The sequence below is a fragment of the Marinobacter halophilus genome (assembly GCF_003007685.1).
Lineage (GTDB): Bacteria > Pseudomonadota > Gammaproteobacteria > Pseudomonadales > Oleiphilaceae > Marinobacter > Marinobacter halophilus.
The window spans coordinates 518,425-575,766 of record NZ_PXNN01000017.1 but is presented as its reverse complement, the minus strand read 5'-3'; the positions used below and the strand labels follow the sequence as shown (position 1 = coordinate 575,766).

Annotated in this window: 52 protein-coding genes and 2 tRNA genes (2 of these 54 cut by a window edge); 30 read left to right on the top strand and 24 right to left on the bottom strand. The window is 57.4% G+C overall.

The annotated features are described in order from the left end of the window. Positions 1-38: the 5' portion of an NAD(P)H-dependent flavin oxidoreductase gene (locus C7H08_RS16550; protein WP_106673321.1), read on the bottom strand. The gene continues 1,003 nt to the left of window position 1, outside the view; only the first 38 of its 1,041 coding nucleotides appear in the window; the start codon lies at positions 36-38; its stop codon lies beyond the left edge, outside the window. 197 nt (positions 39-235) lie between these two features. On the opposite strand from C7H08_RS16550, the gene C7H08_RS16545 reads away from it, so the two are divergent. Beyond that, positions 236-1,159 (top strand): ROK family protein, encoded by a 924-nt coding sequence (locus C7H08_RS16545; protein WP_106673320.1) that lies wholly within the window; start codon positions 236-238, stop codon positions 1,157-1,159. Here the strand turns inward: C7H08_RS16545 and C7H08_RS16540 are convergent. Continuing rightward, a complete protein-coding gene (locus C7H08_RS16540; protein ID WP_106673319.1) occupies positions 1,151-2,002 on the bottom strand; it encodes a protein NO VEIN domain-containing protein in 852 nt (283 codons plus the stop codon). The genes C7H08_RS16545 and C7H08_RS16540 overlap by 9 nt on opposite strands. A gap of 153 nt (positions 2,003-2,155) precedes the next feature. Between C7H08_RS16540 and C7H08_RS16535 the strand changes: the two genes are divergently transcribed. Continuing rightward, positions 2,156-3,838 (top strand): class I SAM-dependent methyltransferase, encoded by a 1,683-nt coding sequence (locus tag C7H08_RS16535; RefSeq protein WP_106673318.1) that lies wholly within the window; start codon positions 2,156-2,158, stop codon positions 3,836-3,838. A gap of 88 nt (positions 3,839-3,926) precedes the next feature. Then, complete coding sequence (locus tag C7H08_RS16530) at positions 3,927-4,106, top strand: hypothetical protein (protein ID WP_106673317.1); 180 nt, start codon at positions 3,927-3,929, stop codon at positions 4,104-4,106. Positions 4,107-4,291: 185 nt separating this feature from the next. On the opposite strand, the gene C7H08_RS16525 is transcribed toward C7H08_RS16530, so the two are convergent. The 4 genes from C7H08_RS16525 to C7H08_RS16510 form a co-directional block, all read right to left on the bottom strand. Then, positions 4,292-4,474 (bottom strand): hypothetical protein, encoded by a 183-nt coding sequence (locus tag C7H08_RS16525; RefSeq protein ID WP_106673316.1) that lies wholly within the window; start codon positions 4,472-4,474, stop codon positions 4,292-4,294. 166 nt (positions 4,475-4,640) lie between these two features. Then, positions 4,641-6,947: a protein translocase subunit SecD gene (gene secD, locus C7H08_RS16520; protein WP_106673315.1), complete on the bottom strand. Its 2,307-nt coding sequence runs from the start codon at positions 6,945-6,947 to the stop codon at positions 4,641-4,643. Between the two features lie 75 nt (positions 6,948-7,022). Continuing rightward, positions 7,023-7,400 carry a hypothetical protein gene (locus C7H08_RS16515; protein ID WP_106673314.1) on the bottom strand — a complete coding sequence of 126 codons (378 nt, stop codon included), beginning with the start codon at positions 7,398-7,400 and terminating at the stop codon, positions 7,023-7,025. Positions 7,401-7,516: 116 nt separating this feature from the next. After that, entirely contained in the window at positions 7,517-8,395 is an 879-nt protein-coding gene (locus C7H08_RS16510; RefSeq protein WP_106673313.1) for a fatty acid desaturase family protein, read from the bottom strand. Positions 8,396-8,542: 147 nt separating this feature from the next. On the opposite strand from C7H08_RS16510, the gene C7H08_RS16505 reads away from it, so the two are divergent. Further along, positions 8,543-9,568: an AraC family transcriptional regulator gene (locus C7H08_RS16505; RefSeq protein ID WP_106673312.1), complete on the top strand. Its 1,026-nt coding sequence runs from the start codon at positions 8,543-8,545 to the stop codon at positions 9,566-9,568. Between the two features lie 82 nt (positions 9,569-9,650). On the opposite strand, the gene C7H08_RS16500 is transcribed toward C7H08_RS16505, so the two are convergent. The 3 genes from C7H08_RS16500 to C7H08_RS16490 form a co-directional block, all read right to left on the bottom strand. Continuing rightward, on the bottom strand, positions 9,651-10,823 hold the full coding sequence (locus tag C7H08_RS16500) for a trans-sulfuration enzyme family protein (protein WP_106673311.1): 1,173 nt from the start codon (positions 10,821-10,823) through the stop codon (positions 9,651-9,653). Between the two features lie 16 nt (positions 10,824-10,839). Beyond that, on the bottom strand, positions 10,840-11,226 hold the full coding sequence (gene rnk, locus C7H08_RS16495; RefSeq protein WP_106673310.1) for a nucleoside diphosphate kinase regulator: 387 nt from the start codon (positions 11,224-11,226) through the stop codon (positions 10,840-10,842). Positions 11,227-11,519: 293 nt separating this feature from the next. Next, positions 11,520-12,437, bottom strand: a complete 918-nt coding sequence (locus C7H08_RS16490; protein ID WP_106673309.1) for a zinc ABC transporter substrate-binding protein — start codon at positions 12,435-12,437, stop codon at positions 11,520-11,522. Between the two features lie 145 nt (positions 12,438-12,582). On the opposite strand from C7H08_RS16490, the gene gltX reads away from it, so the two are divergent. The 3 genes from gltX to C7H08_RS16475 all read left to right on the top strand — a co-directional run bounded on the left by gltX (position 12,583) and on the right by C7H08_RS16475 (position 14,338). After that, entirely contained in the window at positions 12,583-14,064 is a 1,482-nt protein-coding gene (gene gltX / locus C7H08_RS16485; RefSeq protein ID WP_106673308.1) for a glutamate--tRNA ligase, read from the top strand. 115 nt (positions 14,065-14,179) lie between these two features. Continuing rightward, a tRNA-Ala gene (locus C7H08_RS16480) sits at positions 14,180-14,255 on the top strand. A gap of 7 nt (positions 14,256-14,262) precedes the next feature. Beyond that, positions 14,263-14,338: transfer RNA gene (locus tag C7H08_RS16475), tRNA-Glu, on the top strand. 75 nt (positions 14,339-14,413) lie between these two features. Here C7H08_RS16475 and C7H08_RS16470 read toward each other — a convergent pair. Then, complete coding sequence (locus C7H08_RS16470; protein WP_106673307.1) at positions 14,414-15,268, bottom strand: 6-pyruvoyl trahydropterin synthase family protein; 855 nt, start codon at positions 15,266-15,268, stop codon at positions 14,414-14,416. A 126-nt stretch (positions 15,269-15,394) separates the two neighbouring features. Here C7H08_RS16470 and C7H08_RS16465 point away from each other — a divergent pair, with 126 nt between their 5' ends. After that, positions 15,395-15,982: a nucleotidyltransferase family protein gene (locus C7H08_RS16465; RefSeq protein WP_106673306.1), complete on the top strand. Its 588-nt coding sequence runs from the start codon at positions 15,395-15,397 to the stop codon at positions 15,980-15,982. Here the strand turns inward: C7H08_RS16465 and C7H08_RS16460 are convergent. From C7H08_RS16460 to C7H08_RS16450, 3 genes are all read right to left on the bottom strand, one after another. Then, entirely contained in the window at positions 15,965-17,065 is a 1,101-nt protein-coding gene (locus C7H08_RS16460) for a response regulator (protein ID WP_106673305.1), read from the bottom strand. The two genes, C7H08_RS16465 and C7H08_RS16460, sit on opposite strands and share 18 nt — an antisense overlap. 51 nt (positions 17,066-17,116) lie before the next feature. Beyond that, on the bottom strand, positions 17,117-18,451 hold the full coding sequence (locus tag C7H08_RS16455) for a PEGA domain-containing protein (protein ID WP_106673304.1): 1,335 nt from the start codon (positions 18,449-18,451) through the stop codon (positions 17,117-17,119). Positions 18,452-18,565: 114 nt separating this feature from the next. After that, positions 18,566-19,021, bottom strand: a complete 456-nt coding sequence (locus C7H08_RS16450) for a hypothetical protein (RefSeq protein WP_106673303.1) — start codon at positions 19,019-19,021, stop codon at positions 18,566-18,568. A gap of 100 nt (positions 19,022-19,121) precedes the next feature. On the opposite strand from C7H08_RS16450, the gene C7H08_RS16445 reads away from it, so the two are divergent. After that, positions 19,122-22,046 (top strand): insulinase family protein, encoded by a 2,925-nt coding sequence (locus tag C7H08_RS16445; protein WP_106673302.1) that lies wholly within the window; start codon positions 19,122-19,124, stop codon positions 22,044-22,046. Positions 22,047-22,092: 46 nt separating this feature from the next. On the opposite strand, the gene ppsR is transcribed toward C7H08_RS16445, so the two are convergent. After that, positions 22,093-22,908 carry a posphoenolpyruvate synthetase regulatory kinase/phosphorylase PpsR gene (ppsR, locus tag C7H08_RS16440; protein WP_106673301.1) on the bottom strand — a complete coding sequence of 272 codons (816 nt, stop codon included), beginning with the start codon at positions 22,906-22,908 and terminating at the stop codon, positions 22,093-22,095. Between the two features lie 147 nt (positions 22,909-23,055). Between ppsR and ppsA the strand changes: the two genes are divergently transcribed. Continuing rightward, positions 23,056-25,392: a phosphoenolpyruvate synthase gene (gene ppsA / locus C7H08_RS16435; protein WP_373284931.1), complete on the top strand. Its 2,337-nt coding sequence runs from the start codon at positions 23,056-23,058 to the stop codon at positions 25,390-25,392. Between the two features lie 33 nt (positions 25,393-25,425). Further along, positions 25,426-25,905: a ribonuclease E activity regulator RraA gene (gene rraA, locus C7H08_RS16430; RefSeq protein ID WP_106673299.1), complete on the top strand. Its 480-nt coding sequence runs from the start codon at positions 25,426-25,428 to the stop codon at positions 25,903-25,905. Positions 25,906-25,959: 54 nt separating this feature from the next. Here rraA and C7H08_RS16425 read toward each other — a convergent pair whose 3' ends face one another. The 3 genes from C7H08_RS16425 to C7H08_RS16415 form a co-directional block, all read right to left on the bottom strand. Further along, positions 25,960-26,250, bottom strand: coding sequence for a PilZ domain-containing protein (locus C7H08_RS16425; protein ID WP_106673298.1), 291 nt, complete (start codon positions 26,248-26,250; stop codon positions 25,960-25,962). Between the two features lie 4 nt (positions 26,251-26,254). Then, positions 26,255-26,923 (bottom strand): TIGR04211 family SH3 domain-containing protein, encoded by a 669-nt coding sequence (locus C7H08_RS16420; RefSeq protein WP_106673297.1) that lies wholly within the window; start codon positions 26,921-26,923, stop codon positions 26,255-26,257. A 134-nt stretch (positions 26,924-27,057) separates the two neighbouring features. Then, positions 27,058-27,357, bottom strand: coding sequence for a YciI family protein (locus tag C7H08_RS16415; RefSeq protein WP_106673296.1), 300 nt, complete (start codon positions 27,355-27,357; stop codon positions 27,058-27,060). An 87-nt stretch (positions 27,358-27,444) separates the two neighbouring features. Here C7H08_RS16415 and C7H08_RS16410 point away from each other — a divergent pair, with 87 nt between their 5' ends. Next, entirely contained in the window at positions 27,445-28,311 is an 867-nt protein-coding gene (locus tag C7H08_RS16410; protein ID WP_106673295.1) for a PHP domain-containing protein, read from the top strand. A gap of 3 nt (positions 28,312-28,314) precedes the next feature. On the opposite strand, the gene C7H08_RS16405 is transcribed toward C7H08_RS16410, so the two are convergent. Together C7H08_RS16405 and rne are read right to left on the bottom strand one after the other, a co-directional pair. Further along, complete coding sequence (locus C7H08_RS16405; RefSeq protein WP_106673294.1) at positions 28,315-28,857, bottom strand: YecA/YgfB family protein; 543 nt, start codon at positions 28,855-28,857, stop codon at positions 28,315-28,317. A gap of 2 nt (positions 28,858-28,859) precedes the next feature. Beyond that, on the bottom strand, positions 28,860-31,973 hold the full coding sequence (gene rne, locus C7H08_RS16400) for a ribonuclease E (RefSeq protein ID WP_106673293.1): 3,114 nt from the start codon (positions 31,971-31,973) through the stop codon (positions 28,860-28,862). A gap of 585 nt (positions 31,974-32,558) precedes the next feature. Here rne and rluC point away from each other — a divergent pair. From rluC to C7H08_RS16385, 3 genes are read left to right on the top strand one after another with little or no spacing between them, the layout of a single operon-like run. Continuing rightward, entirely contained in the window at positions 32,559-33,638 is a 1,080-nt protein-coding gene (gene rluC, locus C7H08_RS16395; RefSeq protein WP_188445265.1) for a 23S rRNA pseudouridine(955/2504/2580) synthase RluC, read from the top strand. Further along, a complete protein-coding gene (locus tag C7H08_RS16390; protein WP_106673292.1) occupies positions 33,638-34,285 on the top strand; it encodes an HAD family hydrolase in 648 nt (215 codons plus the stop codon). The genes rluC and C7H08_RS16390 overlap by 1 nt, the downstream gene beginning before the upstream one ends. Before the next feature lie 29 nt (positions 34,286-34,314). Continuing rightward, positions 34,315-35,370, top strand: a complete 1,056-nt coding sequence (locus C7H08_RS16385) for a S49 family peptidase (RefSeq protein ID WP_106673291.1) — start codon at positions 34,315-34,317, stop codon at positions 35,368-35,370. Positions 35,371-35,375: 5 nt separating this feature from the next. Here C7H08_RS16385 and C7H08_RS16380 read toward each other — a convergent pair whose 3' ends face one another. After that, on the bottom strand, positions 35,376-35,993 hold the full coding sequence (locus C7H08_RS16380) for a Maf family protein (RefSeq protein WP_106673290.1): 618 nt from the start codon (positions 35,991-35,993) through the stop codon (positions 35,376-35,378). A 134-nt stretch (positions 35,994-36,127) separates the two neighbouring features. On the opposite strand from C7H08_RS16380, the gene C7H08_RS16375 reads away from it, so the two are divergent. From C7H08_RS16375 to putP, 12 genes are all read left to right on the top strand, one after another. Next, positions 36,128-36,685, top strand: a complete 558-nt coding sequence (locus C7H08_RS16375) for a YceD family protein (RefSeq protein WP_106673289.1) — start codon at positions 36,128-36,130, stop codon at positions 36,683-36,685. A 31-nt stretch (positions 36,686-36,716) separates the two neighbouring features. Beyond that, complete coding sequence (gene rpmF / locus C7H08_RS16370; RefSeq protein WP_106673288.1) at positions 36,717-36,896, top strand: 50S ribosomal protein L32; 180 nt, start codon at positions 36,717-36,719, stop codon at positions 36,894-36,896. A gap of 43 nt (positions 36,897-36,939) precedes the next feature. Next, the gene (plsX, locus tag C7H08_RS16365) at positions 36,940-37,944 is read left to right on the top strand and encodes a phosphate acyltransferase PlsX (protein WP_207768329.1); all 1,005 of its coding nucleotides are present in this window, start codon (positions 36,940-36,942) and stop codon (positions 37,942-37,944) included. 127 nt (positions 37,945-38,071) lie between these two features. Continuing rightward, entirely contained in the window at positions 38,072-39,013 is a 942-nt protein-coding gene (fabD, locus tag C7H08_RS16360) for an ACP S-malonyltransferase (protein ID WP_106673631.1), read from the top strand. A 12-nt stretch (positions 39,014-39,025) separates the two neighbouring features. Further along, a complete protein-coding gene (gene fabG, locus C7H08_RS16355) occupies positions 39,026-39,769 on the top strand; it encodes a 3-oxoacyl-ACP reductase FabG (protein ID WP_106673286.1) in 744 nt (247 codons plus the stop codon). 133 nt (positions 39,770-39,902) lie between these two features. Further along, entirely contained in the window at positions 39,903-40,136 is a 234-nt protein-coding gene (gene acpP / locus C7H08_RS16350) for an acyl carrier protein (protein ID WP_106673285.1), read from the top strand. A 126-nt stretch (positions 40,137-40,262) separates the two neighbouring features. Continuing rightward, the gene (fabF, locus tag C7H08_RS16345; RefSeq protein ID WP_106673284.1) at positions 40,263-41,510 is read left to right on the top strand and encodes a beta-ketoacyl-ACP synthase II; all 1,248 of its coding nucleotides are present in this window, start codon (positions 40,263-40,265) and stop codon (positions 41,508-41,510) included. 7 nt (positions 41,511-41,517) lie between these two features. Continuing rightward, the gene (gene pabC, locus C7H08_RS16340) at positions 41,518-42,336 is read left to right on the top strand and encodes an aminodeoxychorismate lyase (protein WP_106673283.1); all 819 of its coding nucleotides are present in this window, start codon (positions 41,518-41,520) and stop codon (positions 42,334-42,336) included. Positions 42,337-42,341: 5 nt separating this feature from the next. Then, positions 42,342-43,406: an endolytic transglycosylase MltG gene (mltG, locus tag C7H08_RS16335; RefSeq protein WP_227663313.1), complete on the top strand. Its 1,065-nt coding sequence runs from the start codon at positions 42,342-42,344 to the stop codon at positions 43,404-43,406. After that, complete coding sequence (gene tmk, locus C7H08_RS16330) at positions 43,406-44,047, top strand: dTMP kinase (protein ID WP_106673282.1); 642 nt, start codon at positions 43,406-43,408, stop codon at positions 44,045-44,047. Before mltG ends, tmk begins: the two co-directional genes overlap by 1 nt. 87 nt (positions 44,048-44,134) lie before the next feature. Next, the gene (locus C7H08_RS16325) at positions 44,135-44,914 is read left to right on the top strand and encodes an AraC family transcriptional regulator (protein WP_106673281.1); all 780 of its coding nucleotides are present in this window, start codon (positions 44,135-44,137) and stop codon (positions 44,912-44,914) included. A 300-nt stretch (positions 44,915-45,214) separates the two neighbouring features. After that, positions 45,215-46,705, top strand: coding sequence for a sodium/proline symporter PutP (putP, locus tag C7H08_RS16320; protein WP_106673280.1), 1,491 nt, complete (start codon positions 45,215-45,217; stop codon positions 46,703-46,705). 119 nt (positions 46,706-46,824) lie between these two features. Here the strand turns inward: putP and C7H08_RS16315 are convergent, their stop codons facing one another. Both C7H08_RS16315 and C7H08_RS16310 read right to left on the bottom strand, forming a co-directional pair. Continuing rightward, on the bottom strand, positions 46,825-48,948 hold the full coding sequence (locus C7H08_RS16315) for an EAL domain-containing protein (RefSeq protein ID WP_106673279.1): 2,124 nt from the start codon (positions 48,946-48,948) through the stop codon (positions 46,825-46,827). Between the two features lie 227 nt (positions 48,949-49,175). Continuing rightward, positions 49,176-51,770: a bifunctional aconitate hydratase 2/2-methylisocitrate dehydratase gene (locus C7H08_RS16310; protein WP_106673629.1), complete on the bottom strand. Its 2,595-nt coding sequence runs from the start codon at positions 51,768-51,770 to the stop codon at positions 49,176-49,178. 258 nt (positions 51,771-52,028) lie between these two features. On the opposite strand from C7H08_RS16310, the gene C7H08_RS16305 reads away from it, so the two are divergent. Continuing rightward, positions 52,029-52,640: a MiaE family protein gene (locus tag C7H08_RS16305; RefSeq protein ID WP_106673278.1), complete on the top strand. Its 612-nt coding sequence runs from the start codon at positions 52,029-52,031 to the stop codon at positions 52,638-52,640. On the opposite strand, the gene C7H08_RS16300 is transcribed toward C7H08_RS16305, so the two are convergent. Further along, positions 52,637-53,518: a LysR family transcriptional regulator gene (locus C7H08_RS16300; RefSeq protein WP_106673277.1), complete on the bottom strand. Its 882-nt coding sequence runs from the start codon at positions 53,516-53,518 to the stop codon at positions 52,637-52,639. The two genes, C7H08_RS16305 and C7H08_RS16300, sit on opposite strands and share 4 nt — an antisense overlap. Before the next feature lie 90 nt (positions 53,519-53,608). Beyond that, the gene (locus C7H08_RS16295) at positions 53,609-54,397 is read right to left on the bottom strand and encodes a universal stress protein (protein ID WP_106673276.1); all 789 of its coding nucleotides are present in this window, start codon (positions 54,395-54,397) and stop codon (positions 53,609-53,611) included. Positions 54,398-54,621: 224 nt separating this feature from the next. Here C7H08_RS16295 and C7H08_RS16290 point away from each other — a divergent pair, with 224 nt between their 5' ends. Then, positions 54,622-55,392 (top strand): ferredoxin--NADP reductase, encoded by a 771-nt coding sequence (locus tag C7H08_RS16290; protein WP_106673275.1) that lies wholly within the window; start codon positions 54,622-54,624, stop codon positions 55,390-55,392. Between the two features lie 48 nt (positions 55,393-55,440). After that, on the top strand, positions 55,441-57,342 hold the 5' portion of the coding sequence (locus tag C7H08_RS16285) for a PQQ-dependent sugar dehydrogenase (protein WP_106673274.1). The gene runs 426 nt beyond the window's last position; 1,902 of the gene's 2,328 nt are visible here — the first part of the coding sequence; the start codon lies at positions 55,441-55,443; its stop codon lies off the right edge, out of view.

Genomic DNA, 57,342 nt, shown 5'->3' with positions numbered 1-57,342 from the left:
TGGATGATCGGGAAGTTGGTTCCGAGAAGGTTTGGCATGATGGTTTCCGGCTTTGTAATAAGATTGTCGCGGTGGCGACAGGCCGGAACGGAGAAGTGATGCCGGCCAAGTGATTCATAACAAACGCATGAATGAACAGCAAGCCCGGTAAACCGATCAGTGTCGTTGCGCCTCGCTACGCTCTGCTTTAGCGTTGTCGGTGTGCACCCTTAACGACAATGCGAGCAAGGCACCCATGCACCAAAACTCGCTAATTGGCATAGACCTGGGCGGCACCAAAACCGAAGTCATCCTGCTGGACCGGCAATCCAACGAGCACTTCCGGAAACGGGTGCCAACCCCCGCTGGCGATTATCGGGCTACTCTGGACACCATACGGGCACTGGTACTGGCGGCCGAAGCACAGGCAGGCGCAACCGGCTTGCCCGTAGGCATCGGCATACCCGGTAGCGTCTCCGGCATCACCGGCCGCATCAAGAACGGTAACTCCACCTGGATAAACGGCCAGCCCATGCAGCAAGACCTGCGCGAACTGCTGCAACGGCCGGTCACCCTCACCAACGACGCCAATTGCCTGGCGCTCTCCGAAGCCACAGACGGCGCAGGGAAGAGCCACCAGGTAATCTTCGCCGCCATCCTGGGCACAGGCTGCGGCGCTGGCATCAGCGTGAATGGCCGGGTTGTCACCGGCCCGAACGGCGTTGCCAGCGAATGGGGCCACAACCCGTTGGCCTGGACCCCCCAAACCGAACTGGAACAGCGCCCCTGTTTCTGTGGCCGCCATGGCTGCAACGAAACCTTCCTGTCCGGCACCGGGCTGTCACTGACGCATAAGCTGCAGGCAGGCCAGGAACTGCCCGCCCGGGACATCGCCGCAAACGCTCGCAAAGGCGACCCAGTGGCAAACGAAACCATGAACCTGTACCTGGAGCATCTGACCCGAGGCCTGGCGGTGGTTATCAACGTACTGGACCCGGACGTTATTGTGCTGGGTGGTGGTATGAGTAACGTTGATCTGATCTACCGGGAGCTGCCGCCCAGGTTGGCGAAATACGTGTTTGGCGGTGAGTGTGGGACGCCGGTTGTGCGGGCGGTTCATGGGGATTCGAGTGGGGTGCGGGGGGCGGCTTGGTTGGCGAGGTCAATGGCCTCAACGTAACCTACAAATAAAGTTCACCGGATCCATTTGACAGTGATCGCTGATCGCTCCCGCCAAGGAAAATAGTTTCGGTGATTTTCGAAACTCAAATAGGCGGTAGATGTGGAACTGGTCTTGGAAATCCGCCGAAAATGATACCTCGTTGCGGGAAGCATAGAACGGAGTTTCTTTTGCAAAGGCGGTTGTTTTGACCTCGATGAAGCGTTCTTGACCGGACGTTTCGAACGACAAAATGTCGTAACCAAGACCGTCCCCTTTTGATTGCGCTACGTGTTCGATGCGATTGGCTAGGGTCCTTTCACCTGCCGACCTGAGTCGATATTCCTCGTATTCCAGAATCAGTAATTCTCCGGCACTGCCGAGCGCAGAATTACGGGCTTCTTGAGCGACATAATCTCGCTTCGAAGCCGCACGATTGGGGGAATACGGAGGATGCTCTTCTTGAATCGTAGTTGACGGCTTAGGGGTCTCAACCAAAAGAGTCGAAAACTCGACTCCAGTTGGAACAAATGCAGGCTGTTTGACAGCGGCTTGGGAGACGCGGTCAAAATCCGAGTGTGAATTGATCCAATCTTCAACATAAGTCGCAAGGGCTTCTTGGTAGTTACTTCGGGGCTTGTAACCGGGGATCCAGAAGCAATTGAGATCGCGTAGAACCGCACTGATATTCTGGTGTTTAAGCTCAACAGCAGCGTCGCTGCGACCGTTCAGTAGTTTCAGAAGCGCACGTCGGTGGGCGCTTTTGTTGTAACGCTGGCCAGCAAGTTCTAGGGTAAACATCTTCATGTAGTCGGCTACTGTCAGCGCAATTTCCGTATCGCTCCAATGATCTGCCCTGGCCATGATAACTACTCCACTGCTACGGCTATTCGAAGACGCTTACATCTTGTCTCAGTGCTAACGATATGACAAATAAAGTATTTGGTATTTTTTTGCTATGCTCGGGTGCAGTGCGCGTGGTTTCCATTACCTGATAGGACATAGAGTGTTTCGATAATGAGCGTAGCGTCCTACAACAAAAACGCCCAGCAATTCTTCACCCAATACCAGTCCCTGACCTTCGAGCAGGTCCACAGCCCCTGGCTGACCATGCTGGACACCAAGGCAGGCCTCGCGCTGGACGTTGGTGCCGGCAGCGGCAGGGATGCACTGGCTCTGGCAGAGCGAGGCTGGGACGTGGTGGCGGTGGAGCCGGCTTGTGAACTGCGCCGCCTGGGCGAAGCAGCAACGGCCCATCGAAGTATTCAGTGGCTGGAGGACTCGCTGCCGGATCTCAATGACATTCGTAAGCTCAGTTATCGCTTTGACCTGATTCTGGTGTCAGCCGTCTGGATGCATGTGCCACCCACGTCTCGGGCGAGGGCGTTCCGGATTCTGACGGAATTACTCGGGCCTTCCGGCCTGCTGGTCATTACCCTGCGCCACGGTCCGGGTGATGGTGAGCGCCAGTTCTATGAGGTCAGCAAGGCGGAGCTGGATGGTTTGGCCCGCCAGCGTGCGGTGATGCCGGTGCCCTTGCCGGATACACCCCGTGCCGATGAGTTGAGGCGGCCGGATGTGTGGTGGGAAACGGCGGTGTACCGGTTGCCCGATGACGGCACCGGGGCACTGCCAACCCTTCGGCATATCATTGTGAATGACAACAAATCCTCCACCTACAAGCTTGGACTGCTGCGCACGCTGGTGCGCATGGCGGACAGTGCGCCCGGGCTGGTTTTGAACCGGACGGATGAGTGGGTCGAGGTGCCGCTGGGTGCCGTCGGTTTGTTCTGGATCATGCTGTACCACCCGCTGGTGCTGAAACACCACCTGCGGCAGGCTCCGGGCGCTCGCGGGCTGGGCTTTGCGGGTGCGGATTTCTACGAGTTGGGCAAGTTGTCACCGCTGGATTTTCGGGTCGGGTTGTCGCTTTCGGCGGAGTTTGCTCCGGTGGTTATGCGGGCCATCAAACTGGCCGCCTCGAATATTCTCAAGAACCCGGCCCACTTCACCACCTGGCCTGGCACCCATCGCCAGATTTTTGAGGGTGGCACCAGCCGCTTAATCATCCGCAACGAGCCGGTGCGCCTGGATAAGGAAACGCTGGCTCGGTTCGGGCGATTCCGCGTTCCCGCCATGCTTTGGGATACGTTCAGCCGGTATGCCTGCTGGGTTGAGCCCGCCATAGTGAATGAGTGGATCAATCTGATGGGCAGCTGGGAGGCCCGTTATTCCTCGGAGATTTACCATCAGGCGCTGCAGTGGTCAGAGGGGCGCCGGGACACTTCGGTCGTCCGGAAACTGGTGGAGCAGCAGCTCACTAACGGGCCCGTGGAGTGTGTTTGGACCGCCAAAAACCTCTCTGCTACACGATACGACATTGATCACTGCTTTCCCTGGTCTCGCTGGAACAATAATGATCTATGGAATCTACTGCCGGCTTCCCACATTGCCAATGCGTCGAAATCTGAAAAACTACCGGCAGACTCCCTGTTGAAACAGGCCCGGCCCCGTGTGATCGAATGGTGGCAGCACGCGATCATCGGCACCGAGCGAGAGCACCAGTTCTTCTCGGAGGCGGAAGCGGCGCTGCCGTTGTTGGGTGACAGGCGCACGGTGGACGGTGTATTTGAAGGCATGCTGCAACAGCGTTTGCGGTTAAAGACCAACCTGCAGCTGGCGGAGTGGCTGGGCGTGTGACTAGTGTCCACCTTGCTTTCCCCAAAAACGTATATACAATGTAGATATCTTTCGGTTTTGAGATTCACTTTTTTCAGGAGTATCAGCGGTGTCCGATAAGCCAAAAAAGGTGAAGCTCAACAAGAAAGATAGCCAGCTGCTGATCCGCATCAGCAGCACCGAGCGCGAGCAGTTTATAGAGCTGTGTGAGCAGTTGGATACCAGCGCCGCTCGCGAAATCAGGCAGTTCATTCGGGGGTTTATCAAAAAACGTAAGCTCACGGACTAGCCGAGATAACGCCCAGGAGGCAGATTATGTCCAAGAAAACCGCGAAGAATCTCAAGAAGAAAATCAACGCACGCAAGGCCAAGATCGAAAAGCATGAGGGCAAGATCAAGTCGCTGAAGAAAAAGCTCAAAAAAGCGGCTTGATGCTGTGCCGGGCCGCCTCAGGGCGGCCCATTGAGGTCAGGGTTAGATCCCGCCACTATTCATGACTTCCTCCCGAATTGTCCCCTTCACACCTTCTTTATCCAAGCGCTCCAACACCACTGCCAGTGACTGCGCCAGTTTTTCGTGCCGGCGGTTGAGGTAGTGATAGTGCTTGAATTCCACGACAGGCTGGCGCAGCCCGAGTGCTTTGCGGCGCTGTTTCAATTGCTGATGGATTTTGCTGATACGCAGCCCATGGGCATCTTATAGGTTTCATATTTTAGTCAATGAATCACATTAGATGCTTTCCATCTGATTGCAACCAGAATGGGGTCAGACCCCAAGACATTTCACGGTCCGAAATGTCCGGGGGTCTGACCCCAGCGTTGGGTTAGGGGATCAGTTCCAGCTCTTTGCGCATCTGCTCGGAGGTTGGCTGGAGCTGGGGCAGGCCTTTTCGGGTTCTGCGCTCGCTCAGGTAGTACAGGATGGGCGAGGCGATGAACACTGAGGAGCTGGTGCCGATCACCACGCCGAACAGCATGGGCAGGGCGAAACTGGAAACCGCCGCGCCGCCGGCGATGGCCATGGGCAGCAGTACCAGGAAGGTGGTCACGGAGGTGAACACGGTGCGGGTGAGGGTGGATGAAATGCTCTGGTTGAGCAGGTCCAGCATGTGCATGTCCGGGTGCAGGCGCAGGTTTTCCCGTATGCGGTCAAACACCACCACTTTGTCGTTCACCGAGTAGCCGATCAACGCCAGCAGTGCGGCCACGGCGGTCAGGTTGAACTCGACCCCCACCAACGCGAAGAAGCCGATGGTTTTGGTCAGGTCCAGTGCGATGGTGAGGGTGGCGGCCAAGGCAAAGTGAGATTCAAATCGCAGCCACAGGAACGCCAGCATGCCCACGCCGGCCAGCAGTATGGCCAGGATGGTGGCATCGCTGAAGCCGCCACTGACTTTGGGGCCCACCAGGTCCACTTTCGGAAAGCTGGCGTCCGGCTGCAGGCTGAGGACGGCGGCTTTAAGAGCCTCTACTGGGTGGGCGGAGCCCTCTGTGGTGGCGGTCTCCACCGGCAGCCGGATCAGAAAGTTGCCTTCGCTGCCGAACTCCTGAATGGATGCTTCGCCCAGTTGTTGGCTATGCAGGGTAGCGCGCAGTGCGTCCACGGACACCGACGGTGCGCTGACTTCCACCAAAGTGCCGCCGGTGAAATCCACGCCGTAATCGAGGCCCGGCTGGATGAACAGCGCGATGGAGGCAACGGACAGCATCGCAGACAGCGCCAGCCCAATTACCCGGCCCTTCATGAAGTTGATGCCACGCTCGCTGAGCTTGTCCAGCCAGGCAAAGCCGGCAATGGCCAGGGGCTGGCGTTCACCGCCCTTGATCCACCACTCCATGATCAGACGGTTGAAGGCGACGGCGGTAAACAGCGAAGTCAGCAGGCCGATGCCGATGGTGACGGCGAAGCCGCGCACCGGGCCGCTGCCAAACATGAACAGCAGGCTGACAGCAATCAGGGTGGTGACGTTGGAGTCCAGAATTGTGCTGTAAGCCCGGCCGAAGCCTTCCTTTAGCGCCATCCAGGCGGGTTTGCCTTTACGGGATTCCTCCCGGATGCGTTCGTTGATCAGTATGTTGGCATCCACCGCCATGCCGATGGTGAGAATGATGCCGGCGATGCCAGGTAGGGTGAGGGTGGCGCCGAGCAGGCTGAGGATGCCAAAGACCAGGCCGACGTTGATGGCCAGGCCAAAGCAGGCAATGGCGCCCCAGCGGCCGTAAATGCCGATCATAAAGGCAATGACCAGCGCCGCGCCGAACAGACCGGTGCTTATGCCCAGGGCAATGGCGTCGCTGCCCAGATCCGGGCCCACGGTGCGCTCTTCAACCACGTGCAAGGGTGCGGGCAGGGCGCCGGCCCTGAGCATCAAGGCCAGATTGCTGGCGTCTTTGGTGGTGAAGGCGCCGCTGATTTCGCCGCTGCCGCCGGCGATGATGCCCCGGATCACCGGTGCCGTCAGCACCTCGTTATCCAGCACGATGGCCAGAGGGCGGCCGATGTTTTTGCGGGTCATGTCCCCGAACAGACGGGCACCTTCGGTATCCAGTTTGAAGGTGACCACGGGCTCCTTGGTGTCGGGGTTGAAGGCCAGCCGGGCATCACGGATGTGTTCGCCGGCCATGGCCACCTGTTTTTCCAGGATGTAGTCACCGGTGCCGTCGGCATCGGCCAGGGTGATGGTGGCGCTGCGATTGTCGCTGCCCGACTTGGCGACCCAATGGAAGGTCATCAGGGCGGTGGTGCCCAGCAGTTCGCGAATTTCGGCGGGGTCGGCCACGCCGGGCATCTGCACCAGGATGTGGTTTTTGCCCTGGCGGGTGATGCCGGGCTCAACCAGGCCGGTTTCGTCCAGGCGCCGGCGCACCACTTCCAGGCTGCGGTCAACGGCGTCTTTGATCAGCGCTTCTTCAGGTTGGTGCGGGTTGTTGGCCAGCAGTTCGCGGGTATCCACTTCCAGCAGCAGGTGCGAGCCGCCTTGCAGATCGAGCCCCAGCGCCAGGGTGTTTTGCTGGTACCAGTCAGGCAGAGTGTTGGCCAGTCGGGCCGGTAACAGATTAGGCAGTGCACTCAGCAAGCCGAGCACAATCACCAGGCCATAGACCATGGCCCGTGAACGTAATGATTTCATCGGTAATCCCTTTCAAACAGGTACGCTTTCAGAGCGGCCAGACAGGCCGATCCGCGTGTTGATCACGGCAGAGGATTACGCGATGGGCGGTGCCCGTAAGGGCGGCGTGGTGAAATCAGCGAGGGACGCTGCTTGCTCGGTGCGGTGGTCGGCAGCCGGGACCGCAGAGCGGGACTGCGACCAGAGCACAGCGTCAAGAAGCCGGGCCAGGTACTCCGGCGTATCGAGGAGGGGCTTGTCTTCCTCTAAGCCGGTTTCTGCCACCGCCAACGCCGGGTTGTGGCTGGCAACCACCAGATGGTCCAGGTGATTGACAACAACCTTGCCCGCCGGGCTCGGCTGGGCGTGCGCTTGGGTGATTGAACACAGAACAACCAGCGCAAACACAGCCACGGCGAAACCGGATACCATCTGGCGCCAGGGCGGTAACTGCGTTGCAAGGTTTCTGTTCATGGAAATGTTCCCGGGAGGTTTTAGCATTATTGGGGCAATGCCCCCGGGATTCAAGTTGGGGTCAGACCCCAAGACATTTCGCCTCTTCAAATGTCCTGGGGTCTGACCCCAAATTATTACTGCGGGCGGCGGTTGAAGATGCCGATGATGGGGGTGCCGTGGGCCCGAAGAACCGGTTCGATTTCGCGATGCAGGGCGTGGTAGCGGTAGAAGGGGACTCTGGGAAACAGGTGGTGGATTGAATGCAGATTCTGCCCGAGCCAGAACCACTCCAGCGGTTTCATGAAGGTGGGCATGATCAGGCTGTTGGTATTGCGGTAGCGCTTGGGCTCGTTGTACGGCAGGTGCGGCCGGTAGGCAAACCAGTAGGCGGTGAAGGCGCCGCCAATCAAATACCCCAAAAGCACAACCACTGCTGCTCCACTCTGGCTGACCATCGCCAGGAACACCACGCGCCAGCCAATGGATACCATCAGTTCAATGCTGTAGATGGCCCGCTCTTTGCGGCATGCGGCGCCCCAGTGATGTCGCGCGAAAAAGGTATTCTGCACCCACAGGAACCTGAGTACGGTCAGTAGGGCGCTGAAGGGCCCCTTGCTCATGCCACTGATAAGGAAGTCCGGGTCTTTATCCGGCTGGTTGGTGTAGCGGTGATGGGTGAAGTGCTCCAGCCGGTGAGATTGGTAGGGCACTGCAATTAGCGGCGCAACCAGATACCCACACAGATGGTTGAGCCAGGTTAGCTGGTCGTGTTCACCGTGGATATTGTTGTGAACGGCCTCATGCAGCGGGGTGTAGGAGAAATACGTCAGCGCGCCGATCAGCAGCGTGGCGGCCCAAACGGGTAACAGCCCGGCGGCGAAAAGTGCCAGCGCAAGCGCAAAAGAGCCCACCGTGACAAACGTCAGTGCCACTGTGGGCCAGGCTACCTTGCCCATGTGGCTTTTTGCCGCGGCGATGGCCTGTTTGTTCAGGGTGGTCAGGTCTTCTGTCATCGGGCTCTCCGGTTGGTTTGTACAATGCCCACAGTAAACGCCCCGCGCCAGTGCAGACAGGGCAGCTTCGGCCAATCAACAGGCATAAATGGCCTTGGCACTCTTTGCGCTTGTCGGGTTTGCGGTGGCGGAGCATACTCCCGGGCTATGTCTAACTCCGATACGCTTCTGCACCCCGTCACCATCAGCCAGGTCATGATCAACTTTGCCGCCCGGCAAGGTGTGGATCGCCAGACCTGTTTGCTGGGTACAGGGATCGCTGAAGAGGATATGCAAGCCGCAGATGGCCTGATTACCCGCGCCCAGGAAATGCGGCTGATCGAGAACCTCATTCTGGCGCTGCCAGACTTGCCCGCCCTAGGGTTCCGGATTGGCCTGCAGTATAACGTGGCGACCTTCGGTATCTGGGGCTTTGCTTTGCGCACCAGCCGAACCTTGCGGGATGCCACCGCATTGGCCCTGCGGTACCTGCCGCTAAGCACCGCCTATTGCAAGATGCACACCTTCGTGGAGGGTGATGGCTTCGGCGTTGCGTTTGATGCTCACGATGTTCCCCGGCATTTACGCCAATTTCTGCTCGAGCGAGATCTGGCCACTGGGCTGAATCTGTTCAAAGAGCTTAGCCTGGCAGGGTTTGATGTGCAGGCGATCGAACTGAAAGGCGAGCCTCTGGTCTATGCCTCCTGCCTTGAGGAGCTGAGCGGTGTGGGTTTGACGTTTCACAAGCCGCGCAATGCATTGGTTATCCGGCGGGCAGATGCCGATCGTCCACTACCCACCTTCGACCCGTACCTGGTGCAGGTGCTGGACCATCAATGTCGTCAACAACTTGAGCGGCGGCAGTCTGGAGGCTTTGCCGGACAGGTACGGCAGCAGTTACTCGGGCCATTGGGGCTGGTGGCATCGCTGGATGAGGTGGCAAGGACATTAGCGGTGTCTCCCCGCAGTTTGCGGCGAAAGCTGGACCAGGAGGGCACCAGCTTTCGCAAGCTGTTGGAAGAAGAGCGCAGTCAACTGGCGTTGCAGCTGCTGAAGAACAGCTCCATGAAGTTGGACGAACTCGCCATTCACCTTGGCTACACAGACACCGCCAGCTTTACCCGAGCCTTCCGCCGCTGGATGAACTGCTCCCCCGGCGAATACCGCAAAGCCACCCCAAGAACGCCGGACTAAACCCATTTTTGGGGTCCATTTTTGGGGTCAGACCCCAAGACATTTCACTCCTCCAAATGTCCTGGGGTCTGACCCTAAAAGGTTATTTCAGGGCCTGGTGTAGGTCGGCGATTAAATCCTGGGCGTCTTCCAGGCCGACGGAGAGGCGCAGCATGCCGTCGCCGATGCCGCGTTGCAGGCGTTCTTCGCGGCTGAGGGCGTGGTGGCTGGTGGCGCTGGGTTGGCTGACCAGGCTTTCGACGCCGCCCAGGCTGGTGGCCAGCAGGAACACCTTCAGGTTGTCCGCCACACTGGCCGCGGCTTGCTGGCCGCCTTCTACTTCGATGCTGAGCATGCCGCCAAAGCCGGTCATCTGCTGGCTGGCCAGTTTGTGGTCGGCAAAAGAGGGCAGGCCCGGGTAGTGGACTTTGAGTACCTTCGGGTGCTGTTCCATGGCCCGGGCGACCGCCAGGGCATTGTCGTTATGCTGGCGAATCCTGACCTGCAGGGTGCGCAGGCTGCGCGAGAGCAGGGCGGCGGTTTCCGGGGCGATCAGTTGGCCCAGGTTCTTGCGCCAACTGGCCACCGTGGTGGCGAGTTCGGTCGAAGTCATCAACGCACCGGCAGTCAGATCGCTGTGGCCGCCCAGGTATTTGGTGGCGCTGTGCAGCACCAGATCGGCGCCGAGCTCGAGCGGCTTCTGATTGATCGGGCTGGCAAAGGTGTTGTCCACAGCCACCAGGGCGCCCTGCCGGTGGGCGGTGGCGGCGATGGCCTGAAGGTCCAGAATCGCCAGGTTCGGGTTGGCCGGGGTTTCAAAATAAACCAGTTTGCCGGGCCGATCGAGTTCGGCTTCCAGCTGCGCCAGTTCTTCTTTGAACAGAAAGCGCACCGGTATGCCCAAAGTCTGGCAGTGGTTGATCAGGAGCTCCTGAGTGCCACCGTAAAGGTCGCCCACGCAGACAATGCCGTTGCGGCCATGGGCCAGCAGGGTGGCAGAGATGGCCGCCATACCAGAAGCAAAGGCCAGCGCGGCCTCGGCATTCTCAAGCCGGGCCAGGCCCATTTCCAGTTCCTGTATGGTCGGGTTGGTGCCCCAACGGGTGTACAGGTTGCCCTGGGTGCGGCCCTCGATCACATCCAGCAACGCCTCGGTGTTTTCAAACCGGTAGGTGGTGGTGTTGTAAACCGGTGAGTAGGGGCTGCCAAACGGATCTTTGTGGCGGCGATTGTGAATGATGCCGGTGGCCGGGCCTTGCTTGGCGGAGTCGCTCATGGGGCTTCCTGTCGGGTTAGGCTTTACGGGTGACGCTGACCACCTTCAGGTGAATCGGTTTACGGCCCTTCATCGGCCATTCAATGCTGTCGCCGATGCTCAGGCCCAGCATCGCGGCACCGGCTGGGGCCAGGATGGAGACCTTGTGATCGGAGTCGCCCACTTCATGCGGGTACACCAACATCATCTCATGTTCTTTGTTGGCGTCTTCGTCCAGAAAACGGATAACCGAGTTCATGGTCACCACGCCCTCGGGCATTTCGCTCAGGGGCTTGAGGTCTGCGCGGCTGAGCTCTTCTTCCAGACCATCGGCGACCTCAGATTTGCCGGCCATGCGCTCAAGCAGTGTGCTCAGGCGGTTGTAGTCTTCTTCTGCAACGGTAATTGAAGGTAATTCAGCCATAGGAATCTCCGGGTAAGTCTTTAAGAAGGGGGTTGGTTTAAGCGCTGAATCCGGAAAGGTTTAAGGAGGATTCAGCGGAATAAAAGGCAGATAGCAGCCCTGCCGGTGCTTCTGGAAGAAGACCGCAGTGCCAGAGAAGAGGTGTGAGTGCCTGAATTCGTGTTATTCACGCTGAGTTCATCACGAGGAAATAGATCATTAACCGGAATCTACCCCCTGTGCCTGAAAAGAGCAACGTGCATTTCGGGCCCGGCCGGTTTATACGGATGGCCGGGCCCGGTAGCGGTAAGGGATTACTCTGGCAGGCAGTTGGCGACGGCGTCGGCAATACTGCGCTGGAAGCTGATGTAGCCCTGGGCATTGCTTTCAATGTCGGTGGCCAGCGGATCCCAGGTGCTGAATGTCACGTTCAGTCCTTCCGTAATCGAGCGCCACCACTGCCGGTCGAACTGCGGCTCGGTGAGCAGGCACGGCTGGTTGGCCTGCTGCAGTTTTTGTTGTACCTCGGCGATGTGGCGGGCACCGGGCGACAGCTCGGGGTTGAGTGTGAGTACCCCGTCCAGCTTCAGGCCATAGTGCTCGGCAAACTGCTCGAAGGCGTTGTGATAGGCAAACAGGCTGATGTCGCTGGCTGCAGCAAGACGGCCCCGGATGGTTTGCTCGGTGCTGGTCAGCTCTGCCTCAAAACGGGCCAGGTTGGCATCCAGTTCGGTCTTGTCCACCGCATCCAGCGTCAGCAGGCGGGCGTGGATGTCCCGTGCCATTTGCAGCGCAAGGCCGGGGTCTACCCAGATGTGGGGGTCATCGCCGTCACCATGATCGTGGTGGTCGTGGTGGTCGTGGTGGTCGTGATCTGAGTGATGACCGTGTTCATCGTCATCCTGAGTGTCCGGAACCTCGGTAAAGGCGAACGAGCGGTCGGCAAATTCTTTACTGGTGAGCAGGCGGTTCAGAAAGGTTTCCATTTTCGGCCCGACCCAGAAAATCACATCGGCCTGTTCCAGCGCCCGGCGTTGTGATGGCTTCATGGTGTAATTGTGTGGGCTTGAACCGGGTGGCACCAGAGTCGATACGTTGGTGTTATCGCCGGCAACGGCTTTAACCAACAGCTCTACAGGCTTGATGGAAGCGACGATATTAGCGGCGGAAACCGGAGTTGTTGCGACAAAAGCACTCAGCCCGAGGGCCAGGGCGGCGGTTCTGATTTGCATGATGACGGTGGGTCCTGGATAGCTTGATGAAACGTTATAATATTACATAATTGCCCGCATGTGCAAAACCGGGTCATGCGAAATCAAGTGATGACCGCTATAATGCGCCCCTTATAAATTGGCCACTTATTTTCAGGATGGTTTCATGACTGTACGTACCCGAATTGCCCCGTCGCCCACTGGCGACCCACACGTTGGTACCGCCTACGTGGCCCTGTTCAATCTGTGCTTTGCTCGTCAACACGGTGGCCAGTTCATATTGCGCATTGAAGACACCGATCAGGCTCGTAGCACCGCAGAGTCCGAGCAAGACATTCTCAAGGCGCTGCGCTGGCTGGGCCTGAACTGGGACGAAGGCCCTGATGTCGGTGGCCCTCATGGCCCGTATCGCCAGTCTGAGCGCAAGCACATGTACGCCCAGTACGCCGAAAATCTGGTCACCGCCGGCCACGCTTTCTACTGCTTCCGCACCCCGGAAGAGCTGGACGCCATTCGTAAAGAGCGCAAGGCTGCGGGCCTGAACCCGGGCATCAAGGGCAATCTGGAGCTGTCTCAGGACGACGTGAAGCGTCGCCTGGAGGCAGGTGAGTCCTATGTTATCCGGATGAAAGTGCCGGATGAAGGCGTGTGCGAAATTCAGGACATGCTGCGTGGCACCATTGAAATCGACTGGGCCCAGGTGGATTGTCAGATTCTTCTGAAATCCGACGGCATGCCAACCTATCACCTGGCCAATGTGGTGGATGATCATCTGATGGAGATCACCCACGTGCTGCGGGGCGAGGAGTGGATCAACTCGGCGCCCAAGCACAAGCTGTTGTACCAATACTTCGGCTGGGACATGCCCGAGCTGTGCCACCTGCCGCTGCTGCGCAACCCGGACAAGAGCAAACTGTCCAAGCGCAAGAACCCCACCAGCATCAACTTCTACGAGCGCATGGGCTTTTTGCCGGAAGCGGTGACCAACTATCTGGGCCGTATGGGCTGGTCCATGCCGGACGAACGGGAAAAGTTCACCCTGGATGAGATGATCGAGAACTTCGACATCCAGCGCGTTTCCCTGGGTGGGCCGGTATTTGATGTGGAAAAACTGCGCTGGCTGAACGGTCAGTGGATCCGTGATGAGCTGAGCGATGAGCAGTTCATGGCCCGCATGCACCAGTGGTGGTTCAATGAGGACGCGCTGAAGGCTCTGGTGCCGCACATCAAGGGCAGGGCCGAGGTGTTCTCTGACGTGGCACCGATGGCCCAGTTCATGTTCTCCGGCATGCTGAACCTGACGCCGGAAGCCTTCGCTCACAACAAGCTGGACGAAAATCAGATCCGGCGGGTGCTGCAGTTCACCCTGTGGAAACTGGAAGCCCAGCGCCACTGGAGCAAGGACACCATCTTCGCCGACATCAAGGCCCTGGCCAAAGCCATGGATCTGAAAATGGGCGATTTCATGTTTTCGATCTTTGTGGCGATTGCCGGTACCCCGAACTCCTGGTCGGTGATGGACTCCATGGCACTGCTGGGGCCGGATATGACTCGCGCCCGTTTGCGTCATGCCCTGGACGTGATGGGCGGGTTCTCCAAGAAAGAAACCAAGAAGGTTGAGAAAGAATTCTCTGCGTTGGATATTTAGTAAACGCTTTGTTTGTTTATTGAACGGCAGAAACAGGGATGTTCAAAAAACTTTAAAAAATGCGCGGGCAGGTGTTGACGCCCCGGGGGCGGATCCTTAATATACGCATCCGTTGGGGGCCATAGCTCAGCTGGGAGAGCGCAACACTGGCAGTGTTGAGGTCAGCGGTTCGATCCCGCTTGGCTCCACCAATTTCTAGTCCCCTTCGTCTAGTGGCCTAGGACTCCGCCCTTTCACGGCGGCAACAGGGGTTCGAACCCCCTAGGGGACGCCAATACGGCTTGACGGTTTAGTCCACCGGATAGCCATCAAAAAAACCGCCTTCGGGCGGTTTTTTTGTGTTTAAGGGTCAGACCCTTGCTGCAATAGCCCCTTTGCCCACGCCCTCATACGCCTTCACTCGAATCTCGTCTTCTGGAAACTCTGCTTTCAGCTCGTCGGCAATATGCGCGGCGATCAGCTCTACGGTGGTGTCGGTTGCCAGCATGTACACTCGGCTTTCGGGCAGGGTCAGGGCGAATTCGCCCTGGTTGGCTTCGTATTCGAAGGTGATGTAGGCAAAGCCGTCTTCGCCCACGTAGCGGCGGGTTACGTCTTCTTCCGTGCCCACATAGATATCCTGCCACAGTTTGGCCCAGCGGCGCTCCAGGTCGTAATCCCGGTGGCCGTTGCGGTCGATGCGGATGGGGGAGCGATGACCGTGGGCGATGCGCTGGCAGTTACCCAGGTGTTTTTTCAGGCCATGCACGTAGTGGTAGTAGGCGCCTTCAATGACGTCTTCGCGCAGGCTGATCTCCACGGTGGTAACGTTAGCCGGCAGAACCGCTTTCAGTTCTTTTTCCAGCAGGGCCGCCACAGCAGAGGGCAGTACCCGGTCTGACGACAGCCAGACCACGGCCTCATCCGGGGAGCGGTGCTCTATGCGACCACCGCCGGCCAGATCCCAAAGGAAGGTGTCTGGCGTTTCTTCGTTCCAGTGCAGGCCCTGGTAGCCGCGGGGAATGACGAGCCGGTGATCCACGCGCTCGTCGATCACCCGTTTGATGGTGCGTTTTACCAGGCTGAAATCGAACACCATGCCCTGATCATCCAGCTCGCCGCCCAGGACCACGTCGGCAATCCAGCTTTCACCGACAAGGCCCCGGGATGGGTCCAGATAGGCAAAGTCAATCACAGTCAGGTTGTCGACAAAAAGGTGGTTCATGAAAGGTCCGGCTGATTTGGTTGCATGATGGCGGAATTCTAGCAAAAATCGCGTGATTCAGCAGTCTACTGCGGTTATCCGCAAAAAGGAGTCGGCATCTTAACCAGCGACAGGTCTTCCCTCGATATGCAGTTTCCGGCACTGGTGCTGGCGGCAGGCGGTGCGTCCCGGATGGGACGGCGCAAGCAGCTACTGGTTCTACCGGGGCGGGGGACGCTGCTGGCTAACGCGATCACTCAGGCCCGGGTCTTGTCCCGGCAGGTTCATGTGGTGGTGGGCTGCGGTTATCCCCTGATTCGCTACCGCTGCCACCGGCAGCCCTCAGGCTGGATCTATCACCCGGACTGGCAGCTGGGGTTGTCCGGGTCGCTGACGGCGGGTATCAAAGCGCTGGGCCCTCGGGCGCTGGGGGTGTTTGTGGTGCTGGGGGATCAACCGCTGCTGGATAAAACAGCTCTGGCGGAGCTTGCCCGGCAAGCCAAAGCTCAGCCCGGCGTGGCCTGGGCGGCGAATTACGGGCAGCGGGTGGGGGTGCCCGCCTGGATCCCCAGAATACTCTGGCCTGCCGTCACGGCGCTGGCCGGAGATGCTGGCGCCGGCATTGTCTTGAACCGGATCGGTGCTCGCCCGGTTGATGTGCCGGGGGTACAACAGGACGTTGATACCCCGCAAGACTGGCAATCCGTCAGGCAACGGTTAACCGACCAGTCCTGACAACCAGGCAATGCCAACGCTGAAGATGCCCAGGCTGATGGCCAGTCCCAGCGTATACAGGCGGGAATTGGCTGAGCGTTGCTGGGATACGTACAGATCTATTGTCCGGTGGGCAATATCTTCGGCGGTTTCGCGGGAAATGTCGTGCGCTTGCTGGATCGCCTCTGATTGCAGGGTTTGCCAGAACTCGGTATCGATGGTTTGCACACTGGTGATGTGGTCTTTCAGTTCTGCCATATGTTCGGCGGTAAAGCCGGCATTTTTAGACAGGTCTTTTTTGAGAGACGCCAGTTCCCGCCCCAGATTCAGATTCACTTCGGCCGCCACGTCGTCCCGGAGATTGCGGGTGCGATCGTCCAGCAGCTTGCTGAACGCATTAAGGCGATCGTCGATGGCGCCATCCTGTTTGCTGCGATTTTCGTCCAATGCCCGCTTAAGGTGATCAAATTGTTCGTCGAACAGTGAGCTGAGCAGTTCGTGCAGCCGGTTGTTGATGTGGGTTTTCACCGCAGAGCGGGCGATCTGTTCGATCAGGTCGCTGGTCAGTGGCACCACATTTGGCGAGCTGTGACCATTCAGGCCATGTTCGATCTTGGGTGACATTTCAACCGAGGCGTCTTCAGGAATGTTCAGGAAGTCATCTTTAAAAAATTGCGCTTCGGTGTTTTCCGCTGCGGGCGCAAAAGCCTCCGGAAGGGTTCCCTGTGCCACATCATTGGCCAGTTGATCGAGTACCAAGCCAAGTCCGTCGGTATGCGGGGGCTTGGTCAGGATGTTGTACACCCCAAAATTTCTCGCCTCTTCCGTGAAAGACGAGGATTTTTTCGAGGTACACATGATAATGGGGATGCCCGACGTTTCCGGGTTGCCTTTGATGGCTTTCGTCGCCTCGACACCATTCATGCCGGGCATCAGATGATCCATAAAAATCACATCCGGGCGATCATGACTTTTCAGGAAGTCCAGCGCTTCCTCGGCTGAGCCCGCCATGTTCACTTCCATGTTCCGACCCTCAAGCAGTTTGCTCAGTGCAAATCGTGCTACTTTCGAGTCGTCCACCAGCAGAGCATTTTTGATTGCCATGTCACTACCTCAACCTGTTACTGCAAACGCGTGGTTACTGAGACCGGGTTGTTACCAGCCTTCCAGTTGCGGGCATTGGGTTGCCCTATAGCTCTTGTCCCGATAACACACACCGGGTTCGGTGGTGCGTGCGGTAAACACTTCGCCCGCGGCCGTGGTCAGGCGAACCTGTCCGTAGGGCTCGCCATACCGGAACGTCGCCTCGATGGAGCTGCCGTTGGGGTTGCGCAGCAGGCCATTGCCATGGAACCGGCCTTCCATGTATTGACCATCGTACTTTTTACCGTCGGCGAAAATTTCAGAGCCTTTGCCATGAAATTCGCCGTTAGAGAACTCGCCCTGATAAGAGCGGCCATCGGGATAGGTAAGCGCACCCTGGCCGTGGAAGTCGTCGTTGCGAAAGCCCCCGACATAGAGCATGCCATTGGCGGTTGTCAGTGAGCCATGGCCGTTCATGCGGCCACGCACCCAATTGCCGGTCAATATGTCGCCTTTGTCGAGGGTCAGTGTGCCTTTGCCGTGAAAATCGTCGTTCTCGAACTGGCCTGTGTAACCGTCGCCGTCGGCACTGCGCCACTGGCCTTCACCATCACGCTTGCCGTTAGCCCAGTCGCCATCATAGCGGCTACCATCCGGGTACCATGCGGTACCTGTGCCGTGAAACTCACCGTCTACGAAGTGACCCTCGTATCGCAGGCCTGAAGTGTCTTGCCAGCTGCCGTCGCCGGTGGTGACTCCGCCAAGCCACTCGCCGTTACGATAGTTGACGGTGGTGGAGGCTTCCAGGCGGCCCACCAGCGTGAGCTGCTGACCGGCGCTCAGGGCAACGGAATTGCTCCATGCCTGATAACCGGGCTTCTCGATAACCACGTCATAGCGGCCGGGGTCCAGTTGCAGATCCAGCCGGGTGGCGCCATAGGCCTTACCGTTGATACTCACCATGTCGCCGACCACGTTGGAGCGTAGCACCAGGGTGCCCGTAGTGGCCGGTGGCGGCTCAGATGCTGTGGCAAGCGCGTCAGCTCGTGGCAGCATGGCGGGTTCGGCGACGGCGAGCAGTTCTGGCTCTTCCGGCATCGGCGGCACCGTGAATCGTTCTGCGGTCAGGGCGGCTGGTATTTCTGCGGCAAACGGCTCCGGAGTATTGGTTGGCTTCTCGTTCACAATAGGGTCCGGCGCTGGTGTCGCCACGACCAATTCCTCGGGCTCCTCTGCCACTTCTTTGGATTTGCCAGCAGAACCGAGTGCCGTTGCTGAGGCAATCGTGTCGGTCAGTGCCGGGGCAGTCAGCTCGGTCATATCCTTCTGGACCGAAGCAAAGCCTGCGGTCACCAGAAGCATTAATGCGAGGGCGTTGACGAACAGTAGTGGTCTGAAATCGACCATGATGAAACCTCTTGATCCAAACCTTCCGGATGCTTTCTTATGATTTCATCTTACCCACTGTCTGCAACGTTATGTAACAGAAAGTGTCTGAACTTGACGAGAATGCTGGCCAAATCACACTTTATCCGGAAGCTGGTCATGGTTGAGCTGCTCCCAGGACTTCATGTAAACATCGGCTTCGTATTGATAGGGCGATCGGAATGGTGTCAGCACAAAATCGAATACCAGAAAGAACGAGCCGATCGACAGCCAGGCAATGACCAGGGTGCTGATGGTGGTGGCTTGTTGTTCAGGGTTCGAGTTGACAAAATTCTGGAGTACCGGAATCAAGTCTGACGCCATCACCACCGGGTTGAAGCTGGCCAGTACAAAGGGCAGCCAGAAGGCGATAAACACCGGGAAGAATCCGTAGGACCAGAGCAGCCGGCGGAGCAGGTAAACGGCAACTTCTCGCCAGAACCGCTGTCTTATTTCGGGCACTTTGCGAACGCGTTCCAGATACTGGCGGCGTTCGGCCCACCAGGCGGCGACTTCCGGTGCGTCGATATGCTTCGGGGTTCGGTCTGTCATAAGTCGGCAGGCTACCTTGTTGAATCCGTTCGGTGCATCATATCCGATACTACGTGTTACTCTGTAATTCTCCAATTGTTCAATACAAAGGAACGCATTCATGGCTGCAGTTACCGACAACGCAATTCATCCAGCTTTCGAGAAACTTCGCAGTCACCGGATCAGCACCCTTAACGTTGAGGTTGAGGAGTATCGCCATAAGAAGACCGGTGCCCGCCATCTGCACCTGGCCGCGGATAACGACGAGAACGTTTTTTTCGTCGCCCTGCGCACCTTCCCCATGGATTCCACAGGGGTGGCTCATATTCTGGAGCATACCGCGCTGTGCGGTAGTGAGCGCTATCCGGTTCGCGATCCGTTTTTCATGATGATCCAGCGTTCCCTGAACACTTTCATGAACGCCTTCACCAGCAGCGACTGGACCGCTTACCCGTTTGCCAGCATGAACCGCAAGGATTTCGACAATCTTCTGTCGGTTTACCTGGATTCGGTATTTTTCTCCAAGCTGGATCCGCTGGATTTTGCTCAGGAAGGTCATCGGCTGGAATTTGATAAGCCGGACGACCCCTCCAGTGACCTAGTGTACAAAGGCGTGGTTTATAACGAGATGAAAGGGGCCATGAGTGCGCCCACGTCTCAGCTATGGCAAAGCCTGACCAGCCACCTGTTCCCGACCACCACCTACCACTACAACAGCGGTGGCGAGCCGGACCATATTGTTGATCTGAGTTATGACGACCTGGTGAAGTTTTACCGGCACCATTACCACCCGAGCAACGCGATTTTTGCCACTTACGGCAACATTCCGGCCCATGAACACCACGAGAAGTTCGAAGAACTGGCCCTCAAGCGTTTTGAGCACTTGCACGTCGAGCTTCCGGTGCATGATGAAAAGCGGATGTTTGCCCCGCTGCGAGTGGAGCAGGGTTATGCGGTAAGTGAAGGTGAGGGCACGGAGAACAAGACTCACATTGTGACCGGTTGGTTGTTGGGCCACAGCTTTGACTTGCAGGAAAACCTGGAAGGTCAGCTGTTGTCTGCCGTATTGCTTGAAAACAGTGCTTCTCCGCTGATGCGGGCGCTGGAAACCACAGACATTGGCCATTCCCCGTCACCCATGTGCGGCCTGGAAGACTCTAACCGGGAAATGACCTTTGTGTGTGGCATCGAGGGCAGCGAGCCGGAACGCCGGGCAGATCTGGAAGCCTTGATCGAATCCACCCTTGAGAAAGTGGTGGAGGAAGGTGTCAGTCAGGACCGGCTGGAAGCGATTCTGCACCAACTGGAGCTGCATCAGCGGGAGATCGCCGGTGATCAGTTCCCTTATGGTCTACAGCTGATCATGAGTGCCATCGCACCGATGGTTCACGGCGGTGATCCGGTGGAATTGCTGGATCTCGAGCCTGTGCTGGCGACCCTGCGTGAGAAAATCAAAGACCCGGATTACGTGCCCGGGCTAATCCGTCGCCGCCTACTGGATAACCCGCACCGGGTAACCTTGACCCTGCGCCCGGATGAAAAGCTGGAGGGCCATCACCAGCAGGCGGTCCGGGAAGCGCTTGCCCGTCGCAAGGCCAGCCTGACCGAAGCGGAAGTAGCCGCCATTGTTGAGCGGGCGCAAGCGCTAGAAGCGCGCCAGTTGCGCAAGGACGACGACTCCATTTTGCCGAAAGTGGGTCTGGAAGATGTGCCCCTGCAGATGCCGGAGCCGGAAGGCAGCTATGACGCCGAAACCGGGGCAACCGTGTACTCCCGTGGTACCAACGGCCTGGTGTATCAGCAAGTGGTGTTGCCGGTCCCGAACTTGACGAATGACGAATTATTGCTGTTGCCTTACTACACCACGCTGATCTCTGAGGTTGGTTGTGGCGAGCTGGATTATCTGCAGATGCAAGATCGCATTTCGGCCGAATCCGGCGGTATTGGCGCCTCATTCACGGCCAAGGGCCGCATTGACGATGTGCAGGACCTGTCGGGTTACCTGATCTTCAGTGGTAAGGCCCTGTCACGCAACAGTAAAGAGCTGACGCAGCTATTGAAAGATGTATATACCGGCGTTCGTTTTGACGAAAAAGAGCGCATCCGGGAAATCATTGCCCAGATTCGCGCCCGGCGTGAGCAGGCCATAACCGGCAGTGGTCATGGTCTTGCCATGGGTGCTGCGGCCCAAGGCTTGAGCGTCGGGTCCTGGCTGTCGTTTCGCCTTGGCGGGCTGGCGGGCATTCGCGGCACCAAAGAGCTGGATAAATCGCTGAAAGATGAGAAGACACTGGAAGACTTCTGCGCCAGTCTTGCGGCGTTGCATAACAAGATCCGCAATCAAAACCGGCAATTCCTGCTGATCGGGGAAGATGGTCAGTTGGCACCCATGCTCGATGACCTGAAATCCTGCTGGCAGGGCGACGTGGGTGAGTCCGGCGAGGCCTGGTCTATGGCGCCGATTGGCTATAGCACCCATGAAGCCTGGCTGACCTCCACCCAGGTGAACTTCTGCGCCAAGGCTTACGGCACGGTTGCCGTGGATCATCCGGATGCGGCGGCGCTGACGGTGCTGGGTGGCTTCCTGCGCAACGGCTATCTGCACCGGGCCATTCGCGAAAAAGGTGGCGCCTACGGCGGTGGGGCCGGGCAAGACAGCGTGAACGGTGTGTTCCGGTTTTTCTCCTATCGGGATCCAAGGCTGGCGGAAACGCTGGATGATTTCGATGCAGCTCTGGACTGGCTGCGCACCGAAAGCCACGAAGCGCAGTCTCTCGAAGAGGCGATTCTGGGTGTGATCGGTCAGCTGGACCGGCCCCGTTCGCCGGCCGGCGCTGCCCGCCATGCGTTTCACAACCAGCTGTTTGGCCGGTCTGCGGAACAGCGGGCCCGGTTCAGGGAGCGCGTGCTGGCGGTCACCATTGACGAGATGAAGCGTGTGGCAGACGCTTGGCTGGTACCTGAGAAAGCCAGTGTGGCCGTGGTCACCAGCCCGGACAACCGCGCTGTGGTGGAAGGTCTGGGTCTGGGCATTCAGGAAATCTGATTCCTGGATGCCCCCCGGCCGTCTGCGGCGGATCAGTCGCAGACGGCTAGCGCTGTCGCTTAAGCCCCGTCGCTACGATAATGCGCGTGGATATTTCTTCTACCGAAGAGGCGGTGGTGTTCATGTATGGAATGCGTTCTCTTCTATACATTAATTCAATTTCCTCCACCTCATGCATGCACTGCTGGATCGAGGAGTAGCGAGAATTTGGCCGTCGTTCATTGCGAATAGTGGCCAGACGCTCGGGCTCGATAGTCAGACCGAAAATCTTCTCTTTATGCGGGCGCAGTGCGGCGGGCAGCTTCTGGTCGTCCAGATCTTCTTCGGTGATCGGGTAGTTGGCTGCCTTGATGCCGTATTGCAGGGCCAGGTAGAGGCACGTTGGTGTCTTGCCGCTGCGCGATGCGCCAACCAGGATCAGATCGGCCTCGCTGTAGTGCCGGGTGCGGGCTCCATCATCGTTATCCAGAGCAAAGTTGACCGCGTGAATCCTGCGCTCGTAACTGCCCTCGTTGTTGATTGCGTGGGACTTGCCTACCGTATAGGAAGACGACGAGTTGAGCTCCTGCTCCAGCGGACTCAGGAAAGTACCAAAGATATCGATCATAAAGCCGTCAGCAGTACTGATGATGTCGCGGACGCTGCTGTTGACGATGGTGTCGAATACCAACGGTTGGGTGCCGTCCACCTCAGTCGCCTTGTTAATGCGTTTGACCAGGGTGTGGGCTTTTTCTTCATCGTCGATGTAGGGCACAGTGATCCGCTCAAATTCAATTTTTTCAAACTGTGCGAGCAGAGCATGGCCGAGTGCCTCGGCGGTCAGGCCGGTGCCGTCAGAGATAAAAAACGCAGTTCTTTTCATGATTTGATCCGGTCCGGTTTTTGGCGAGTCCCTAGGTAATTCCCGCAGCTTACAGTATCATACACGCCATATTCGAGACTCTGCGCCATTAAGAATCAAGGGAGACAGGCTTTGGAAGATTACATCATCTGGTTTGACCACCTGGGAATGTCTGACGTTGACCGGGTTGGGGGCAAGAACGCTTCCCTCGGTGAAATGATCAGTAATCTGGCCAATGCAGGCGTGACAGTCCCGGGTGGTTTTGCCACCACGGCCTACGCCTATCGAGAGTTTCTGGCGACCGACGGCCTGAAAGACCGGATCGACGAAGCGCTCGACGCCCTGGATGTGAACGACGTCAATGAACTGGCCCGGGTGGGTGCCCGGATCCGGCAATGGGTGATCGACACGCCGTTTCCGGACGTTCTGGATAATGCGCTGAAAGAAGCATTTGTGAAAATCCAGGATGGTAACGAGGACATGGCAGTGGCTGTACGCTCCTCCGCTACTGCTGAAGATCTGCCGGATGCCTCGTTTGCCGGTCAACAGGAAACCTTCCTTAATGTAGTGGGTTTTCAGCAGATCCGCACGTCGGTCAAAGAAGTGTTTGCGTCGCTGTTCAATGATCGCGCTATCTCCTATCGGGTACACCACGGCTTTGATCACAAGCTGGTAGCGCTGTCGGCCGGCATTCAGAAAATGGTGCGCAGTGAAACGGCCTCCAGCGGTGTGATGTTCACCCTGGACACGGAATCCGGCTTCCGCGATGTGGTGTTTATCACCTCTTCGTACGGCCTGGGCGAAACCGTCGTGCAGGGCGCAGTTAACCCTGACGAATTCTACGTGCACAAGCCCACGCTGGCAGCCGGTCGCCCATCGGTTCTGCGCCGCAATCTGGGCAGCAAAGCCATCAAAATGATTTACCACACGGAGCCCGGTGAAGGCCAGTTGGTAGAAACGGTGAAGGTTGAACAGGAAGAGCGCAACCGGTTCTCCATTACCGATGCGGAAGTGGAAGAACTGGCCAGGCAAGCGATGATCATCGAGAAGCACTACCAGCGCCCGATGGACATCGAGTGGGCGAAAGACGGTGACGACGGCAAGATCTACATCGTTCAGGCCCGTCCGGAAACCGTAAAGAGCCGCTCGTCTGCCAATGTCATGGAGCGCTATCTGCTGAAAGAAACCGGCAAGGTGTTGGTGGAAGGCCGCAGTATCGGCCACAAGATCGGCAGTGGCCCGGTCAAGATCATCACCAGCATCAATGAAATGGATCGGGTACAGCCCGGCGACGTGCTGGTGACCGACATGACCGACCCGGACTGGGAGCCGGTGATGAAGCGGGCCGCCGCCATCGTCACCGACCGCGGCGGCCGCACCTGTCATGCTGCAATCATCGCCCGTGAACTGGGTATTCCGGCGGTTGTGGGCTGCGGTGATGCCACTGAAGTGCTCAAGGACGGTCAGGCCGTGACTGTATCCTGCGCCGAAGGTGACACCGGCATGATCTACGAAGGGGCTCTGGACTTCGAGCTGCGTGAAAATACCGTCGATTCCATGCCTAACATTCCGTTCAAGATCATGATGAACGTGGGCAACCCGGACCGTGCCTTTGATTTTCAGGCGCTGCCGAACGAAGGCGTGGGTCTGGCCCGTCTTGAGTTCATCATTAACCGGATGATCGGGGTGCACCCGAAAGCGCTGCTGAACTACGACGGCCTGCCACGGGATATTAAGCAGACCGTCGACAAGCGCATTGCCGGCTACGCGTCGCCGGTGGATTTCTATATTGACAAACTGGTTGAAGGTATTTCGACCCTGGCGGCCGCGTTTACCCCCAAGAAGGTGATCGTGCGCCTGTCCGACTTCAAGTCCAACGAATACGCCAACCTGATTGGCGGCACCTTGTACGAACCGGACGAAGAAAACCCGATGCTGGGCTTCCGTGGTGCTTCCCGCTATATTTCGGAAACTTTCCGTGACTGTTTTGAGCTGGAATGCCGCGCGCTCAAGAAAGTTCGCAATGACATGGGCCTGACCAACGTTGAAGTCATGGTGCCGTTCGTGCGTACCGTGGGTGAGGCGGAGCAGGTGGTGAGACTGCTGGCGGAGAATGGCCTCAAGCGGGGCGAGAACGGCCTGCGTGTGATCATGATGTGCGAACTGCCTGCCAACGCCATACTGGCTGAGCAATTCCTTGAGCACTTTGACGGTTTCTCCATCGGTTCCAACGACCTGACTCAGCTGACCCTGGGCCTGGACCGGGATTCCGGCATCATCGCCCACCTGTTTGATGAGCGCGACGACGCGGTCAAGGCGCTGCTGTCCAACGCCATTCAGGCCTGCAAGAAAGCAGGCAAGTACATCGGTATCTGTGGTCAGGGCCCGTCGGATCATCCGGATCTGGCCAAATGGCTGATGGATGAGGGTATCGATACGGTGTCGCTGAACCCGGATTCCGTGCTGGATACCTGGTTCTTCCTGGCCGATGAAAAAATTGATTGAGCGCCAACATTCAGGGAAAAGGAGAGTAACAACGTGAGCAACATCATTACTCCGGATCTGTGCGACGAGTTTCCGGAAGTTCAGGTGGTTGAGCCTGGCTTCAACAACTACGGCGGCGTGCGCCAGTTCGGTGGCGAAATCGTGACGGTCAAATGCTTTGAAGACAACTCCGTGGTTAAAGAGCAGGTTGGCCTGCCCGGTAACGGCCGGGTTATGGTGGTTGATGGCGGTGCGTCAAAGCGCAATGCGCTGTTGGGCGACATGCTGGCAGAAAAAGCAGCTGAAAACGGCTGGGCCGGCTTGATTATCTACGGCTGCATCCGCGATGTCGACGAAATCGGTCAGACCCGCCTGGGTGTCCAGGCGCTGGGCACCGTGCCCCGGAAGACCGACAAACGCGGCATCGGCGATCTGAATATTTCGGTGACCTTCCACGGCGTTACCTTTCGCCCTGGTCAGTATGTGTATGCGGACAACAACGGCATCATCGTGTCCGAAAAGCCGTTGGTGTGACGTCAGGGCTTTGCCAGATGTAAACAAAAACGGCGGCCATCAGGCCGCCGTTTTTTATTGAGTCACTTCTATGATGTTGATGCCAAGCAGGTAACCGTCGCCCTCTGGCTCACATCGCACCACTTCGCACACGGTTTCCAGTGGCGGAAACTGGTCGTCGGCGGCTTCCAGACGGGTTGTGAGCTCGTCCCCCACAGCAAAGGGGGTATCTACGAATAGCTGCATGCCGGCTGCGCTCAGATCCCGACAGATGCCCACCACGGTGTCCCCGTTAGCGTTGGTGATTTCGATACGGCTGTCGACCTGCATCCTGTGAAAATCACGCTTCTCCGAATAATCTTTCATCTTTTTAAGCCCAGTTGTCGGTTTTTCTTGTTGGTTTGAGCATCGGGATGAGCAGCGCCAGCAGCACACCGCCAAACACCAGTCCGGCGCCAAGCAGCATGAAGTCGGAATCTTTGCTGGCTTCGAGCCGTTCATTTTCTGCGGTCAGTACTTCAAGGTCATTGTGCAGCTTCTGGTTCTCTTCCCGTAGCTCCCGGTTCCGGCGCTCCAGATTGATGGAGTCCGCCGCGATGTTCTGGATGCGTTGCAGTTCTTCCTGAAGCTCTTCGGAGCGGTTGGATAGACTGCTTTCCGAGTTTTGCAGACTGTTACGTTCTTCGGTGACCGAGGCTAATTGTTCCCGGGCCTGATTTAGCTGGGCGCGGGCCTCTTCGAGTTGTCGGGTGGCGGTTTTTAAACGTTCTGCGGCAATGGGCTGGTTGCTGAGGTACTGGCTGGATACCCAGCCTTCAGTGCCCTTTGGCGTGCGCACCTTGGTGTAGTCATCGCCAACTTCGATCACCTCCAGAGGGGTTCCGCTCGGGACTGCATTTTCGATAATTCGGAATTGGGTACCAGCGCCGGAACGAACCGGTAGGTAGAGCTGGTCATCCACCCATACTGTTCGGGCTTGGGCGACCGAAATCGAACTGATGATAAGCAGAAGGCTGAAAACAAGACGGAGCGATGTCACGGATTACGTTCCCTGATAGTGTCTATTATCGGTGATTCAAAGGGCAATTTTGTCACAGAGTGACGGGTATTCAAGCATTCACGGGTTACAATCCGCTCATGCTCACGGGCTGCCGGGTTCTGCCCACCCATGGCTCAAGGCAACACGATCTTATACGGCTTTACCGTAACCGATTGATACACACCGGCGGCAACGTAGGGATCGGCGTCTGCCCAGGCCCTGGCCTGTTCCAGAGACTCGAATTCGGCAATGACAAGGCTACCGCTGAAGCCGGCTTCGCCCGGATCGGGGGAGTCAATTGCCGGGTGGGGGCCAGCGACGAATAATCGACCGTCGGCTTTGAGCGCTTCAAGCCTGGCCAAATGGGCCGGGCGAGCTTGCAGTCGCGTGGCCAGGCTGTTGGGTGCGTCTTCGCTGATGATGGCGTAATACATGTGTGCTCCGGTACAAAACAGGCTTTGGTTACGGCCCGGTAGCCAACACTGATACACTGAAGGCTACCGTCTGACTCAGGAATGTTCGTGACTATACCTCAAGACCCGAAACCATGCATTGATCTGCATTGCCATACCACAGCCTCTGATGGTGCCCTTGATCCGGAGCAACTGATTGCCCGGGCGGCAGAGCAGGGCGTGAGTCATCTGGCAATCACCGATCACGACACCATAGGAGGTCTTGCCCGGGCTCGTGCGGCTTCAGTGTCGCTGGGTGTTGAATTGATCAATGGCGTTGAGTTGTCGTGCGTCTGGCGCAGTCACACCATCCACGTGGTGGGGCTCGATTTTGACCATACCAACACGGATTTCCTTGAGGCTCTCGCCCGTCAGAATGACAATCGATGGCAGCGAGCCAGGCTGATTGCAGACAAGCTTCATCGCTTGGACGTCGATAATTTGCTCGAAAGAGCGACCGTCAAAGCTGGCGGCGACGTGCCCGGGCGACCGCACTTTGCCCAGGTGCTGGTCGAGGCGGAGGTGGTTCCAAAAATTGCTCACGCCTTCAAACGCTATTTGGGCGCCGGTAAGCCGGGCGATGTAAAAGCCTGCTGGCCGGAGCTGGAGGAAGTGGTGCAGTGGGTCAATGCCGCAGGTGGCATTGCGGTGTTGGCGCACCCCAGAAAGTATCGGCTGACCGCAACTCGTTTGCGTGAGCTGACCGCGGACTTTCGCCGAGCCGGGGGGCAAGCGATTGAGGTGTCGGTTTCCGGGCAGTCCAGCGGTGATCTGGGCTTTGTGGCGGAGCTGGCAAGGCGAGAGCAGTTGTTTGCGTCGCAGGGCAGTGATTTCCACTTTCCGGGCGCGCCTTGGTGTGAGCTGGGCAAGATACTAAAAATGCCAGAGGGGCTTGAACCCGTCTGGCATCATTTTAGGCAACCGGTAGGCGCTTAGCGCTCAGTCCGGCGCATGGAACAGCAGGTAAAGATCAGTCAGTGAGTCCGGAATGGCTTCCGCCATCCGGTCTGCCAGTGCCGCATCGTTGCGGACGTTCTGAAAGTCTTCGTCCTCAAACAGGCCGGAGAGTGTAAGCATCGGTACCATCAGGTCCGCCACCTCGTCCTCATCAGCCACTTCCAGCCAGGATTCCTCGTGTTCCAGGAAGGTGTCAACGAATCCGGCACACCAATTCTCCAGTGCGTTCATCGGATCGCCGTCTTCCGGTTCAGGAAGCTCGAGTGGTTGGCCCATGTCCAGTGCCTGAGTCATGTCCTTCGTCAGCTGATTGACACAGCGCGTGAAGATCTCAGGCACCTTGCCATCGGGAAGGGCGTCTACGCCCGTGGCAAGGCGGAAGATGTCTTCCGCCGCCAGGCTGACCGGACCGATAACGCTGGCACACACCACTCCGTGGAGTCCGAAGAAATCCAGGGCGTCTTCGCCCCAGGGCTCCGCAAACAGAATGTCTTCAAGCGCTTCGACGTCCGAATTGGTCAGCATGATCAATTGCTCCCGGCTTTTTTAGCGGCTTCAGCCGCTCGCTGGCGCTTTCGGACCTCTCTTGGATCGTTATAAGCGCGACCCGGAGTGACCGGAACGTCGGTTGGTGCTACATAGGGCTCTTGTAACGGCGCTTCAGGCTTTTCAGCCTTCGCTGCTGGCTCTGCTTTCTTCGGCTCAGGCTTGTGCTCTGGCGCCGGCTCTGCTGTGACAGGCGCCGTGTCTGGCTCGCTTGGCTTGCTGTCGGCTTTGGGCTCGTCGGCTGTCGACGGCTTTGGACCAGCAGTGTTTGCCGGAGCTTTTGCCTCAGGCTGCTTAGTCTGTATGGCTTGTTCTGCTGGCTCAGGCTTGTCAGCTTCCTTGGCGGGAGCTTGCTTTGCTTCAGCTTGCGTCGCGTCTGGCTTATCTGCTTGCTGAGGTGCTTTAGTCATTTCTTCTGCCTGAGCGGCAGGGGCCTCGGCCTTGTCACTGTCAGCCACTTTATCTGTCTTTGCTGCAGCCCTGGGCTTGCGTTGACGGTTTGCAGGCCGGGTCTTGCGTGGCTCTTCTGCGTCTTTGGTCGGCGCTGCCTTTGCTGGCTCGTCAGTATCCTCGGTATTCTGAGTTTCGGCTTTGGTCTTTGAGGCAGTTTCAGGCGCAGTGCGTTTTCCCGTGTCGGATGGCAGTGCGTCAGTTTCTGTCGTTACCTGATCCTGGGTTGCCTTCGGCGTCTCAGCATTGATTGGCTGCTCGGCAGGCTGTTGCTTAGGCGCAGTTTCTTTCACATCGGCAGGGCTGGTCTCGGCGCTCTTTTCAGGCTGAGTGTCCTTTTGATGTATTTCATTACGCTCGGTTTTGCGCTCTGCTGGTGCGCTGATCGGTGCTTCAGCGGGCGAACCATCCCGACTGCGCTGGCGACGGGGCTTGCGACGTTTTTCATCGCCGCCCTGCTTGTCGTTGCTGGGTTTGTCAGCGCTTGGCTTATCGCTGGCAGGGGTCTTCTGGTTTTCTTGCGGCTCCCGAGCTTCTTTCTGCTCCTTGGGGTCACGCTGGGGGCGATTACGGTTCTGATTGCGCCCCTGTGAGTCCTTCCGGTTATCCCGACGGCCGTCACTGGGCTTGTCACCACCCCTGCTGTCAGCTTTTGCATCGGCAGGTTTATCTTGCGGGCTCGGACGGTTCTGGCTGGTGCGCGCCGGATCCTCGTTACGGCCACCGCGATTGCGACCACGGCTGTCATCAGGGCGGCTCTGTTGGCCACTCTGACGCCGCTCATTGCCGCTGCGATTAGCGCCGGGGCGCTGGTCATCTCTGGCTACGCGTGACTTGCGACGTTCCTGTCGAGCCTGGTTGCGACGCTCTTCGTCGCGATCGCGGTTTGTGGTGGTGCGATCCTGTCCGTCCTGCGGGTGTTCGTCGCGGAAGAAGCAGGCAATCTTTTTGCCAAGCTTCCGGAATAGACCTTCTTCGGGCTCCGCGCTGGCGGCGGCAGGCGTCGTGCTTGGGGCAGCGGCAGCGGGTCCTGGCGAAGACGGGCGGATGGCCTTGACCGCAGCTTGCTCACGCACGGGCTTCTCGGCATTGGGTACTTCTGCCGCCACTTCTTCCCGTTCGTTGTAATCGTGAGCCACCTGATGGCTGGCAACGTGCTCCGGTGTCGCTTCGTCCAGACGCATCCGGACAATCTCGAAATGCGGCGTTTCCATGTTCGGTACCGGAACCACAACCACGGCTACGCCCTGGCGTGCTTCGATATCGGCCAGCTGCTTGCGCTTTTCGTTGAGCAGGAAGGTGGCTACAGAAACCGGCACGATGGCGCGGACTTCTGCCGTCTTTTCCTTGGACGACTCTTCATAAATCAGGCGCATGATGCTCAGCGCCAGGGATTCGATACCCCGGATGGTGCCCTGGCCTTCACAGCGCGGGCAGACTTCGCTGCGGGTTTCGCCAAGCGAGGGCCGCAGGCGCTGACGGGACATTTCCAGCAGGCCGAAACGGGAAATTTTGCCAACCTGAACGCGGGCACGGTCAATTTCCAGCGCTTCGCGCATTTTCTGCTCGACTTCACGCTGATGCTTGGCCGGTGTCATGTCAATAAAGTCGATGACAATCAGGCCGCCCATATCGCGCAGGCGCAGCTGGCGAGCGATCTCTTCCGCCGCCTCGAGGTTGGTCTGCAGGGCAGTTTCCTCGATGTCGTGGCCCTTGGTGGCCCGGGAGGAGTTGATGTCGATAGAGACCAGAGCTTCGGTAGGATCGATAACAATGGAGCCACCGGAGGGCAGCTTCACTTCACGCTGGAATGCGGTTTCGATCTGACCTTCGATCTGATAACGGCTGAACAGGGGGATTTCATCCTTGTACAGCTTGATCTTGTTTTCAAACGTGGGCATGACCGCGCGCACAAAACTGAGCACGTCTTCGTAGACGCTGTCGGCATCGATCAGTACTTCGCCGATGTCCTGGCGGAGGTAATCGCGCACGGCGCGGATGATAACGTTGCTTTCCTGATGGATCAGGAATGGTGCTTTTCGCTCGCCAGCAGCCTGGGTGATGGCTTCCCAGAACTGGACCAGGTAGTCAAGATCCCACTGGAGCTCTTCTGCGGTACGGCCAATGCCGGCGGTGCGCACGATGATGCCCATGGACTTGGGTACCTGTACGCCGTTCATGGCGTCTTTGAGCTGAGCCCGGTCTTCGCCTTCGATGCGACGGGAGATACCGCCGGCACGAGGGTTGTTGGGCATCAGCACCAGGTAACGGCCAGCCAAAGAGATAAAGGTAGTGAGCGCGGCGCCTTTATTGCCTCGCTCTTCCTTATCAACCTGTATGATCACTTCCTGACCTTCGGAAACCACCTCTTTGATGTTGACCTTGCCTTCAATCTGGCCAGGCGATTTCTTGAAGTATTCCTTGGAGATTTCCTTCAGTGGGAGGAAGCCGTGGCGGTCTGCGCCGAAATCTACGAATGCAGCTTCAAGGCTGGGTTCAACGCGGGTGATCCGGCCTTTGTAGATGTTGGCTTTTTTCTGTTCGCGGGTACTGGACTCGATATCCAGGTCAAACAGTCGTTGTCCATCTACTAGAGCTACGCGCAACTCCTCAGGGTGAGTTGCATTAATCAGCATTCTTTTCATGGAAAGAAAGGGTTCCTGTCGTTTGTTAATGACAGAAAACCGGGGGGATCTACATCAGCGAGGCAGGATGTGCGTGCCGCGGGCCCGGAAACAGCAGGGCGGACCGGCGGCCAGACGGATCAGACCTTTAAGGGTGTGATCCTGTATGTCTGAGACCACCGCCTACGTTGCGCCTGCCTGACGGCAGCGACATGTTGCATAGGGTGAGTGTCTGTTTGCGCATACTATCCGTTTTCAGGTTCACACAAACCCTGGGTCTCACGTCTTATTAGTTAGCTGACGGCCCGGGTTCCCGTGGTAGTGATTCTCGCGATGTCGCCCGACGGTTTTCCGTTCGGTTTTTCCTCTCCCGGGCAGATTGCAGCCTCTCTGGGTCTGACCTGTTAGTCCGGGAGTGTATTTCACGTCGTGCCCGCTAATGATTGGGCTTGCGGCGTTCAATCTCTTAATCAGTGTCGGTATACTGCTGCCGCTCCGGCTTCTGACCTGAGTCTGTCAGGCCGTAGACAAACGGCAAATCACGTCGGAATATAGCAGTAAAGCTGTGGCCGTTCAATCCTGCATTTATCTACCCGAAGGTACTTCATGTCGCGCAAGCCAGCCGCTCGTAAAAAACCGCTACCACGCGGCAAATCGCGCCATTCTGAAATGGCTGGGGATAATCGCACTGCAGGCCCCGTGGGCAAGCGTGTCGATCCGCCTCCGGGTCAGGTCCAGAAGGGCGTGCAGCTGGTGGCTGTTGATGAGGATATGGCGGGCCAGCGGGTGGATAACTTTATACTGGCCCGACTGCGGGGTGTGCCCAGGAGTGTCGTTTACCGGATTGTTCGCAAAGGCGAAGTTCGGGTCAACAAGGGCAGGGTGAAGCCCGATACCCGGCTGCAGGCTGGTGATGTGGTGCGCATTCCGCCAATAGTACAGCAGAGCAAGCCGGAGCGGGTGGCCCCCGGCGACCGGGTGCAGTCGGTGATGGAAGCGGCGGTGGTGTTTGAAGATGACGACATGCTGGTGGTCAACAAGCCCTCCGGTATCGCGGTGCATGGAGGTAGCGGCCTGAGTTTCGGGTTGATTGAAGTGCTGCGCTCGTCCCGGCCGCAGGCAAAATTTCTCGAACTTGTGCACAGGCTCGACCGGGATACCTCTGGGTTGGTGATGGTCGCGAAAAAACGCTCGGCATTACGTGTGCTGCAGGATGAACTGCGCCAGAAGCGCATACGTAAGCATTACCACGCGCTGGTTGCGGGCACCTGGCCGAACTCTGTGGGCCGGGTGAACGAGCCATTGTTACGTTATGAAATGCCCAACGGCGAGCGCCGGGTGAAGGTGAGCGCCGAAGGTAAAGAGTCGCTGACGCTGTTTCGGTGTCTGCAGCAATTTCTGGGTTACAGTCTGGTCGAGGCCTCCCCGGTGACCGGGCGTACTCACCAGATCCGGGTGCACAGCGCCTGGGCCGGGCATCCGATCGCCGGCGACGACAAGTATATGGATGAGGCGAGCCTCAAGGCATTCCGCGCGATTGGTGGTCAGCGGTTGATGCTCCACGCCCGGGCCCTGGAGTTCACCTTGCCTAAGTCGGGTGAGGCAATGAAGCTGGAAGCTCCGTATGATGAGGCATTCGCCAAGGTGCTCGACGAGCTTGAGCAGCGCAGTAAGGGAACGCACTAATGAACGTTAAAGTGGTAATTTTTGACTGGGACGGAACGCTGATCGATTCCGTTGACCATATCGCCGACAGCCTGCATCAGGCGGCAACCGACCTTGGTTATCCGGAGCTGGAGCGCGAGGCCTACAGGGATATCATCGGGCTGGGCATGATCGAGGCACTCGAACGCTTGTATCCGGGTCTTAGCCGCGAGGAAATGGTAAGAATTCGAGAAGGCTATGCGGGTTACTTCTTCCAGAAAGTAACCACACCTCAGAATGTATTTGAGGGTATCGCTCCCATGATCGCCGACCTCCGCGGTATCGGTCGTGGCTGTTCGGTCGCCACCGGCAAGAGTCGCCGGGGCCTGGAGGGAGCGCTGACCTCAAGCGGTCTGGGTGTGCACTTTGATATAACCCGCTGTGCCGATGAAACCCGCTCCAAGCCGGACCCGCTGATGCTGGAAGAGATTCTGTCATTCTACGGTTATGCGCCGGAAGAGGCGGTGATGGTCGGTGACACCCGTTACGACCTTGATATGGCGCGCCGCATTGGCATGCCAGCCATTGGCGTTGAGTGGGGTGTTCACAAGCGTGACGTGCTCGAACAATACGATCCGCACGCAGTGGTCAGTTCTGTGGCTGAGCTCCGGCGCGTGCTGGGGCTTTAATTTCGTCTATCGCTGTAAAGGAATAACGGATGAGTGACTGGGAATCCGATAAAGAATCTGGTTGGGGCGACAAGCCGGCAGATCGCGGGCAGAGCGAGCCGCCTCGCAAGCGCGGGTTGTTTGGCGGCAAGCAGCCGGCCATGCCTCCGGAAACCGGTCGGGACTGGCGTCTGATTGAGAAGCTGGTGATGTCGCTACAGGCCGAGCAGCGTCGGAGCCGGCGGTGGGGTATTTTCTTCAAGTTTCTGACTTTCGGCTATCTGTTTGCGTTGTTGCTTCTGATCAAGTCGCCGTTTGGAAGTGGTGTCGATTCGGTAACGGGTCATCACACTGCGCTGGTCGAGGTGAACGGCACCATTGCCGCGGATGAGTTGGCCAGCGCTGACAATCTGGTGGGGGCGCTCAGGTCGGCATTTGAGGCGGAGCGCGCCAGGGCTGTGGTGCTCAGAATCAACAGTCCAGGCGGCAGTCCAGTGCAGTCCGGCTACGTGTACGACGAGATCAGGCGCTTGCGCGAAGAATACCCCGAGAAGAAGGTCTATGCCGTGATCTCCGATATTGGCGCCTCAGGGGCCTACTACATTGCCGCAGCTGCTGACGAGATCTACGCCAACCGTTCCAGCCTGGTCGGTTCCATTGGTGTGATTGCCGGGGGCTTTGGCTTCAGCGAGATGCTGGAAAAGATTGGCGTGGACCGTCGTTTGTACACAGCGGGTGAGAGTAAAGGCTTTCTTGATCCGTTTTCACCAGAGCGTGAAGAGGATGTGGTCTTTTGGCAGAGTGTACTTGAGAACACCCATCGCCAGTTTATTGATGCGGTCAAGGAAGGGCGGGGTGACCGCCTGGCAGATGATGAGCGGCTGTTCAGTGGTTTGGTCTGGACTGGCGAGCAAGCGGTTGAGCTGGGTCTGATCGACGGCCTTGGCAGTGCTTCCTGGGTCGCCCGCCAGTTGGTGGGTGAAGAAGAGTTGGTAGATTACAGTCGCCGTCGCTCTCCGTTCATGGATCTGGTGGATCAGCTCGGCGTTGCTGTGGGTGATGGCGTGGCTACGCGCCTGCTCGAGTCCCGGCTCGAATTGCGCTGATGGCGCTACAGCCCTGAGCCGTCGGCTCGGGGCTGTAGCAGGGGATTAATGCCGAGTCTGATCAGAATCTCGGTGAGCGCGATCAGGGGTAGGCCTACGAGGCTGTTCGGGTCTCGTCCCTCAAGACGGCTGAACAAGGTGATGCCTAGCCCTTCCATTTTAAAGCTGCCGGCACAGTCGTACGGCTGTTCTTTGCGCAGGTAGTGGCTGATTTCCTGTTGGCTCAGGTTGCGAAAATGTGCGGTAAATGTTTCGCAGCAGCATTCCAGTGTGTTGGTGCGGGTGTCCAGGACGGCCAGACCGGTCAGAAAGTCGACGCTTTGGCCGCTGCTTCTGCCGAGTTGTTGCATTGCTTGTTCATGGCTGCCTGGTTTGTTCAGCAGTGAGCCGTCGGGCAGGGCTGCGGCCTGATCGGAGCCGATGATTATTTTGCCGGCATGCTGTTGTGCCAGAGCTCGGGCCTTCGTAATGGCCAGTCTCAGTGCGAGTGCTTTTGCGCTTTCGCCGGGTTGAGGGGTTTCGTCGATATCCGGGCTGACACACTCGAACGGCAGGTCGAGCTTTTGCAGCAAGCTTTTACGATAAGGGGACGATGATGCCAGTAGCAGGCCGGGCTTTGTCATGGTGGTTTCACAGTAATTGTGGGCGTGATTTGCGAGCTTGTATCGTAAAATACCCCTACGCAGAGCGAAAGCCCTGCCAGAAAGTAGATTAAGTCTTTGACAGCAGCGGGTCTCGTCCCTAAAATTGCGCGCCTATGTCCAAAGCACCGAACGCCGAACTGCCGAAATCTGTTGACCCTAGCCGGTTAGCGGAGCACAACACGACACTTGAGGGGGTAATTCCACTTGAGGGTCTCGCTCGTTTTCGAGAAGCGGTACCGGGTTTTCAGGATGGCAGCGAATGCCGCGTGAAGCTTTCCTTTTACCAGGACAGTGAGCGCCGAAGGATTGTGTCGGGAGAGCTGTCCGCACCGGTCATTCTGGAATGTCAGCGTTGCATGAACGATATGCAGGTTACGCTGACGTCCAGTTTTGATCTGGGCCTGGTCATCAACGATGATCAGGCCCAACGGTTGCCCAAGACGCTGGAGCCTTTCCTCTTTGAGGATTTCACGGCGGATTTGTGGTCAATGGTGGAAGACGAACTGCTTTTGGTGTTGCCACCGTTCCCTCTTCATGAAAGGGATGAGTGCCCGGCAAAAGAAGATCTGGAGGCGCTGGAGCCGTCAAAAGCCCCCAGCGAGCCCGAGGCAAAGAAAAGAGAAGATAATCCGTTCAGCGTGCTGGCGGATTTCAAGACGACCAAGCACTAACGTTTTCGTAAATAGGTCAGGAGCTTATACCATGGCTGTACAGAAGAATCGCAAGACCCGTTCCAAGCGTGGCATGCGCCGTTCACACGACGCACTGACCGCTACTGCATTGTCTACTGACACGACAACTGGTGAAGTACATCGCCGTCACCACGTGTCTCCGGACGGTTTCTATCGTGGTAAGCAGGTTATTGAGGCTCGCGACGAGTAACATCGTCGGGATAGTCTTTTAGCCTGTGACGCATGGACGAGCGGTGAGTAAACCGGTCACCATAGCCATCGACGCCATGAGTGGTGATCGTGGCGCCGAAGTGGTTGTCCATGCCTCACTGCAAGCGGTGCGTGAAAATGAGGCCTTGAGTCTTGTTCTGGTGGGAATCCGGAGCGAGCTTGAGGCTTTTTTGCTTGAAGGCCATTCCAGAATCCGCATTGTGGAAGCCGCGGATGTGGTGCGCATGAATGAGCGCCCCTCACATGCGCTCCGGCACAAAAGAAATTCCTCGATGGCCATCGCTCTCGGGCTGGTTCGTGATGGTGAGGCTCAGGGGTGTGTCAGTGCCGGCAACACCGGAGCCTTGATGGCGTTCGGTCGATCCATTATACGCATGTATCCGGGTATTGAGCGGCCGGCCATCGCAAAGCTGATTCCCTCGCTCCGTGGTCGTTGTCATGTTCTTGACCTTGGCGCCAACGTCGATTCCTCCGCTGAAAACCTTTATCAGTACGCCTTGATGGGTTCGTTGATGGCGTCGGCCATCTGCCATCAGTCGGAGCCCAGAGTTGCGTTGCTCAACGTGGGCGAAGAGGAAATCAAAGGCAATGAACAGGTTCGCCTTGCTTCCCATATGCTCGCTCAGTGCGACACGATCAATTACATAGGCTATGTCGAGGGCAGCGACCTGTTCCGGGATGTAGCGGATGTTGTAGTGTGTGATGGCTTCGTAGGTAATATTGCCCTGAAAACCGGTGAAGGCGTGGCTGGTTTGTTAATCGAATTGCTCGAGCAGGCCTTCACTCGCTCCTGGTATGGGCGATTTGTTGGCTTGCTGGCGCGTCCGATCATCGGTCGGCTGCTGCTGTTGATGGATCCATCCCGTCATAATGGCGCCAGTCTTCTGGGCCTGCAGGGCGTTGTTATTAAAAGTCATGGCAACGCCAACGAGCGCGCCATGCTCGCTGCGATCCGCCAGGCCGTCCGCGAAGTCGAACAGGAAGTTCCGAGCCGCATCAATGAACGCCTCGACGACCTGATGTTGTGATTCCCCGCATTACTGGTCGCTGAGACTAAAGTAGGCCCGCATTTGCAGCTTTTATCGCGGATAATTGGCCTGAATTGTACTATTGGCTAATCTCCAGAAACCCTTCAATGACGATAAGATTCCGCTTATGAAATCAGCGTTTGTTTTCCCCGGACAAGGCTCCCAATCGATCGGCATGCTCAGGGCTGCTGCCGAGCTGTGGCCGATGATCAGTGAAACCTTCGATGAGGCGTCCAATGTCCTTGGTTATGATGTCTGGCATTTATGCCAGCGGGGCCCCGTTGAAGAGTTGAATCAGACCGCGATTACGCAACCGGTGTTGTTGACGGCCAGTATTGCGCTTTGGCGGCAATGGTGCGTGGCCGGCGGTCCGAGACCCGATTACATGGCGGGGCACAGTCTTGGCGAATATAGTGCGCTTGTTGCCGCTGAAAGCATGGACTTTATTGAAGCCGTCAAGCTGGTGCAGCTTCGCGGCGAGTTAATGCAGGAAGCAGTGCCGGCCGGTGAAGGCCGTATGGCCGCCATCCTGGGGCTTGAAGATGCCGATGTTGTGGCCGCTTGTGAAGAGGCCGCCAACGGCGATGTGGTTGCGGCAGTGAACTTCAATGCGCCCGGGCAGGTTGTTATTGCCGGCTCAGCGGCTGCGGTCGAACGCGCCATCGAGGCCTGTAAGGCCAGGGGTGCGCGCAAGGCCATGACCCTGCCTGTGAGTGTGCCGTCCCACTGCGCGCTCATGAAGGGCGCTGCCGAACAGTTGGCAGAAGCGCTGGAAGATATTCGTTTTAATGATGCTGTCATTCCGGTGGTGCAGAATGTAAATGCCGAGGCGGCCAAGGATGCAGAGACGCTCAAGGCCAATCTTCTAAAGCAGCTATACTCTCCTGTACTGTGGACCGATTCGATTCGTTCACTGACCGATGAGGGTGTTAACGTTGCGGTTGAATGCGGTGCTGGCAAAGTGCTCGCCGGGCTGGTCAAGCGGATCGACCGCGACCTGCCGGTACATGGCATTGAAGATCCCGACTCTCTGGCTAATGCTATTGCGGCATTCGGACAGTCAAAATAAACGGAGTGGACTATGTCTTTGGAAGGCAAGGTAGCGCTGGTAACGGGCGCGACTCGGGGTATTGGTCAGGCCATTGCTCACGAGCTGGCAAAGCAGGGTGCGGAAGTGGTCGGTACGGCGACCAGCGCGGAAGGTGCTGAAGCCATCACCAGCGGTTTAAAGGCTGCCGGTTACAAAGGTTATGGCATTGTAATGAATGTGGCTGAGCCTGACAGCATCGAGGCGGGGCTCAAGCAGGTTGCTGAGCAGTCCGGTGCGCCACTGATCCTGGTCAATAACGCAGGTATCACCCGTGATAACCTGCTTATGCGTCTTAAAGATGAGGATTGGTCGGCCGTCCTGGAAACCAATCTGTCCAGTGTCTATCGCACCAGCAAGGCTGTGCTGCGTGGTATGGCCAAGGCTCGCTGGGGCAGGATCATCAATATCAGCTCAGTGGTTGCTGGTATGGGCAATGCTGGTCAGGGTAACTACTGCGCCGCGAAAGCCGGTGTGGAAGGTTTTACTCGAAGCCTGGCGAAAGAAATGTCTAACCGCGGCATCACGGCAAATTGTGTGGCGCCCGGATTTATTGACACAGATATGACTAAAAAACTGGACGATAAGCAACGCGAGGCTATGCTGGAAATCATACCGGCAGGTCGTTTGGGCGAGCCCGGGGAAGTTGCCTCGGTGGTGGCTTTCCTGACTTCAGATGGCGCGGCTTACGTGACCGGAGAAACCATTCATGTGAATGGCGGCATGTACATGGGTTAAGCCCGTTTTGCGGGCTGATTTGCAACCCCTTGTCGCACAACATGTTTACAGAATCCCTGCTTGTTTGCGGGTGGGGTTTAAACTAAACTGGCAATTAACGAATTGCTTGGTTGATACATAAAGTGAGGACATTATGAGTACAGTTGAAGAGCGCGTTAAGAAGATCGTTTGTGAACAGCTGGGCGTTAAAGAGTCCGAGGTTCAGAACTCATCTTCTTTTGTAGAGGATCTTGGCGCTGACTCACTGGACACTGTTGAGCTGGTTATGGCCCTGGAAGAGGAATTCGAGACAGAAATTCCTGACGAAGAGGCCGAAAAGCTGGGCTCAGTTCAGAACGCGATCGACTACATCGTCGCGCACACCTGATACTCTGCTAGTCAGATTGCCAGGCAGAAAGCCGTCCTTTGAGTTACACAAAGGGCGGCTTTTTTATTGCCTGGATGAATGCCATATTGATTAGAAGTTACACGGAATAGTCGGGTGAGCAGGTTTATGAGCAAGCGGCGGGTTGTTATCACGGGCATGGGCATGCTGTCTCCGGTGGGGAACGATGTTGAATCCTCCTGGAGCGCTATTCGTGCCGGGCGGAGTGGCATTGGTCTGATCGATCGGTTTGACACAACGGGCTACAACACACGCATCGGTGGTGCAGTCAGGGGCCTTGATATCGAGCCATACCTGTCCACCAAGGAGGCGCGCAAACTGGACGCGTTTATTCACTATGGACTGATTGCGGCGCAGCAGGCGGTGGATGACAGTGGTCTGGAGCAATTTGACAAGCTGGACAAGGAACGGGTAGGTATTGCCATTGGCTCTGGTATTGGCGGCCTGGAATACATCGAGAAAAACGTGATCTTGATGGAGGAGTCGGGCCCGCGTAAGGTCTCTCCGTTCTTCGTGCCGGCGTCGGTGATCAACATGATTGCTGGCAATGCCGCTATACGCTTTGGTTACAAAGGGCCAAACATAGCGATTGTGACGGCTTGTACCACTGGCACCCATAACATCGGATACGCCGCCAGAACCATAGCTTACGGTGATGCTGACGTGATGCTGGCCGGTGGCTCGGAGATGGCGACCACCCGTTCCTCGGTGGCGGCGTTTTCGTCAGCTCGGGCGCTGTCGACCCGCAACGATGAACCGGAAAAGGCCAGTCGTCCCTGGGATAAGGATCGTGACGGTTTTGTCCTCAGCGACGGTGCCGGTGTTTTGGTTCTTGAAGAGTTGGAGCATGCCAAAGCCCGCGGCGCCATCATCCACGGAGAGATTGTCGGGTTTGGCATGAGCGACGATGCTCATCACATCACATCGCCCCCGGCGGACGGTGACGGCGCCGCCCGCTCAATGCGCAACGCCATCCGTGATGCAGGCCTGAAACCGGAGCAGATTGACTACATCAATGCCCACGGCACATCCACGTTGGTGGGTGATGTTGCGGAAGTGGCTGCCGTGAAGTCGGTATTCGGTGCCCATGCTGAAAAGCTTGCGATGAGCAGCACCAAATCCATGACAGGTCACCTGTTAGGTGCTGCCGGCGCGGTCGAAGCCATCTTCTCGGCCCTGGCAGCGCGCGATGGTGTGTTGCCGCCCACCATTAATCTGGACAATCCGGATGAGGGGTGTGACCTGGATTTCGTGCCGCATAAGAGCCGGCAGGCGGACGTTAAAGTGGCGTTGTCCAACTCGTTCGGTTTTGGTGGTACCAACGGCACGCTTATCATAGCGCGCTACGAAGACTGAGGCCGCCATGTTCCATCTGTATTGGGCGGACGAGGGCGGTGTGCCGGCGGGTGATCGGGGGTTAGCATATGGGGATGGTCTGTTTGAGACCATGTCGGTAACGGGTGACCGGCCGCCGTTGCTGGCTTACCACCTCGACAGGCTAAGCCGCGATGCGGGGCGCCTGGCGATTCCCGCAGCGCGCTCCGAACTGGAAAAAGTCTGCAGCCAGGCTTTAGCCCGGTATTCTGGTCACTATGGCGCCCGTCCCTGGGTTCTCAAACTGACGCTGACCCGAGGATCAGGCGGTCGCGGTTACCGGCCAGAGCCCGGCATTCAGCCGAACCTGGTGATTTCCCACTCAACGGCTCCGGCACCGGCTGACACTGACGGCGTTGTGGTGGATTTCTCTCGCGTTCCATTGACCGTGAACCCCCTTTTCGCTGGCATCAAATCATTGAATCGTCTGGAACAGGTCATGGCGGCAAGAGAGCTGCGTGGCGAGATCTATGAGGTGTTGATGAGCAATCGGGATGGCCACGTGGTTGAGGGCACCCGAACCAATCTTTTTGTCCGCTCTGGCGACGCCTGGATTACCCCACCCTCGGCAACGCTGGCGGTTGCCGGCGTGATGCGCCGCTATGTGCTTGATCGTTTGCACACCGCCGGCGAGGAGGTCAGGGAGGCGCCGCTGTCATTAGTGGACCTTGTGGGTGAGCGTTGTCAGGGATTATGGCTCACCAACAGCGTGTTGGGAGTGGTATCGGTTCGCAACCTGGCGGGTCACGATTTGCCTGTCGACCAGCGACTTGCGACAATCGTCGGCTCGCCGGCAATACTGGATTGATTTACGTGTTTAAAAAGTTACTGATCGTTTTCGTTGCGGCTGTGGTGCTTCTGGCAGCTGGCAGTGGGCTTTGGTCCTGGCAGGGGTTACAGACACTGCAACAGCCGGTGTCGCTGGAAGAGCCGGTGCTTTTTAATGTACCGCCCGGAACCGGATTCAGCCAGGTGGCCCGGCGCCTTGAGACTGAGGGCTTTGTGTCTGACGCGCTGTGGCTTCGGCTTTATGGTCGATTGAACCCGGAGCAGACCAGAATCAAGGCTGGCGACTATGAATTTTTACCGGGCATGACGCCCCTTGCCATGGTTGAGGTCATGGTGGAGGGCAAGGTAAAACTGTGGTCTGTGCAGTTTATTGAAGGCTGGACCTTCCGTGATTTGCGTGCCGCCCTGGCGCGCACCGAGCGCATCAACAAGGTAACAACGGACTGGTCTGATGATCAGGTGATGTCAGCACTGGGTGCCGAAGGACAACACCCCGAAGGCTGGTTTTTCCCGGATACGTACCTGTTCAGTAGCGCTGATACGGATCTGGACGTTCTCAAACGCGCATACAGCCGCATGGTGTCGTTGCTTGAGGAAGAGTGGCAGAACCGCTCGGAAGGCCTGCCCTACGACACTCCCTACGAAGCGCTGATCATGGCATCTATTGTGGAGCGTGAGACGGGTGTTCCCTGGGAGCGGCAGGAAGTGGCCGGCGTGTTCGTGCGTCGCTTACAAAAGGGCATGCGCCTTCAGACTGATCCGACCGTCATTTACGGCATGGGGGATCAATATCAGGGGCGTATTCGCCGCAGCGACCTGAGGGCCTACACGCCTTACAACACGTATCGTATTGATGGCTTGCCGCCAACGCCTATTGCGCTGTCGGGCCGGGACTCGATTCACGCTGCGTTGCACCCGGAAGAGGGTGACACCTATTATTTCGTGGCCAGGGGTGATGGCAGTCACAAGTTTTCCAGAACCCTGGCGGAGCACCAGCAGGCCGTAAGGGAATACCAGTTGAATCGTCGACAGGACTATCGCTCGTCTCCGGCGGCAGGCACCCTGAACGAAAACAGCCGGGAAGAATGATGCAGGCCAGAGGTCGATTTATTACATTTGAAGGCACCGAGGGGGTGGGTAAATCCACCCAGCTGGAAAATGCCGCCAATACCCTCAAAAAACTGGGCATCGAGTTCATTATTACCCGGGAACCGGGTGGCACGCCCATGGCCGAAACCATCCGCGAGTTGCTGCTGGCACTCCGTGAAGAGCCGGTCCATGAAACTACCGAGCTACTGCTGATGTTCGCCGCCCGAGCCCAGCACCTGCATAACCGCATTCTTCCCGCCCTTGATCAAGGCAAGTGGGTTTTGTGTGACCGCTTTACCGATGCGACTTTCGCGTACCAGGGCGGCGGGCGGGGAGTATCGAAAGAGCGGATTGCGCTGTTGGAGGCTCTGGTGCAGGGTGATGTCCGGCCAGATCACGTCATTTTGCTGGATGCGCCGGTGGAAACCGGTATGGCCAGGGCCCGAAAGCGGGGAGAACTGGACCGGTTTGAGCAGGAAGCCCAGGCGTTTTTCCAGAGAATTCGGGATGCCTATCTGGAAAGGGCAACCGCTATGCCATCCAGGTATCACGTTGTGAATGCTGCGCTTCCTCTGGAGCAGGTTTCTGCCAGCGTCGCGGCATTACTGGCCGCTCTGGCGAAGATGCCGGCGCCCGCCTGACGGTGTCGTTTTTCGTTGCTTTCGTGCACTTTTTGTAATGATCTGCTTTAATTGATGTACATTCTCAATTAACGGCCGGCAGCATTAATGCTCAACGCGAAACTCCTGAAACTTCCTATTGCCGCTCACCAGCATCGGCACGAACACCACCAGATCGTCATCGGGGTGAGAGGAGAAGCCGAGCTCAGTGTTGACGGAACCGGGGCTCACCTGGACACCTGGCGGGCCTGCGTGGTGCCGACTGAAGCCAGCCACGATTACTGTGGTGACGACCAGAACCACGTTCTGGTGATCAACCTGGACCCTCTCTCTCCCGCCATCAACACCCCTGCGCACGCTGATTACGAACGGATGATGCGGGTTTTTGAGAACCCTCGAACCCTGCAGATGGACAGCCGTTTGCAAGGATTTATTCAGTTTGTCGCCAAGGAGTTTGACCGAGCGCCCGGCAATACCACGCTCCAGCAGCATCTAGGTGCCAGTGTTCTGTATTGCATGGCAGATCGTATGGTTGATCGTCCGATTCAGGCAACCCACAGAAGTGTGGTCAGTCCTGAAGCCATTCGGCGCTATGTTCTAAGCAATCTGCACAAAAAGATCACCGTCGAGGATATGGCCGGCGAAGCCTGTTTGAGTGTCAGTCGGTTTCATGAAGTCTTTCGGGACGTGGCCGGCACCACGCCCCATCAGTTTCTATTACAAACCCGTCTGGAGCAGGCCGCTAATCTGTTGGCGTCGTCGACTTTGTCGGTCTCCGAGATTAGCTACCGAACCGGGTTTTCCTCGCAAAGCGCCCTGACCAATGCGTTGCGCAAATATAAGGGTATAACCCCATCAAAATTGCAGATTAATGAAAGTGTTGCCTGAAATGGGCCGAAAACCAGGCAGTCCCGTAGGATTCTGTAAAAGAATCGTAGGATTTTGTAAGCCGTGGGTCCGTAGTAATACTAATTTAATGTTTCTGTAGATTTGCGCTTTTTGGGCGGCGGTTTTGGCCGTGGGGAAGTGAGAAATAACGAGATTTCTGGGAGCTTTGCGAGGGCCTGCCTCGCTCCAATTCGGATGGATATCGGGTATACAAGAAAAACGGCACAGCACGCAGGCATTAATGCCAGGTCTGTGCTTTAAGAGCGGATTTCATCCGACTCATTAAACCGGAGGAGCCTTATGGCTATTGGTGTTTGGATCAGTCTATTTGCTTACTTTGCGGTCATGATCGGCATTGGCGTTTATGCCATGCGCCGGTCTACATCGTCATCTGAAGATTACATGCTGGGCGGACGAGCTCTCAGTCCAAAAGTGGCGGCCCTGTCGGCCGGTGCCTCGGACATGAGTGGCTGGTTGCTTCTGGGTCTTCCGGGGGCTCTGTTCGTTACAGGGCTGGCGGATGCATGGATTGGTATCGGTTTGTTCGTGGGTGCCTTCGTTAACTGGACTCTGGTAGCGCCACGTCTACGTGAGCAGACGGTTCACTACGGCAACGCCATTACCATTCCTTCTTTCCTGGCAAACCGATTCCCGACTCAGGCGCTCTCTCTGCGTACAGTGTCGGCTATCGTTATTGTTATCTTCTTTGCGGTCTATACTGCATCTGGCCTGGTTGCTGGCGGCAAGCTGTTTGAAAGCGCATTCTCCGGCATATTCAACTTTGGCGGCCTTAGTGACTACGGTGTGGGTATTATCATCACGCTGGGTGTTGTCTTGGCTTATACCGTGGTTGGTGGCTTCCTCGCGGTAAGCATGACGGACTTTGTGCAGGGCTGCATCATGATGTTCGCCCTGATCATCATGCCGGCGGTTGTGCTCTTTGGCGAAGGCGGCGGCGGCTATGCGCAGGCATCAGAGACCCTGAATTCCGTCGATCCCACGCTACTGTCCTGGACTGCCGGGCTTACCTTCATCGGTTGGTTGTCTGCGGTTACCTGGGGTCTGGGTTATTTCGGCCAGCCCCACATCATCGTGCGTTTCATGGCGATCCGCACGCTGAAAGACGTACCGATCGCCCGTAATATCGGCATGGGCTGGATGGCCATTTCCCTGATTGGTGCTATCTCTCTGGGCGTGTTTGGCCGGGCTTACGCGATCCGCAATGGTATGGATGTAGAGGATCCGGAAACCATCTTCATTATTCTCTCGGACCTGCTGTTCCACCCGCTGATTACCGGCTTCCTCTATGCCGCGCTGCTGGCGGCGGTTATGAGTACCATCTCCAGTCAGTTGCTGGTGTCGTCGTCCTCACTGACCGAGGACTTCTACCGCTTGTTCCTGCGTAAGGAAGCAAATGACAAGGAATGCGTATTTGTTGGCCGGATCTGTGTGGTGCTGGTTGGTCTGGTTGCGGCCGTGATCGCCTCAGACCCGGATTCTCAGGTTCTGGCTCTGGTCAGTAACGCCTGGGCGGGCTTTGGAGCCGCGTTTGGCCCGCTGATTATCCTCTCGCTGATGTGGTCGCGCACAAATGGTGCCGGTGCTATCGCGGGTATGGTCGTAGGGGCAGCTACCGTGATGATCTGGATTTCCCTGGGCTGGAACGGAGAGTTCATGGGTGGCCCGGGCGTCTACGAGATCATTCCTGGTTTCGCTGCGGCCTTGATCGCCATCATTGTGGTCAGTCTGGCGACAGCGGATGCCGGCGAGTATCAGCACATCAACCGGTAAACAAGAGTGGTTACAACGCTCTGAGTAAGATCAGGGGCTCCTTCGGGGGCCCTTTTTTGTTTGTAAGTCTGATTCGCTCACCAGGCACGCCCGGTGAGCACATGCTGAACCAAACCGTTTCAAGAGGAGTTCATCTGGCGATCCCGTGTCAATAATTCCGCAAAATCGTCCTGGCTAAGCGGCTGGGAAAATAAAAAGCCTTGTGCATAGTCGCAGCCGACCCGGGTAAGGAACTGCAACTGTTCGACATTCTCAACGCCTACGCCAACTACCCGAACGTCTATCGCGTGAGTCATTGCGATGATCGCCTCCAGAACGTCATCCGCATTTCCACCCTGACCAACATCCTTGATCAGATTTCGGTCTACTTTGACACTTTCCATCTTGAACTCGTGAAGCGCTGAGAGGGAAAAGGGCTCGATACCAAAATCGTCTATTGCCAGGTGTAGTCGCAAACCGGCCAGGCCCAGGCTCCTGATTGGATTGAATCCGGAGGCACTGATGTTCCTCAAAGATTCCGGAGAGAGTTCCAGAGTGATCTGGCTCTCATGCAGTCCGACTTGGGTCAGCCGCGTACGCCATTGATCAACAAGGCTTCGGGTTACAAAGGAGGCTGGTGATTCGTTAATGTTGATCGGAAAAGCTTCGTCATGCTGGTCGCGCCACAGGAGCGAGCAGGTCACCGCCTGCTCCAGTACAAAGGCGGTGATTTGGTCTGTCATGCCGCTGTGCTCGGTAATGCTGAGAAAGGCATCCGGCGTTAACAGCCCCTTGCGCGGGTGGTTCCATCGGAGCAAGGCTTCTGCCCTGGATATGGCCCCTGTGCGGATGTCGATTATTGGCTGGTAGTATACCTCCAGCTGGTTGTCTCTGAGGGCATCATCCAATTCTCTGCTCAACCGCATATGCTCTGATTCGCTTTCCGCCATCCAGGATTCGTAGGTTTGAACCTGTTGACCTCCGTTTTCTTTGGCAATGTACATGGCCTGATCTGCATTGTGCATTAGCTGACTGACATTCATGCCGTCCTCGGGGAAAAAAGTCAGTCCGATGCTGCCTGAAATATGTACCCGGTGAGAATTTACTTCAAATTCCTGTTCAAGACCTGTCAGCAGTGCTCTGGCGGCTTCCTTCGCGCCATCTCGACCGGTTTCCTTCAGGATCAGGGTAAATTCGTCTCCACCGAGACGGGCCAGGGTGTCTACAGCCCTGACACTGCTGCCCATGCGTTTCGCTACCTGTGCCAAAAGCAAGTCACCGGCCTCATGTCCTAGCTGGTCGTTGGCTTGTTTGAATCGGTCCAGGTCAATGAACAGAAGTGCGAAAGGGCTGCCGCTTCGTTCGGCTTCCAGCAGAGTTTGCTCAAGACGATCGATGAACAGCCGCCGATTTGCAATGCCGGTTAGCGAATCGAAATTGGCGCTTTGCCAGATCTCCTGGTCAGTCTTTTTACGTTCTGTGATGTCCCGCGATGTCTTGATGACCGCTTCAATTTCGTTCCGTTCGTTGGAAACCGGCACAAGTTGGCAGTCTAAATACAACTCGTACCCTGACGGAGAACGATGATGATATTCCCTGCGCTGAGTCTGACCGGTAGCAACGGATTTGGAGATCGCCTCAAGCAATCCTGAGGCCAAATCCGAACCCAGCTCAAGCGGAGTTTTACCAACGGCGTCCAGGGTTGTCGAACTGACGAGATCGGCCATCGCCTTATTGAGGTACAGGTATTTGCCGTCGGGTTCAAATATAGCAGCAGGGTCAGGAGAGGCTTTCAGCATGGCTTCGACCAGGCGTGAAAACCGATCTGTGTGGGCTGAAAAGCTGGTTATAGAAGAGGCAATCAATTGATCGATGGCCTCGTTGAACCGTACCAGCTCATTTATGTCTCTTTCGGTGAGGCCGCACTGTTCAATGCCCCAGGCTTTGGTAACCCGAGCTCGCAGGGCCCGGAGTTCTTGTGCCATCTGGAGCATGGACATGCCCTGTTTTTGGCGGTGCAAGCCATGCTGGCCTCCGGCGTCTAGAACTGAGTTTTTGCCTTTACCAAGGGCCTTGCTTGCTGACTCGTCCTCGGTCTGGGCCGTATCAAGATCCTGGCAGATGAATTCCAGCATCGAACGGGCATGATCCCTCAGGGCCAGGCTGTTCTCGCCTCTCAGTTCCGGTGCGATTTCCAGTACCGCTTCTGCCCAGTCCTCGAGCAGGTGCTCCATGTTTGTCTGGATGAATCGGGCTAGTTTCATAGAGAGCGATCTCCTCCGTAGTCTGTGGGCGAAGACCACTGTATATGATTAACCTTTAAGGTCTGATAACTAATGGGTGCGCAGTCGCATTTTAAGCGAACAGTAAACTTCTATCTGTGCGGTATCAGACCATTGATGCTCCAGCAGGTTGCCATTCAGGCACAAAAAAACGCCAGCCCGAGGGCTGGCGTTTTCATGGAGCTACCTTTAAGGCAGAAGGTCAGCGCTTAAGCAACGTTCGCTTCAGATGCCTTGCTGGTGTATTTTTCCATCTTGTCGAAGCTGAGATACTTATAGATCTCTTTCGACATGCTGTTCAGATCCTTGGCGTACTCCATGTACTCCGCAGCGGAGGGCAGTTTGCCCAGTACCGCGCCCACAGCCGCCAGTTCCGCAGAGGTCAGGTACACGTTGGCACCATCGCCCAGACGGTTGGGGAAGTTACGGGTGGAGGTCGACAGCACGGTGCTCTTGGCTGCGACGCGCGCCTGGTTACCCATGCACAGGGAGCAGCCCGGCATCTCGGTGCGAACACCGGCGGTGCCGTAGATGTTGAAGTAACCTTCTTCCATCAGCTGGGCCTGGTCCATCTTGGTGGGAGGAGACATCCACAGACGGGTCTTCAGGGGTTCCTTGTTCTGCGCCAGCAGTTTACCTGCGGCACGGAAGTGACCAATGTTGGTCATGCAGGAGCCGATGAACACTTCGTCGACTTTGTCGCCAGCGACTTCAGACAGAGTGCGGGCATCGTCAGGATCGTTCGGGCAGCACACGATCGGCTCTTTGATGTCGGCCAGATCGATTTCCACCACGTGAGCGTACTCGGCGTCTTTGTCGGCACGCATCAGCTTCGGATTGGCAATCCACTCTTCCATCTGCTGGGCACGACGCTCCAGGGTACGCGGATCACCGTAACCTTCGGCAATCATCCAGCGCAGCATGGTGATGTTGGAGCGCAGGTACTCGGCCACAGACTCTTCAGAAAGATTGATGGTACAACCGGCTGCGGAGCGCTCGGCGGAGGCGTCAGACAGTTCGAACGCCTGCTCAACGGTCAGCTGCTCAAGACCTTCGATCTCCAGGATACGACCGGAGAATTCGTTGATCTTGCCTTTCTTCTCAACGGTCAGCATGCCTTGCTTGATGCCGTACAGCGGGATCGCGTGTACCAGGTCGCGCAGGGTGATGCCCGGCTGCATTTCGCCTTTGAAGCGAACCAGCACGGATTCCGGCATGTCCAGCGGCATAACGCCGGTGGCAGCGGCAAACGCTACCAGCCCAGAACCGGCCGGGAAGGAGATGCCCATCGGGAAACGGGTGTGGGAATCACCACCGGTACCGACGGTGTCTGGCAGCAGCATGCGGTTCAGCCAGGAGTGGATGATGCCGTCGCCCGGACGCAGGGAGACACCGCCACGGTTACGGATGAAGTCCGGCATGGTGTGTTGCATCTCAACATCAACCGGCTTCGGGTAAGCGGCGGTGTGACAGAACGACTGCATCACCAGGTCAGCCTGGAAGCCCAGGCAGGCCAGGTCTTTCAGTTCATCACGGGTCATCGGACCGGTGGTGTCCTGGGAGCCAACGGTGGTCATGTGGGGCTCGCAGTAGGTGCCCGGGCGCACGCCCTGGCCTTCATCCAGACCGCAGGCCTTGCCGACCATTTTCTGGCCCAGGGTGAAGCCCTTGGTGCCGGCTTCAGGATCGTTGGGCAGGCGGAACAGGTCTGTTGCGCCCAGGCCCAGAGCTGCGCGGGCTTTGGCGGTCAGGCCACGGCCAATGATCAGCGGGATACGGCCGCCGGCCTGAACTTCGTCCAGGATCACGTCAGACTTGAAATTGAACTCGGAGATGGTTTCGCCAGCTTCGTTCAGGATCTTGCCGTCGTATGGGCGGATCTCGATCACGTCGCCCATGTTCATGTCGTCTACGGGTGCTTCGAATACCAGAGCGCCGGCGTCTTCCATGGTGTTGAAGAAGATCGGGGCGACCTTGTTACCGATACAGACACCGCCGGCACGCTTGTTCGGAACGCCCGGAATGTCGTCGCCGAAGAACCACAGAACCGAGTTGGTGGCAGACTTACGGGAAGAACCGGTACCCACTACGTCGCCTACAAAGGCAACGGGCAGACCCTTGGCTTTGATTTCGTCGATCTGGCTCATCGGGCCAGTCACGCCGGGCTCTTCCGGCTTCAGGCCGTCGCGCTCCATTTTATAGGCAGCGCGGGCGTGCAGTGGGATGTCCGGGCGGGACCATGCATCCGGAGCTGGCGACAGGTCGTCAGTATTGGTTTCGCCAGTCACCTTGAACACCACCATCTTGGTGCTTTCAGGAACCTTGTTTTTGTTGGTGAACCACTCGGCGTTGGCCCAGGACTCAACCACAGATTTGGCGACGGCGTTGCCGGCGTCCATTTTCTCTTTAACGTCGTTGAAGGCGTCGAACATCAGCAGAGTGTGCTTGAGTTCTTTACCGGCCAGCTCGGCCAGCTCGGCGTTGTCGAGCAGGTCAACCAGAGTGGCGATGTTGTAGCCGCCTTGCATCATGCCCAGCAGCTGCACGGCTTTCTTGCTGTCGATCAGCGGGGAGCTGGCTTCGCCTTTGACGATGGCGGTCAGGAACGCAGCTTTGACGTAAGCGGCTTCATCCACGCCCGGCGGAATACGGTTTTCCAGCAGGTCAACCAGAGTTTCCTCTTCACCGGCCGGCGGGTTCTTCAGCAGTTCGATCAGACCCGCAGTCTGCTCGGCGGTCAGGGCTTTGGGGGGGATCCCCAGGGCTTCACGTTCAGCAACGTGTTCACGATAGGCTTCTAACACGATATGGACCCTCATCAGTTGGAATGTTCCTCGCCAGTAGCACAATGCCTGGCGGGAGTTTTTTGGCGAAAAGGCCGCAGGAGCCTCTGAATAACGCCTCAAGTTGCGGCGGGGGCTTCAGGTTTTATTCAGAGACACCTTGATCTGGCGCTGCATTCTATAGGAAAGTCCGTATAAAGTTAAGTTGGACAGAGGTCGGAGAGATCTGTTAGCTGCGCTATACTGCGCGACTTTATGAACCCGACCAGATCTAACGATATGAACGACGCCCTGCAAGAAATACACGAATTTCTGCCCTGCCGAACTCCGGCCCAGTGGATTGATAGCGCGTTGGCCAATCAGGATTTGCTGCTGATTGATCACGCTCACTGTGAAAAGAAGGCGGCATCAACCGCGCTCAGCCTGATGTACCGGTATGTCGACAACACGGAGCTGCTGAACAAGATGTCGCGCCTGGCCCGCGAGGAGTTGCGGCATTTCGAGCAGGTGCTGGCGATCATGACCAGCCGCGGTGTGGCCTATACCCATCTTACTCCGGCACGCTACGCCGCGGGTTTGCGCGACATCGTGCGCAGGGACGATCCCGGCCGGCTGGTGGATGTGCTGGTGGTTGGCGCCATCATTGAGGCCCGCTCTTGCGAGCGCTTTGCGGCCCTGGCGCCGCACCTGGACGACGCGTTGGCAGAATTCTACAACAGTTTGCTGAAGTCCGAGGCCAGACACTATCAGGATTACCTGAGGCTGGCCGAACAGGCCAATGATGGTCCGGTGGTAGACCGGCTGTCAGACTTTCTGGCGATTGAGCAGAAATTGATCGAAGCGCCAGATAGTGAGTTCCGGTTCCACAGTGGCCCGGTGCCGGTCAGTTAAAGCGCCTTGCAGAGCGCCATCCAGCGGGCGATGCCCGCGCTGCGGTATTTCTGTTTGTGCAGGATAAAGTAGAACTGGCGGTCAAACTTTCGGTGCTCCGGAACAGTCAGAGGCACCAGGCTGCCGCGTTTGAACGCGTCAGCCAATACCACCTTTGACAGGCAACCGATGCCAAGGTCTGCTTCCACCGCCCGCTTGATGGCTTCGGTGTGTTCCAGTTCCAACAGTACGTTCAAGTCCGGCAGCAGGCCGTGCATGCCTCGCTCGAAACTTTGCCGGGTGCCAGAGCCCTGTTCCCGCATGACCCACACCGCTTGACGCAGATCGTCGTCAGTCAGTACGGATTTCCGGGCCAACGGGTGTGTGGGGGAGCAGAACGCCACCAGCTGGTCTTCCCGCCAGGGGATGACTTCAAGTTCCGATGTTTGCAGTTCACCTTCAATCAATCCAATATCCAGCTCGAAATCCCGGACTCTCCGGGCAATGGCACTGGTGTTGGCCACTTCCAGGGATACCCGGGGATGGTTTGGCGAGCTCATGTACTCGGCCATGACGCCCACTGCCAGGTAGTTTCCGATAGTCAGGGTGGCACCGACCTTTAACGCACCCACCTCCGAATGTTTGCTGAACGCCTGCTCCAACTCTTTGGCCTGGGCTACCAGGGCTTCCGCCTTGGGACGGTAAAGTCGGCCCAGTTCGTTCAGCTGCAAACGTTTGCCGACCCGGTCAAACAGCTGGATATCGAATTGGCTTTCCAGCTCTTTCAAGGCACTGCTGGCGGCTGATTGCGACATGGCAAGGGATTCCGCCGCCCGGGTGATGTTCTGGAAATGGGCGGCTGCGAGGAAGACCTCCAGTTGCCGAAAGCTGTACTTCATAATCGATCAGGCCGGATAAAGTGAGGAGAGTGTCCTGTCTGATCGATACGTTAGCCTGTCAGGTTCCGGAAAACAACAGAGCCTGCCTGTTCATGGAATCATTAGCACTGGATAGGGGCTGGCGGCAGCAACATGTTCGGTGGTGCTGCCGATCATGATTTCCTGAATGGGGGTGGAGCCCCGTTTGCCCATAATGGTCAGAGCCGGCCGGGTGTCGGTAATGGTCTCAATAATCTGGTCGACCGGGCGACCGATCAGTACATTGCGATGTACCCCGGGATGACGCCCGGCGAGCTCATTTATGCGTTGTTCGGTAGCTTCGTCGGCGGGCTCCGGTTCCGCGGAGTGTACCCAGACCACACGCCCCGTGTGTTTGCCAGACATCAGCTTCTCGAATAAAACCTGAGCGTTGAGCGATGCTGTGGAGCCGTCCGTTGCGAACAGAATCTCTTCCTCAGCGGAAGTAGGTTGATCCTGAACCGGGATGATCAGCAAGGGCGCTTTAGTCATTCTGGCCAGATTCAGCACGGTGTTGCCAAAAAACAGTTCCTTAACGGCACGGTGGCTTCGATTGCAGGCGATGACACCATCAGCGCCGAGCTTCTTGACCAGTGCTTGCACTTCCTGAGCCACAAACCCTTTGAGCACCCGGGTATCGGTTTTGATACCCAGTGATTGGGATAGCTTCTCGCCGATGCGGCGCAGCCGTTCATTGGCCGCGCCTTCGGTGTCGTCCGGGTGCAGCCGTTTATGGGTTTGCAGAACATAGGTCAGGGTGACGTCCTCTGTCCCGAGCAGCTGGAGCAATGATGGTAGTTGCTCCATGGCCTGTTCCCACTCGGTAGTGTAATCCACGGTCAGAACCAGATGTTTGAGCATAGAGCCTCCGTGTCAATGCGGCGCTTGAGTGCGGTAATCACTTTCAGGCTAGTTCAGTTGTCTCGATCCGACCATGATCCGTATCACTTTACTGGCGCGCTATATTTGTTTAATCGAACACCGATATGCGAATTGCCTGTTTTGTCGATTTAAGTCGTTGAGGTAAACTATAGTTATTGAATCCCCATATAATTCTATGTGTATACGTAGCAACGAGGGCTCCCATGAGTAATTTGATGAAAGAAACTGTCACCAGCGTTCATCACTGGAACGACACCCTGTTCAGTTTCAAGACCAGTCGGGATCCCGGTTTCCGGTTCAAAAATGGGCACTTCGTGATGATTGGTCTGGAAACTGACGGCAAGCCTCTGATGAGGGCCTACAGTATTGCCAGCGCCAACTATGAAGAAGAGCTGGAGTTCTTTTCCATCAAGGTGGCGGATGGTCCGCTCACTTCGCGTTTGCAGAAAATTCAGGTAGGTGATGAAATTCTGGTCAGCCGCAAGCCAACCGGCACGCTGGTACTGGATAACCTGTTGCCGGGCCGTAATCTCTGGCTGATCAGCACGGGCACCGGGCTGGCTCCGTTCATGAGCATCATCAAAGACCCTGAAGTCTATGATGCCTTTGATAACGTGATCCTCACCCACGGCGTTCGTTATGTCTCTGAGCTGGCTTACCAGCAGGATATAGAGGATTTGCCCGCCAACGAGTTTTTCGGTGAGATGGTTGAGGGCAAGCTGACCTATTATCCGACGGTCACCCGTGAGCCGTTCCGTAACCAGGGGCGCCTGACCGATGCCATGGAAACCGGCAAGATTACCCGAGACCTTGGCTTGCCGGATTTTGATGTCGAGCAAGATCGTTTCATGATCTGCGGCAGTCCGAGCATGCTCAAGGATACGTGCTCAATCCTTAACAACTTGGGTTTTCGTGAGGCTCGCGGTGGCGACTTGGGGCATTACGTTATCGAACGGGCGTTCGTCGAGCAGTAATTCTGATTCGGGCAGTCGACATCGGCAATTTTGGGAAGCTCTCCGTTAATGAAGAAATCTGTCCGGATCTTAATCGCTGGTGTGGCCGCTATCCTGTGCGCCGCCTTTCTGGGCAGTCTGGTCCAGACTCAATTCAACCTTGCGGCTCTCTCAGGGTTGGGCGCCTCGTTCAGCCTGGTGGATCGGTTGGCCGCGATGGCAACTGACCTGCTCCGATTTGCGCCGATGTATGCACTATTGCTCACCGCCGCATTGATTCCCGGCTTCCTGGTGACAGCCGCGCTGTTGCGGTTGTTGGGCTGGCCCTATCGGGATGCCTGGTATGCCGTGGGGTCGGCGTTGGCATTGTGGGCAACACTGGCACTGGTGGACCGGTTGGCGCCCATGCCGACGCTGATCGCGGCCACACGCACGGTGCCGGGCCTGGTGGCCATGCTGGCAACGGCGGCGGTGGCCGGGTGGGTGTTTGCGCAGATGACCGGGCAGTTGACCAGAGTTCATATCGGCCGCGCCACCCTGGCCGTGCTGGTGTTGCTGGGTGTGGCGGCTGGCCCGGAGCCGGCGGTGGCAAATGATCAGGTGGCAGCAACGGGTGCGGTGGAGTATCAGATCGAGGTTGTCGCGCAGGGGCTTGAGCATCCGTGGTCGATCGCCTTTCTGCCCGGCGGCGCAGCCTTGGTGACCGAGCGGGGCGGGGTGCTCAAACGTCTCTCGCCCGGTGGCGAGCAAGTAGTGATCAGTGGCGTGCCGAAGGTGTTCGCGTCCGGTCAGGCCGGCCTGTTTGACGTGCTGATCGAACCCGGATTTGAGGTCGAAGGGCGGATTTTTCTGGCGTATGCCTGCGGCAATAACAGCGCCAATCATCTGTGCGTGGCCAGTGGCCAGCTTAGCGGCATGGAGCTGACCGAGGTTCGTGAGATTTTCCGGGCTGAGCCTGCGAAATACGGCAATGCCCACTATGGCGGGCGAATGGCCTGGCTGGGTGATGGCACCCTGCTGGTCACGTTGGGCGACGGCTTCGATTTCCGGGAAGAAGCGCAACGGGTGACCAGCCATATTGGCACCCTTGTGCGATTGAATCCGGATGGCTCGGTGCCCCGGGATAATCCGTTTGTTAAACGTGACGGTGCCTTGCCGGAGGTCTTCAGTTTTGGCCACCGTAACGTGCAGGGCGTGGTCTACGACGCCCATAACGATCGCATTATTGCCCACGAGCACGGCCCGAAAGGTGGAGACGAGATCAATCTGATCCGTGCCGGCGGCAATTATGGCTGGCCCTTGGCCACCGATGGCGTCGACTACACCGGTGCTCTGGTGACGCCGTTCCGGCGCTATGAAGGGACGGTGGCACCTTTATGGTTCTGGACGCCTTCGATTGCGCCCTCGGGGTTGGCGCTTTATCGCGGGCACCCGTTTCCGCAATGGCATGACAACCTGTTTGTGGGTGCGCTGGCGGACAAAAGCGTGCACCGGGTCGTCCTGGTGGATGGTGAGGTTGTAGGCACCGAGCGATTGTTCGCCGAACTGGACGAGCGTATTCGCGATGTCCGGCAGGGGCCAGACGGCGCGCTCTATCTTTTAACCGATTCGCCCGAAGGGCGACTGCTGCGGGTCACGCCTCGTGTGCCCCCACCAGCCCAGGTGATGACGCTGGATCCGCAAGCGTTGACCTGGGTGGGTGAGCAGATTTTCCGGAACGAATGCGCAGGCAGACATGAATGCCTGGTGCACTGGAATGAGGGCGAGGCGTTTCCGTCCCTGGGGATTGGTCACTTTATCTGGTATCCAGAGGGTCAGACGGGACGCTTTACCGAAAGCTTTCCGGCCTTGCTGGCGTTCATGGTTGACCAGGGCGTCGAGTTGCCGTCGTGGTTAGAACGCGCACGTAGCCAGGGTGCGCCCTGGTCGGACCGGGCAGCGTTCTCGCAGCAGGCGTCGGCGTCGCCGCAG

Bases quoted from the DNA above. Each gene is read 5' to 3' on its own strand.
- C7H08_RS16545 (WP_106673320.1), top strand. From the start codon at position 236: ATGCACCAAAACTCGCTAATTGGCATAGACCTGGGCGGCACCAAAACC.
- C7H08_RS16540 (WP_106673319.1), bottom strand. From the start codon at position 2,002: ATGGCCAGGGCAGATCATTGGAGCGATACGGAAATTGCGCTGACAGTA.
- C7H08_RS16535 (WP_106673318.1), top strand. From the start codon at position 2,156: ATGAGCGTAGCGTCCTACAACAAAAACGCCCAGCAATTCTTCACCCAA.
- secD (WP_106673315.1), bottom strand. From the start codon at position 6,947: ATGAAATCATTACGTTCACGGGCCATGGTCTATGGCCTGGTGATTGTG.
- C7H08_RS16515 (WP_106673314.1), bottom strand. From the start codon at position 7,400: ATGAACAGAAACCTTGCAACGCAGTTACCGCCCTGGCGCCAGATGGTA.
- C7H08_RS16510 (WP_106673313.1), bottom strand. From the start codon at position 8,395: ATGACAGAAGACCTGACCACCCTGAACAAACAGGCCATCGCCGCGGCA.
- C7H08_RS16505 (WP_106673312.1), top strand. From the start codon at position 8,543: ATGTCTAACTCCGATACGCTTCTGCACCCCGTCACCATCAGCCAGGTC.
- C7H08_RS16500 (WP_106673311.1), bottom strand. From the start codon at position 10,823: ATGAGCGACTCCGCCAAGCAAGGCCCGGCCACCGGCATCATTCACAAT.
- rnk (WP_106673310.1), bottom strand. From the start codon at position 11,226: ATGGCTGAATTACCTTCAATTACCGTTGCAGAAGAAGACTACAACCGC.
- C7H08_RS16490 (WP_106673309.1), bottom strand. From the start codon at position 12,437: ATGCAAATCAGAACCGCCGCCCTGGCCCTCGGGCTGAGTGCTTTTGTC.
- gltX (WP_106673308.1), top strand. From the start codon at position 12,583: ATGACTGTACGTACCCGAATTGCCCCGTCGCCCACTGGCGACCCACAC.
- C7H08_RS16470 (WP_106673307.1), bottom strand. From the start codon at position 15,268: ATGAACCACCTTTTTGTCGACAACCTGACTGTGATTGACTTTGCCTAT.
- C7H08_RS16465 (WP_106673306.1), top strand. From the start codon at position 15,395: ATGCAGTTTCCGGCACTGGTGCTGGCGGCAGGCGGTGCGTCCCGGATG.
- C7H08_RS16460 (WP_106673305.1), bottom strand. From the start codon at position 17,065: ATGGCAATCAAAAATGCTCTGCTGGTGGACGACTCGAAAGTAGCACGA.
- C7H08_RS16455 (WP_106673304.1), bottom strand. From the start codon at position 18,451: ATGGTCGATTTCAGACCACTACTGTTCGTCAACGCCCTCGCATTAATG.
- C7H08_RS16450 (WP_106673303.1), bottom strand. From the start codon at position 19,021: ATGACAGACCGAACCCCGAAGCATATCGACGCACCGGAAGTCGCCGCC.
- C7H08_RS16445 (WP_106673302.1), top strand. From the start codon at position 19,122: ATGGCTGCAGTTACCGACAACGCAATTCATCCAGCTTTCGAGAAACTT.
- ppsR (WP_106673301.1), bottom strand. From the start codon at position 22,908: ATGAAAAGAACTGCGTTTTTTATCTCTGACGGCACCGGCCTGACCGCC.
- ppsA (WP_373284931.1), top strand. From the start codon at position 23,056: ATGTCTGACGTTGACCGGGTTGGGGGCAAGAACGCTTCCCTCGGTGAA.
- C7H08_RS16425 (WP_106673298.1), bottom strand. From the start codon at position 26,250: ATGAAAGATTATTCGGAGAAGCGTGATTTTCACAGGATGCAGGTCGAC.
- C7H08_RS16415 (WP_106673296.1), bottom strand. From the start codon at position 27,357: ATGTATTACGCCATCATCAGCGAAGACGCACCCAACAGCCTGGCCACG.
- C7H08_RS16405 (WP_106673294.1), bottom strand. From the start codon at position 28,857: ATGCTGACCAATTCGGACGTCGAAGCGCTTGAAGACATTCTGTTTGCG.
- rne (WP_106673293.1), bottom strand. From the start codon at position 31,973: ATGAAAAGAATGCTGATTAATGCAACTCACCCTGAGGAGTTGCGCGTA.
- rluC (WP_188445265.1), top strand. From the start codon at position 32,559: ATGTCGCGCAAGCCAGCCGCTCGTAAAAAACCGCTACCACGCGGCAAA.
- C7H08_RS16390 (WP_106673292.1), top strand. From the start codon at position 33,638: ATGAACGTTAAAGTGGTAATTTTTGACTGGGACGGAACGCTGATCGAT.
- C7H08_RS16385 (WP_106673291.1), top strand. From the start codon at position 34,315: ATGAGTGACTGGGAATCCGATAAAGAATCTGGTTGGGGCGACAAGCCG.
- C7H08_RS16380 (WP_106673290.1), bottom strand. From the start codon at position 35,993: ATGACAAAGCCCGGCCTGCTACTGGCATCATCGTCCCCTTATCGTAAA.
- C7H08_RS16375 (WP_106673289.1), top strand. From the start codon at position 36,128: ATGTCCAAAGCACCGAACGCCGAACTGCCGAAATCTGTTGACCCTAGC.
- rpmF (WP_106673288.1), top strand. From the start codon at position 36,717: ATGGCTGTACAGAAGAATCGCAAGACCCGTTCCAAGCGTGGCATGCGC.
- fabD (WP_106673631.1), top strand. From the start codon at position 38,072: ATGAAATCAGCGTTTGTTTTCCCCGGACAAGGCTCCCAATCGATCGGC.
- fabG (WP_106673286.1), top strand. From the start codon at position 39,026: ATGTCTTTGGAAGGCAAGGTAGCGCTGGTAACGGGCGCGACTCGGGGT.
- acpP (WP_106673285.1), top strand. From the start codon at position 39,903: ATGAGTACAGTTGAAGAGCGCGTTAAGAAGATCGTTTGTGAACAGCTG.
- fabF (WP_106673284.1), top strand. From the start codon at position 40,263: ATGAGCAAGCGGCGGGTTGTTATCACGGGCATGGGCATGCTGTCTCCG.
- pabC (WP_106673283.1), top strand. From the start codon at position 41,518: ATGTTCCATCTGTATTGGGCGGACGAGGGCGGTGTGCCGGCGGGTGAT.
- tmk (WP_106673282.1), top strand. From the start codon at position 43,406: ATGCAGGCCAGAGGTCGATTTATTACATTTGAAGGCACCGAGGGGGTG.
- C7H08_RS16325 (WP_106673281.1), top strand. From the start codon at position 44,135: ATGCTCAACGCGAAACTCCTGAAACTTCCTATTGCCGCTCACCAGCAT.
- putP (WP_106673280.1), top strand. From the start codon at position 45,215: ATGGCTATTGGTGTTTGGATCAGTCTATTTGCTTACTTTGCGGTCATG.
- C7H08_RS16315 (WP_106673279.1), bottom strand. From the start codon at position 48,948: ATGAAACTAGCCCGATTCATCCAGACAAACATGGAGCACCTGCTCGAG.
- C7H08_RS16305 (WP_106673278.1), top strand. From the start codon at position 52,029: ATGAACGACGCCCTGCAAGAAATACACGAATTTCTGCCCTGCCGAACT.
- C7H08_RS16300 (WP_106673277.1), bottom strand. From the start codon at position 53,518: ATGAAGTACAGCTTTCGGCAACTGGAGGTCTTCCTCGCAGCCGCCCAT.
- C7H08_RS16295 (WP_106673276.1), bottom strand. From the start codon at position 54,397: ATGCTCAAACATCTGGTTCTGACCGTGGATTACACTACCGAGTGGGAA.
- C7H08_RS16290 (WP_106673275.1), top strand. From the start codon at position 54,622: ATGAGTAATTTGATGAAAGAAACTGTCACCAGCGTTCATCACTGGAAC.